This window comes from Pseudomonas viciae, assembly GCF_004786035.1.
GTDB lineage: Bacteria > Pseudomonadota > Gammaproteobacteria > Pseudomonadales > Pseudomonadaceae > Aquipseudomonas > Aquipseudomonas viciae.
In genome coordinates, this window is sequence record NZ_CP035088.1 from 4,384,186 (window position 1) to 4,441,856 (window position 57,671).

At 61.9% G+C, this 57,671-nt stretch carries 46 protein-coding genes (1 of these 46 running past the window's edge); 26 read left to right on the forward strand and 20 right to left on the reverse strand.

Annotated features, from left to right (window positions below; genetic code table 11):
• Window positions 1-131: 131 nt before the first annotated feature.
• From EPZ47_RS19045 to EPZ47_RS19070, 6 genes are all read right to left on the reverse strand, one after another.
• Complete coding sequence (locus tag EPZ47_RS19045) at window positions 132-1,331, reverse strand: HlyD/EmrA/EmrK family protein (RefSeq protein ID WP_135846223.1); 1,200 nt, start codon at window positions 1,329-1,331, stop codon at window positions 132-134.
• A gap of 15 nt (window positions 1,332-1,346) precedes the next feature.
• On the reverse strand, window positions 1,347-2,816 hold the full coding sequence (locus EPZ47_RS19050) for an efflux transporter outer membrane subunit (protein WP_135846224.1): 1,470 nt from the start codon (window positions 2,814-2,816) through the stop codon (window positions 1,347-1,349).
• Entirely contained in the window at window positions 2,813-3,286 is a 474-nt protein-coding gene (locus EPZ47_RS19055; RefSeq protein WP_135846225.1) for a MarR family winged helix-turn-helix transcriptional regulator, read from the reverse strand. The genes EPZ47_RS19050 and EPZ47_RS19055 overlap by 4 nt, the downstream gene beginning before the upstream one ends.
• Before the next feature lie 222 nt (window positions 3,287-3,508).
• A complete protein-coding gene (locus EPZ47_RS19060; RefSeq protein ID WP_135846226.1) occupies window positions 3,509-7,195 on the reverse strand; it encodes a translocation/assembly module TamB domain-containing protein in 3,687 nt (1,228 codons plus the stop codon).
• The gene (locus tag EPZ47_RS19065; protein ID WP_135846227.1) at window positions 7,192-8,919 is read right to left on the reverse strand and encodes an autotransporter assembly complex protein TamA; all 1,728 of its coding nucleotides are present in this window, start codon (window positions 8,917-8,919) and stop codon (window positions 7,192-7,194) included. Before EPZ47_RS19065 ends, EPZ47_RS19060 begins: the two co-directional genes overlap by 4 nt.
• A 65-nt stretch (window positions 8,920-8,984) precedes the next feature.
• Window positions 8,985-9,635, reverse strand: coding sequence for a GNAT family N-acetyltransferase (locus EPZ47_RS19070; protein WP_025212895.1), 651 nt, complete (start codon window positions 9,633-9,635; stop codon window positions 8,985-8,987).
• Between the two features lie 176 nt (window positions 9,636-9,811).
• Here EPZ47_RS19070 and xthA point away from each other — a divergent pair, with 176 nt between their 5' ends.
• From xthA to EPZ47_RS19085, 3 genes are all read left to right on the forward strand, one after another.
• The gene (gene xthA / locus EPZ47_RS19075) at window positions 9,812-10,624 is read left to right on the forward strand and encodes an exodeoxyribonuclease III (RefSeq protein WP_135846228.1); all 813 of its coding nucleotides are present in this window, start codon (window positions 9,812-9,814) and stop codon (window positions 10,622-10,624) included.
• Window positions 10,625-10,776: 152 nt separating this feature from the next.
• On the forward strand, window positions 10,777-12,111 hold the full coding sequence (locus tag EPZ47_RS19080; RefSeq protein WP_135846229.1) for a substrate-binding domain-containing protein: 1,335 nt from the start codon (window positions 10,777-10,779) through the stop codon (window positions 12,109-12,111).
• A gap of 402 nt (window positions 12,112-12,513) precedes the next feature.
• A complete protein-coding gene (locus EPZ47_RS19085; RefSeq protein WP_135846230.1) occupies window positions 12,514-12,867 on the forward strand; it encodes a DUF6124 family protein in 354 nt (117 codons plus the stop codon).
• A gap of 160 nt (window positions 12,868-13,027) precedes the next feature.
• Here EPZ47_RS19085 and EPZ47_RS19090 read toward each other — a convergent pair whose 3' ends face one another.
• Window positions 13,028-14,266, reverse strand: coding sequence for a M20/M25/M40 family metallo-hydrolase (locus EPZ47_RS19090; protein WP_135846231.1), 1,239 nt, complete (start codon window positions 14,264-14,266; stop codon window positions 13,028-13,030).
• A gap of 91 nt (window positions 14,267-14,357) precedes the next feature.
• On the reverse strand, window positions 14,358-15,443 hold the full coding sequence (locus tag EPZ47_RS19095) for a diguanylate cyclase (RefSeq protein WP_135846232.1): 1,086 nt from the start codon (window positions 15,441-15,443) through the stop codon (window positions 14,358-14,360).
• A 182-nt stretch (window positions 15,444-15,625) separates the two neighbouring features.
• Between EPZ47_RS19095 and EPZ47_RS19100 the strand changes: the two genes are divergently transcribed.
• The 4 genes from EPZ47_RS19100 to EPZ47_RS19115 all read left to right on the forward strand — a co-directional run bounded on the left by EPZ47_RS19100 (window position 15,626) and on the right by EPZ47_RS19115 (window position 20,369).
• Window positions 15,626-17,077: a flavin-containing monooxygenase gene (locus EPZ47_RS19100; RefSeq protein WP_135846233.1), complete on the forward strand. Its 1,452-nt coding sequence runs from the start codon at window positions 15,626-15,628 to the stop codon at window positions 17,075-17,077.
• Between the two features lie 17 nt (window positions 17,078-17,094).
• Window positions 17,095-18,024 carry an alpha/beta fold hydrolase gene (locus EPZ47_RS19105; RefSeq protein WP_135846234.1) on the forward strand — a complete coding sequence of 310 codons (930 nt, stop codon included), beginning with the start codon at window positions 17,095-17,097 and terminating at the stop codon, window positions 18,022-18,024.
• Window positions 18,025-18,171: 147 nt separating this feature from the next.
• Window positions 18,172-19,572, forward strand: coding sequence for a 2-oxoadipate dioxygenase/decarboxylase HglS (gene hglS / locus EPZ47_RS19110; protein WP_135846235.1), 1,401 nt, complete (start codon window positions 18,172-18,174; stop codon window positions 19,570-19,572).
• Between the two features lie 278 nt (window positions 19,573-19,850).
• Window positions 19,851-20,369 carry an Hcp family type VI secretion system effector gene (locus EPZ47_RS19115; RefSeq protein WP_135846236.1) on the forward strand — a complete coding sequence of 173 codons (519 nt, stop codon included), beginning with the start codon at window positions 19,851-19,853 and terminating at the stop codon, window positions 20,367-20,369.
• Window positions 20,370-20,901: 532 nt separating this feature from the next.
• On the opposite strand, the gene EPZ47_RS30235 is transcribed toward EPZ47_RS19115, so the two are convergent.
• The 4 genes from EPZ47_RS30235 to EPZ47_RS19135 form a co-directional block, all read right to left on the reverse strand.
• Window positions 20,902-21,075, reverse strand: coding sequence for a hypothetical protein (locus EPZ47_RS30235; protein WP_178084269.1), 174 nt, complete (start codon window positions 21,073-21,075; stop codon window positions 20,902-20,904).
• Between the two features lie 155 nt (window positions 21,076-21,230).
• Complete coding sequence (locus tag EPZ47_RS19125; protein WP_135846237.1) at window positions 21,231-22,298, reverse strand: lipocalin-like domain-containing protein; 1,068 nt, start codon at window positions 22,296-22,298, stop codon at window positions 21,231-21,233.
• Window positions 22,288-24,759: an ABC transporter permease gene (locus EPZ47_RS19130; protein ID WP_135846238.1), complete on the reverse strand. Its 2,472-nt coding sequence runs from the start codon at window positions 24,757-24,759 to the stop codon at window positions 22,288-22,290. The genes EPZ47_RS19125 and EPZ47_RS19130 overlap by 11 nt, the downstream gene beginning before the upstream one ends.
• Complete coding sequence (locus tag EPZ47_RS19135) at window positions 24,756-25,424, reverse strand: ABC transporter ATP-binding protein (RefSeq protein ID WP_135846239.1); 669 nt, start codon at window positions 25,422-25,424, stop codon at window positions 24,756-24,758. The genes EPZ47_RS19130 and EPZ47_RS19135 overlap by 4 nt, the downstream gene beginning before the upstream one ends.
• Window positions 25,425-25,671: 247 nt before the next feature.
• Between EPZ47_RS19135 and EPZ47_RS19140 the strand changes: the two genes are divergently transcribed.
• Window positions 25,672-27,591, forward strand: coding sequence for an acyltransferase family protein (locus tag EPZ47_RS19140; protein ID WP_135846240.1), 1,920 nt, complete (start codon window positions 25,672-25,674; stop codon window positions 27,589-27,591).
• Window positions 27,592-27,708: 117 nt separating this feature from the next.
• Here EPZ47_RS19140 and EPZ47_RS19145 read toward each other — a convergent pair whose 3' ends face one another.
• Window positions 27,709-29,406: a sulfatase-like hydrolase/transferase gene (locus EPZ47_RS19145; protein WP_135846241.1), complete on the reverse strand. Its 1,698-nt coding sequence runs from the start codon at window positions 29,404-29,406 to the stop codon at window positions 27,709-27,711.
• 379 nt (window positions 29,407-29,785) lie between these two features.
• Here EPZ47_RS19145 and EPZ47_RS19150 point away from each other — a divergent pair, with 379 nt between their 5' ends.
• The 17 genes from EPZ47_RS19150 (at window position 29,786) to EPZ47_RS19230 (ending at window position 48,919) form a co-directional block, all read left to right on the forward strand.
• Window positions 29,786-31,141: a UDP-glucose dehydrogenase family protein gene (locus EPZ47_RS19150; protein WP_135846242.1), complete on the forward strand. Its 1,356-nt coding sequence runs from the start codon at window positions 29,786-29,788 to the stop codon at window positions 31,139-31,141.
• Window positions 31,138-32,196 carry an NAD-dependent epimerase gene (locus EPZ47_RS19155; RefSeq protein ID WP_135846243.1) on the forward strand — a complete coding sequence of 353 codons (1,059 nt, stop codon included), beginning with the start codon at window positions 31,138-31,140 and terminating at the stop codon, window positions 32,194-32,196. The genes EPZ47_RS19150 and EPZ47_RS19155 overlap by 4 nt, the downstream gene beginning before the upstream one ends.
• Window positions 32,193-32,939 (forward strand): sugar transferase, encoded by a 747-nt coding sequence (locus EPZ47_RS19160; RefSeq protein WP_135846244.1) that lies wholly within the window; start codon window positions 32,193-32,195, stop codon window positions 32,937-32,939. Before EPZ47_RS19155 ends, EPZ47_RS19160 begins: the two co-directional genes overlap by 4 nt.
• Complete coding sequence (locus tag EPZ47_RS19165; protein WP_135846245.1) at window positions 32,940-33,584, forward strand: CpsD/CapB family tyrosine-protein kinase; 645 nt, start codon at window positions 32,940-32,942, stop codon at window positions 33,582-33,584.
• A 20-nt stretch (window positions 33,585-33,604) separates the two neighbouring features.
• Entirely contained in the window at window positions 33,605-34,627 is a 1,023-nt protein-coding gene (locus EPZ47_RS19170) for a polysaccharide biosynthesis/export family protein (RefSeq protein WP_135846246.1), read from the forward strand.
• Between the two features lie 17 nt (window positions 34,628-34,644).
• Window positions 34,645-36,237: a GumC family protein gene (locus EPZ47_RS19175; RefSeq protein WP_135846247.1), complete on the forward strand. Its 1,593-nt coding sequence runs from the start codon at window positions 34,645-34,647 to the stop codon at window positions 36,235-36,237.
• A complete protein-coding gene (locus tag EPZ47_RS19180; RefSeq protein WP_135846248.1) occupies window positions 36,234-37,337 on the forward strand; it encodes a glycosyltransferase family 4 protein in 1,104 nt (367 codons plus the stop codon). The genes EPZ47_RS19175 and EPZ47_RS19180 overlap by 4 nt, the downstream gene beginning before the upstream one ends.
• Window positions 37,334-38,704 (forward strand): O-antigen ligase family protein, encoded by a 1,371-nt coding sequence (locus EPZ47_RS19185; RefSeq protein WP_135846249.1) that lies wholly within the window; start codon window positions 37,334-37,336, stop codon window positions 38,702-38,704. The genes EPZ47_RS19180 and EPZ47_RS19185 overlap by 4 nt, the downstream gene beginning before the upstream one ends.
• Window positions 38,701-39,657 (forward strand): glycosyltransferase, encoded by a 957-nt coding sequence (locus EPZ47_RS19190; RefSeq protein ID WP_135846250.1) that lies wholly within the window; start codon window positions 38,701-38,703, stop codon window positions 39,655-39,657. Before EPZ47_RS19185 ends, EPZ47_RS19190 begins: the two co-directional genes overlap by 4 nt.
• Window positions 39,650-40,786, forward strand: coding sequence for a glycosyltransferase family 2 protein (locus EPZ47_RS19195; protein ID WP_135846251.1), 1,137 nt, complete (start codon window positions 39,650-39,652; stop codon window positions 40,784-40,786). Before EPZ47_RS19190 ends, EPZ47_RS19195 begins: the two co-directional genes overlap by 8 nt.
• A 12-nt stretch (window positions 40,787-40,798) precedes the next feature.
• The gene (locus EPZ47_RS19200; protein ID WP_135846252.1) at window positions 40,799-41,803 is read left to right on the forward strand and encodes a polysaccharide deacetylase family protein; all 1,005 of its coding nucleotides are present in this window, start codon (window positions 40,799-40,801) and stop codon (window positions 41,801-41,803) included.
• Window positions 41,800-43,104, forward strand: coding sequence for a lipopolysaccharide biosynthesis protein (locus tag EPZ47_RS19205; RefSeq protein WP_135846253.1), 1,305 nt, complete (start codon window positions 41,800-41,802; stop codon window positions 43,102-43,104). The genes EPZ47_RS19200 and EPZ47_RS19205 overlap by 4 nt, the downstream gene beginning before the upstream one ends.
• Before the next feature lie 209 nt (window positions 43,105-43,313).
• Window positions 43,314-45,209 (forward strand): hypothetical protein, encoded by a 1,896-nt coding sequence (locus EPZ47_RS19210; protein WP_135846254.1) that lies wholly within the window; start codon window positions 43,314-43,316, stop codon window positions 45,207-45,209.
• Window positions 45,206-45,895, forward strand: a complete 690-nt coding sequence (locus tag EPZ47_RS19215; RefSeq protein ID WP_135846255.1) for a GNAT family N-acetyltransferase — start codon at window positions 45,206-45,208, stop codon at window positions 45,893-45,895. The genes EPZ47_RS19210 and EPZ47_RS19215 overlap by 4 nt, the downstream gene beginning before the upstream one ends.
• Before the next feature lie 5 nt (window positions 45,896-45,900).
• Window positions 45,901-47,079: a GNAT family N-acetyltransferase gene (locus EPZ47_RS19220; RefSeq protein WP_135846256.1), complete on the forward strand. Its 1,179-nt coding sequence runs from the start codon at window positions 45,901-45,903 to the stop codon at window positions 47,077-47,079.
• Entirely contained in the window at window positions 47,051-47,845 is a 795-nt protein-coding gene (locus EPZ47_RS19225) for a ChbG/HpnK family deacetylase (protein WP_135846257.1), read from the forward strand. Before EPZ47_RS19220 ends, EPZ47_RS19225 begins: the two co-directional genes overlap by 29 nt.
• A 132-nt stretch (window positions 47,846-47,977) precedes the next feature.
• Window positions 47,978-48,919 (forward strand): alpha/beta hydrolase, encoded by a 942-nt coding sequence (locus EPZ47_RS19230; protein ID WP_135846258.1) that lies wholly within the window; start codon window positions 47,978-47,980, stop codon window positions 48,917-48,919.
• A gap of 173 nt (window positions 48,920-49,092) precedes the next feature.
• On the opposite strand, the gene EPZ47_RS19235 is transcribed toward EPZ47_RS19230, so the two are convergent.
• The 6 genes from EPZ47_RS19235 to EPZ47_RS19260 form a co-directional block, all read right to left on the reverse strand.
• Window positions 49,093-50,835: an ABC transporter substrate-binding protein gene (locus EPZ47_RS19235; protein WP_135846259.1), complete on the reverse strand. Its 1,743-nt coding sequence runs from the start codon at window positions 50,833-50,835 to the stop codon at window positions 49,093-49,095.
• 95 nt (window positions 50,836-50,930) lie between these two features.
• Window positions 50,931-51,203, reverse strand: coding sequence for a DUF2160 domain-containing protein (locus EPZ47_RS19240; RefSeq protein ID WP_135846260.1), 273 nt, complete (start codon window positions 51,201-51,203; stop codon window positions 50,931-50,933).
• A 10-nt stretch (window positions 51,204-51,213) separates the two neighbouring features.
• Entirely contained in the window at window positions 51,214-52,014 is an 801-nt protein-coding gene (locus EPZ47_RS19245; protein WP_135846261.1) for a carbohydrate ABC transporter permease, read from the reverse strand.
• Window positions 52,015-52,024: 10 nt separating this feature from the next.
• Window positions 52,025-52,891 carry a carbohydrate ABC transporter permease gene (locus tag EPZ47_RS19250; protein WP_135846262.1) on the reverse strand — a complete coding sequence of 289 codons (867 nt, stop codon included), beginning with the start codon at window positions 52,889-52,891 and terminating at the stop codon, window positions 52,025-52,027.
• Window positions 52,888-53,997: an ABC transporter ATP-binding protein gene (locus EPZ47_RS19255; protein WP_135846263.1), complete on the reverse strand. Its 1,110-nt coding sequence runs from the start codon at window positions 53,995-53,997 to the stop codon at window positions 52,888-52,890. Before EPZ47_RS19255 ends, EPZ47_RS19250 begins: the two co-directional genes overlap by 4 nt.
• Window positions 53,997-55,091, reverse strand: a complete 1,095-nt coding sequence (locus tag EPZ47_RS19260; protein WP_135846264.1) for an ABC transporter ATP-binding protein — start codon at window positions 55,089-55,091, stop codon at window positions 53,997-53,999. The genes EPZ47_RS19255 and EPZ47_RS19260 overlap by 1 nt, the downstream gene beginning before the upstream one ends.
• A 421-nt stretch (window positions 55,092-55,512) precedes the next feature.
• Here EPZ47_RS19260 and EPZ47_RS19265 point away from each other — a divergent pair, with 421 nt between their 5' ends.
• Entirely contained in the window at window positions 55,513-57,357 is a 1,845-nt protein-coding gene (locus EPZ47_RS19265; protein WP_135846265.1) for a sigma-54-dependent Fis family transcriptional regulator, read from the forward strand.
• A 133-nt stretch (window positions 57,358-57,490) separates the two neighbouring features.
• Here EPZ47_RS19265 and EPZ47_RS19270 read toward each other — a convergent pair whose 3' ends face one another.
• Window positions 57,491-57,671, reverse strand: partial view of an anti-virulence regulator CigR family protein gene (locus tag EPZ47_RS19270; protein WP_135846266.1) — the 3' end only. Its footprint extends 329 nt past the window's final position; the window shows 181 of its 510 coding nt (coding positions 330-510); the start codon falls outside the window, past its right edge — the gene reads right to left on this strand; it ends in the stop codon at window positions 57,491-57,493.

The following is a 57,671-nucleotide window of genomic DNA, read 5'->3' on the forward strand; positions in this document are numbered from 1 at the left end:
CAGAGGTAGCAGTGTGGGAGCGAGCTTGCTCGCGATAGCGGTGTATCAATCAACAATGGAGCAAGCTGATCCGACGCCATCGCGAGCAAGCTCGCTCCCACAGGTTCAAGTCGCAGCCATCTGACAATCCATCAGCGCTGGGCAGTCTTGCTCGCCACCGCGCTGTTTTCATGGATCAGCCGCGTGATCATCGCGTCGGCGTCGGCCAGTTGGCGGTCGTAGACCTGAGTGCTGAACGAAGCTTTTTGCGGCGGCTGTTGGGCCAGCACCGGGCCGCTCTGGTCGTGCAGGTTGACGCTGACCAGGGTCGAGAGGCCCACCCGCAGTGGATGTTTGGCCAGTTCTTCGGCGTTGACATGAATGCGCACTGGCACCCGCTGGACGATCTTGATCCAGTTGCCGGTGGCGTTCTGCGCCGGCAGCAAGGCAAACGCGCTGCCGGTCCCGGCGCCGAGGCTGTCGATGGTGCCGCTGTACTTCACATCGCTGCCATAAAGGTCGGTTTCGATGTCCACCGGTTGGCCGATGCGCATGTCACGCAACTGGGTTTCCTTGAAATTGGCATCGATCCACAACTGATCCAACGGGATCACCGCCATCAGCGCCGTGCCCGGCTGCACCCGCTGACCCAGTTGCACGGTGCGCTTGGCGACGTAACCGGTGACTGGCGCAATCAAGGTGCTGCGGGCATTGGCCAGATAGGCCTGGCGCAATTGCGCGGCGGCGGATTGCACGTCGGGATGGGACGACACCACGGTGTCATCCACCAGGGCGCTGGTGGTCTTGAGCTGTTGCCGGGCATTGGCCAGGGCGTTCTGCGCCGAGGTCAGGTCATCCCGGGCGTGGGACAGTTCTTCCTGGGAGATCGCCCCGCCAGCCGCGAGATTTTTGCGCCGGTTGTAGTTCTCCTGGGCTTTCTGCACTTCGGCCTCTTGTGCATTGACCTGCGCGCGCATGCCATCGACGTTGCTGTACAAGCCACGCACCTGGCGCACGGTGCGGGCCAGGTTGGCCTGGGCACTTTGCAACCCGACCTGGGCATCGTTGGGATCGAACTGCACCAGCACCTGGCCTTCACGCACCAGATCACCGTCGTCGGCGCCAATGCTCACCACGGTGCCGGTGACCAGCGGCGTGATCTCCACCACGTTGCCGTTCACATAGGCATCGTCGGTGCTTTCGCTCCAGCGACCGTACAGTTCGTGCCAGGCCCAGACGCCCAGGCACGAGAGAATGACGATCAGTGCCAGTGTCACCAACATGACCTTGCGCTTGCGTGGATTGCCGCTGTCTTGGGCATTTTCGGATTGAGTCGTTTCGGCAGTAGCCATGACAAGTACCTCGAATCAGTTATTCGGCGGGGTGGCGGCCGGCGTGGCCGAAGCCAGGGTCTCGGCCTGGAAGCCACCACCCAGGGCCTGCATCAGCTGGATCGACAAATCGATCTGTTCGGCATTCAGGTTCGCCAGTTGGCGCTGGGACTGCAGCAGTTGCTGCTCGATGCTCAGCACGTCCAGGTAATTACCGATGCCTGAGCCGTAGCGCTGGACCACGGTGTCGTAAGAGTTCTGGGCGATGTCGGTGGCATGTTGCTGGGCGCCAATCTGCCGGGCGATGTCACGCAACTGGTTAATGGTGTCGCTGACATCCCCAAGGGCCTTGACCAGACTCTTGTTGTATTGCGCCACCGCCAGGTCGTAATCAGCGTCCCGGGCATCCAGGTCCGCCCGCAGGCGGCCGCCATCGAAGATCGGCAGCGACACGGTCGGTGCCACGTTGAAGAAGCGGCTGGCGGAACCAAACATCGCGTCCCCCAGCAACGACTGCACCCCCGCCGCCGCGCTCAGGTTGAGGTTGGGGTAGAAGTTGGTCTTGCCGGCCTCGATGTCCTTGCCGGCCGCCTCGACCCGCCAGCGCGCCGCGACCAGGTCCGGACGCCGTCCCAGTAACTCGGCCGGCAGATTCGACGGCAAGGCGACCGCGCTGGCTTGCAGCACGTTGGGCCGGGCGATTTCGTTACCGCGATCCGGGCCCTTGCCCAGCAGCACCGCCAGGGCGATCTTGGCGCTTTGCAGGCGTTTCTCTGCATCAATGCGGCTCGCGTCGGCGCTGGCTTCCAGGCTTTCGGTCTGTTGGAACTGATACTCGCTGTCGATCCCGGCGTTGAGGCGGCGCTTGCCCAGGTCGAGCATTTGCCGGGTGCGCTTGAGGTCTTCGGCGGCCAGGTCATAGATGATGTGGGCCTGGCCGAGGTCGCTGTAGGCCCGGGCCACGTCGGCGGCCAGGGTCAGTTGCGCGGCCTGGCGATCGACTTCGGCGGCGCGGGCCTGGCCCAGGGCAGCTTCCCAGGCGGCGCGCTGGCCACCCCAGAGGTCGAAGTTGTAATTGAAATCCACACTCAGCGAACGCAGGGTGCTGTAGGCCCCGCCCTGCCCTTGCGGGTCCTGGTCGCGGGCCAGGCGCGAACGGCTGACACTGCCGCTGGCATCCAGGGTCGGCATGCGCGCCGCATTGGCGGCGTAGGCTGCGGCACTGGCCTGATGCACTCGGGCGCTGGCGATCTGCATGTCCGGGCTATCACGCAGGGCCTCGCGGATCAGGTCATCGAGTTGTGGGTCGCCGAGGCTTTTCCACCAGTCGCTTTTCGGCCATGAAGCCGGCGACAGCGTGACACCGTTCAGGGATTGTCCGGCCTTGAGGCTCTGGGCCTCCAGACTAACGCCTTCGGTCTTCAGGCCGCTGTAGCTGGCACAGCCGGCCAGGCTCATGGCCAACAACACCAGGCTCAATCGGGTACGCAAGGCTTTACGAATCATTTGTCCCCCAATCGCAGCACCGTGATGGGATCACCGGCGGCGAGCAGAATTTTCTTGAGGATTTGTTCGAGGGTTTGCAGCTCCTCGTGGCTGATGGCGCCGGCCAACTGGTTCATGGCGTCGGCGCCGATATACGGCAAGCGAGCGGCAAGGGCCTGGCCGGCTTCGCTCAGCACCAGTCGTACTTGTCGGCGGTCTTCGGCCGAACGCTGGCGAACCAGGAACCCTTTCTGCTCCAGGCGATCGAGCATCCGCGTCATCGAGCCGCTGTCCAGGGACAGGTACCGGCACAGCTCAGCCGGCGTGTCGATGCCGTGCTGGGCCATGATGATCAACACCTTGAACTGCGCGGCAGTGATGCCGACGGGTTCCATGTGGGTGTCGATGATCCGGTCCTTGAGCAGCGCGGCACGGCCGAGCAGCATGCCGAGATGGCAATTGTGGAAATCGTCTGGGGTGAAATGCTTCATCTGACCACCGTTTGCTGCCTAGGCAGTGAATGTATGTCGAGATATTACTGCTTAGGCAGCAAATGTCAAACAAATAGATAGGTTGCTATACATATCCAGACGAACGCGTAACAAAATGTGGGAGCGGGCTTGCTCGCGAATGCGCTGTGCCAGTCAACAAATCGCTAACTGATACACCGCATTCGCGAGCAAGCCCGCTCCCACAGGGGAATTGGGGAAGGTTTAGAAATCGCGCTTGTAGAAGATGTCCAGGGAGCTGGCCACGCCGCTGGCAGCTTCGAGGTAGACCTTCTTGCTGAGTTTGTAACGCAGGGCGATGGTGTTGGCCGGTTCGAACACGCCGACGCCGTAGCGCAGGCTGAGTTTTTCCGACAGGTTGCCGCTGGCCACCACGCTGGTGGTATCGCCGCTGCCCTGGGTGTCGAGCTGGAAGTCCTCGATCCCCAGGTTATTGGCCAGGCTGGTGGTCACCCCCGAGCTGCCCATCAGCCCCAGGCCCAACGCTGCCTGGGCGAGCATGTTGTTGTCCTCGCCCGTGGAGCTCAACGGCCGGCCCAGCACCAGGTAAGACAATGCCTGCTCCTGGCTCATGGCCGGTTCCGAGAAGATCTGCGTGGTCGGCTGTTCGGCGCTGCCGCTCAAGCGGATGCCGGCGATCACGTCGTCGGTCTGGCGGATCGCTTCGATGTCCAGGTAGGGCTGGTCGATGGGCCCGGCGAACAGCAGCCGCGCCCGACGCACTGTCAGCCGTTGCCCGTAGGCCCGATAACGACCGTCGTTGAGCCAGAGTTCGCCGCGGGTGTCCATGTTGTCACCGATGTGTACCTGCCCCTTTACGTTGGCCGTCAGGCCGAAGCCGGTAAACGCGAGTTTTTCCTGGCCGACGATCACGTCGATGTCCATCGCCATGGCGATCGGCGTGGTGCCCTCTTCGGTCTGGTGGCCGACGATCACCGTGTCATCCGACACCTTGACGGTTGACGGTGGCAGTTCGCGGATGGTGATCTCGCCCTTGGGCACCAGGACCTTGCCGGCAATGGAAAGCCGCTCGCCCTGCATCGTGATGTTGAGGTCCGGCGCTACATCCAGCACCGCATAGGGTTCGACGGTGACCGGCAGTTGCGAGCCCTTGAGGGCCAGGTTCATGGTCAGGGTCTCGCCCCAGCCGATGTTACCGCTCAGGCTGCCCTGCCCGTTCTTGCCACTTCTCCAGTCACCGTTGAGTTGCACCGCTTCGCCGGTAATCATCGCCCGCATCTGCAAGGCTTCAAGACTGATGGGCAGCTCCGGGCCGGACACTTCGCCGTCGCTGAGCACGAGGTTGCCGTTGACCCGGGGCGCGAGCAAACCACCGGATAACGTCCCGCTGCCGTTCAGATGGCCGGTGAGGGTTTCCACCATCGGCACGAACGGCCGGGCCACCGACAGGTCCAGCCCAGTCAGGCGAAACGAGCCGCTCAGCGGTTTGCTGGCCGGAATCGGATTGATCTGTGCCTGAAGCATCAGCTCGCCAAGTTTGGCGCCGACGAAATTCAGGCTGGTGTCGATCCGCTTGGGGGTCAGGCGACTGTCCAGCGTCAGGGTCTGGTACGGGAAGTCCAGCCACTGCGCTTTGTCACTCGCCTTATCCCGAACCTGTAACGTACCGCCGCTGGCGTCCACCAGGATCCGCCCGTTCGGGCCAGTGGCCGGCAGATCCAGCTGCAAGTCGGCGTTGAGCCGCCCCTGCCAGGCAAAATCCTTGGGCATCCACTGGGCCAGGCTTTCGATGGGAAATTGCTTGAGGTGATAACGCAGTTTCGGCTCCGGCATCAACCGCTGGTCTTCGCCACACAGGCTGGCCTGGCCGGAACGCCAACAGTGGGCGCCAAAATTGAGCGTGCCATTGGCCAGGCGCTCCAGCTTCGCCGGGGCTTGCAGGCGCCAGGCTTGACCGCCGGCCTGCACCTCGCCGCTGGCCAGGCGCCCGCGCCAGTTGCCCTGGTCGAGGACGCCATCGAGCGCCAGAGTGGTGTCGAGCTGCGGCCCTTGCAGATCCAGGGTGAGTTTTTGCTGCTTGATGTCGCCCTGCCCGCTAAGCGTCAGCACGCCCAGTGCGGTTTCGCCAGCGCGGATACCGCTGGCCTTGAGGTCGACTTTTCCCCGTTGCGCACTGTCGAGGGTCACGTCCAGGTTCAGGCTTTGCAGGCGGTTATCCTGGAACGCCAGTTGCGTGCCTTGCAGGCCGAGCTTGCCTTGCGGGGCCTTCAGTGTCCCGGCCACCTCGATACGGCCCATGACCTGGCCGCGCAATTGCGGCCAGAGCTGCGCCAGGCGCGAAAGTTTGATGTCGATCTGGCCGCTGAGTTTGTGTTGCAGGCTGCCAGTGCCGTTGATGCGGTTATCCCCCAGGCGGATGTCCAGGGCGCTGAGGTTCCACTGCTCGCCGGCGCCGCTGGCCTTGGCCTGGAACAGCGCCGGCTGACCACGCAATTTGCCCTTGAGGTCCAGGTCCGCATCGAGGTTGAGGCTGTCGTTCTTCAGCGCCCCTTTGCTGCGCAACGGCCCCGCCAGGGTGCCGGGCAGTTCGCCGAGCCAGTACGCCGGGTTGATGGCCGACAACTCCAGCGCCGTGTCCCAGGCGATGCCGTCGGCGAATTGCAGGTTCAGATGCCCTTGGGCCTTGCCCTGCCCGGCCGCGAGCTCAAGCTGCGGCAAATGGATTTGCGTCAGGTCGCCGCTGAACGGGCTACCCAGGGTAAAGGCCCCGGCGGGTCCGTCCAATGCAGCCTGGAAATTGCCCAGGTATTTACCGTCGGTATACGACACCTCACCGTTGAAGCTGCGCAGGGTCACCTGCGGTTCGTCGATCAGCGGATAGAGACGATGCCAGGGGAAATCCAACCAGGCGATTTTCGCTTCGGCGCTCAGGCCTTCGCGCCAATCCAGCTGGCCGGTGAGCTTCAGACTTTGCTGGTCGCCGGCATTCAGGTCGAGGCCGGCGATCTGTGCACCGCTGGCATCCACCTTGCCTTGGAGCAGCAGCGCCACCGGGCCTTTTTCGGCGGGCAGCGTCGCCTTGCCGAGCAGTTGATAGCCGTTTTTCAGATCGCCTTCGCCCGTCAGTTCCAGTTGATTGAGCAACAGGGTATCCGGCAGGTCGGCGCTGGCCTTGAAGCCGTCGGCGCTGATGCGCACCTTGGCCGGTAGATTGTCTGCCAGCGGTTGCAGCTCACCGACCAAGCGGCCTTGCAGGTAGCCGCTGCTGTCGGCGTTGAGGTTGAGGGTCTTGAGCAGATCGCCGTCGACTTTCAGGTCCAGCGCCCACGGCGTGGCACCCGGCGCCGGCAAGGTCAAGCGGCCTTCAGCCTTCAGCGGCCAGTCGCCGCCCGGTTTCAGCAGGCCGGACAGCTTCAGGCTCAGCGCGTCGCGCTGCAATTGCACCGAGTCGATCAGCAAGCCCTCGGCCGTCCAGTGAGCGGCCAGTTGCAGGCCCTCGAGCTGTTCACTGCCGTTGAACAACAGACTGCCGACCTGTACGTCGCCCAGTTCGATGGCCACCGGCAAGTCCAAATCAGGCAGGCTGATCGGACCGCTACTGGGCGCGTCGGCAGAGGGCGGCAATTGCAGACTGACCTTGTCCGCCTTGAGCTGTTCGATGCACAGCGTCATGCGCGTCAGGCACAGCGGCGACCAGGCGAATATCACCTGATCGAGCTCCACTTTGCGGGTGTCCTGCTGCCACAGCACGTGGTCAGCACTCCACTGCCCACCCAACCGTCCCTGGAAATTTTCTACGCTCAGCCCCGGTACCAGGCCAAGGGCCCAGCGGCTGCCCGATTGAGTGCCCAGCATGACGCTCAAGGCCAGCAATACCAACGCCAGCAACCCAGCGAGTGCCAACAGCGTTATCTTCACACCACGATTCACAACTCGGGCCCCATGGAAAAGTGCAAGCGAATACCGCCCTCGTCGTCCAGCGCATGGGCCAGGTCGAGGCGGATCGGGCCGACCGGCGACACCCAGCGCACGCCAACGCCCACGCCGGTCTTGAGGCTCGGCAGCTCAAGGCTGTTAAAGGAATTGCCCTGGTCGACGAAGGTCGCCAGCCGCCATTTCTCAGCGACGGAATATTGATATTCGAGGCTGCCGGCCACCATGTAGCGCCCGCCGATGCGATCGCCCTCGGAGTTTTCCGGCGACAGGCTCTGGTAGTCGTAACCGCGCACGCTCTGGTCGCCACCGGCGAAAAAACGCAAGGACGGCGGGATCGATTTATAGCCATTGGTGGCGCTGCCACCGACCTGGGCCCGAGCCAAAAAACGATGCTTGTCGAACACCGTGGTCAGGCCCTTGACCATGGCCGTGCCGTATAAAAGGTTGTTGTCCGAGCCGAGCCCTTCCTTGGCAACCTTGGTATCGAACTGCAGGCGGTAGCCGTTGTGCGGGTCGATGCGGTTGTCGCTGCGCAGGTAGGAATAGCTGACACCCGGCATCAGCAACGTGCTCAGGCCTGAATCGTCGCCGAGGCGATACTCTTCGTGCTGCCACTTGAGCGACACCACCCGCTGCCAGCCGCTGGGCAACTTGCTGTGCCATTCAGGGCCCACGGTCAGCAGTTTGCTGAGACTGTCGGTGTCGGCCAGTTCTTCATATTGATAGCCGCCGGCATAGCGCAGCTTGTCGGTCAGTGGCGGATCCAACGGCACGTCGTACCACAGGCCGACGTTCTGCCGGGGCGCCGACACTTCCGTCTCCCAGCCATAACTGTGGCCCTGGGCGTTGACCCAGTGGCGCGTCCAATTGGCCTTGGCCCGTGGGCCGACGTCGGTGGAGAACCCCAAGCCCAAACCCATGGTGCGTGGCTTGCGGGTGTCGAGCTTGACCGCCACCGGGATCACGTTACCGGTAGCGGCAGTGGGCGCTGCATCGACCCGCACGCCTTCGAAATAACCGCTCGATTGCAGGGCCTGGTTGAGCTCGGCAATGAGTTCGGAGTCGTACGCAGTCCCGGCCTTGAACGGCACCATGCGCTGCAGCAGCTCTTCGTCGAACGGCGTGTCCCCTTCGAAGCTCACCGGGCCCAAGGCATAGCGCGGGCCGCTGTCATAGATGAGCTCGATATCGGCGACGCCAGCCTGGGGATCCACCAGCAGCTTCTGGCTGACGAAGCGCCCGCTGAAAAAACCGTAACGCGATGCCTGGTTCTGGATCTGCCGCTTGGCGTCTTCGTAACGGCCGTGGTTGAGCACCGCGCCAGGCTTGAGGCCCGCGTTGTCGGGGACGCGAAAGGCTTTGAGCGATGCCGCCGGGCCGTCGATGCGCACGGTGACATTGCGCAAGTGCACAGGCTCGCCGGGGTCGATGGTCAGCACCAGGCGCGGCACCTTGCCGCCCTTGACCTCGCTGTCGATCTGCGGCTGGTAATAACCCAGGGCCTGGGCGGCTTTGCGCGCCTGTTCCTCGGCGCCACGACTGAAGCGCAGCAAGGCTTCTTCGTCACGATCACCCACACCGCCGATGTAACCTTCTACGTTGGCTTTGAGTTCGTCGTTGGACGGCTTGACGCGTACATCCAATTCACTTTGTGCCAGTGCCGCGCAGCTGAGGGACAGCAAGAGCGCGCCACTGGTCATTCGTCCTGGGAAATTCATGGCGCGGATGCTATCACGAGCTTGGAAGCCTGATAGAGCCAGACATTTCCCAAAAGTTCGGCCGATTATGCGGTTGCGCTTTGCAGCACTTGGGGGTTGGCATGAAAGAACACGTGTTCACGGACGGGTCCTACCGCAATCTCACCGATTTCCTCATAACCCTGGCGTTTATAAAACTCCAGGTAACGTGGGTTGCCGGTGTCTAGCACGACGCCTTGGGAGTTTTCGTCCACCGCACACCAGTTATGCACCGCTTCGAGCAACTGCTCGCCAAAGTGCTGGCCTTGAAACTGTGGATGAACCCCCAACAGTGGCAACACATGGACCGCATCCGACGGCAGGCAGGCCGCCACCGCCGCGTGGTAGTCCAAATAGCGCCGGGTGCAGCGAAAACCAGTGCTCAACACCATGCGCAGACGCCAGGCCCAGCTTTCGGTGATGCCCAGGCGCCGCTGCGGTGGGGCGATCAGGGCGATGCCGATCAGACGATCGTTGACCAGCAAGCCGATGGCCGGCAGATCCTGGAGAAAGTGCTGTTTGACCAACTCGCGCACCGTGGCCCGTACCCGATGTTCATAACCGGGACGTTCGGACTCGAACAGGAAGCTGAAGGTCGGCTCATGGCGATAAGCCTGATACAGCAATGAACGGGCTTCGCGGGAGTAACCGCTGTCGAGCATATGGATGTCGGCGATGGCGGTGGCGGTTTCGGGCATGACGGCAGATCTCCTGGGCGAGGCTCGGTAAGGCCCCGCTCTTATTGAGTACGAACCCAATAGGCTCGTGATCGTTCCTACATGCAAAGGACATTAGCAGCGCATTTGTCCTACTGCCACGCTGGCCCCCTTCCGACATGTCAGCTAGCATCGCAGTTTTGCCAGGACAGCCGACCATGAAGATCGTCTCCTTCAACATCAACGGGCTGCGCGCCCGTCCCCATCAGCTGGCGGCGCTGATCGAGAAGCACCAGCCGGACGTGATCGGCCTGCAGGAAACCAAGGTCCACGACGAACAGTTCCCCCTGGCCGAGGTTCAGGCCCTGGGTTACCACGTGCATTACCACGGGCAAAAGGGCCACTACGGTGTCGCCCTGCTCTCCCGTCAGGCACCGTTGAGCCTGTACAAAGGCTTCGAGGGCGACGACGAAGACGCCCAGCGGCGCTTCATCTGGGGCACCTTCGCCGATGCCAACGGCGTGCCGGTGACGATCATGAACGGTTATTTCCCACAAGGTGAAAGCCGCGACCACCCGACCAAATTCCCGGCCAAGGAACGTTTCTACAGCGACTTGCAGCAACTGCTGGAAAGCCGCTTTAGCAACGACCAGCCAGTGGTGGTGATGGGGGATGTGAACATTTCCCCGCAAGACTGCGACATCGGCATCGGCCCGGACAACATGAAGCGCTGGCTGAAAACCGGTAAATGCAGCTTCCTGCCGGAAGAGCGCGAGTGGATGGCCCGCCTGAAAAACTGGGGCCTGGTGGACAGCTTTCGCCACCTGAACCCGGACGTCACCGATCGCTTCAGCTGGTTCGACTACCGCAGTCGCGGTTTCGAGGACGAGCCCAAGCGCGGCCTGCGCATCGACCTGATCCTCACCTCCCATGGCCTGCTGCCACGGGTCAAGGATGCCGGTGTGGACTATGAGCTGCGGGGCATGGAAAAACCTTCGGACCATGCGCCGATCTGGTTGGAATTGAGCTGATTTCAAGGCGCACACCATCCCCTGTGGGAGCGAGCTTGCTCGCTCCCACACATGATCGGCCTGACATTAGTCCTGAGTCGCAACCCTGTCACCTTTCAGTAACCTGATTGACTTAATCTTCCGGCACTTCCCAAGGTTCAGAAGGTGCCGGCATGCGGCTGCGCGTTGTTTTTTTCATCGGCCTCTGGCTGCCGCTCGCAGTCTGGGCCAGCGGCTTGCCGGTTCCCGAACACGGCCCTGCCCTGCGCCTTCAGGGCTCCAATACCATCGGCGCGGCACTGGGACCGGCCTTGGTCAAGGGCTTGATGGTCGAGCAAGGGTTGCTCAAGGTCAGCGCCGAAATCACCGGTCGGGACAACGAACAGCGGATTATCGGCCAGACCGCTGACGGCCGGCGGGTGGAAATCGACATTGCTGCCCACGGTTCCAGCACCGGGTTCGCCGCCCTCAAGCAAGACAGCGCCGACCTGGCCGCCTCTTCCCGGCCGATCAAGGACAGCGAGCTGAAGGAATTATCTTCCCTCGGTGATCTGAAAAGTCCCACCGCCGAGCAGGTCATCGCCATCGATGGCCTGGCGATTATTCTTCATCCACAGAACCCGTTGCGTCAGCTCGATACCGTACAACTGGCGCGAATATTCAGCGGCGAGGCGAAAACCTGGGAAGCGGTCGGCAGCGTCGGCGGCCCCATTCATCTCTACGCCCGGGACGAACAGTCCGGCACCTACGATACCTTCAAGGAACTGGTCCTTAGCCGACAGGGCAAACGGCTGGATCCTTCAGCGCGGCGCTTCGAATCCAGCGAACAGTTGTCCGACGCCGTCAGTCAGGACCCGCAAGGCATTGGCTTCATCGGTTTGCCTTACGTGCGCCAGGCCAAGGCCCTGGCGATTGTCGACGGCGCTTCCCAGCCCATGTTGCCGTTGAACAATCTGATCGCCACCGAGGATTATCCCTTGTCCCGCAGGCTGTTCTTTTACCTGCCCCCTCAACAAACCAACCCGTGGGCCGAGGCGCTGGTTGAATTCACCCAAAGCGACCAGGGACAGGCCATCGTCGCGGCCAATGGGTTCATCGCCCAAACCGTCCAGGCCATGGCCGTCACGCCGAATGCGCTGATGCCGGAGGGGTATCAGGCCCTGAGCCGCCATGCCCAACGCCTGAGCGTGAATTTTCGCTTCGAAGAAGGCAGCGCCAACCTCGACAACAAGGCCCATCAGGACCTGGGCCGGGTACTCGACTATATAAAGCAACATGGCAAGCTCGACCGGCGCGTGACCCTGGTGGGGTTTGGCGACGCCAAGGACGACCCGGCGCGCGCGGATCTGTTGTCCAAATTGCGGGCCATGGCGGTGCGCCGTGAGCTGGTCAAATACGGCGTGGCGCTGCGGGAGGTACGGGGGTTTGGGGCATTGATGCCGGTGGCGGCCAACAGTGAGGATGAAGGCAGGGTCAGGAATCGGCGGGTGGAGGTTTGGGTTTACTAACAGTCGAAAGCCTGCGCGGCCTTTGTGGCGAGGGGATAAATCCCCTCGCCACAAAGGCTTGATGTTTATCCTGTTAATTTCGGTGTAGGACCAAGCTGCCTCGCCTTGCGCCGTTGCCTACAACTACGCCAGAATCCGCCGGCTTGTGCGCCTTGGGGTCGGGCTTTATCGTTTTCCGGTCGCTGACGAATCAGCGATCGGGTTTGGTAGCCCGGGTTGTCGGTGCATAGCGTCACCTCTGCAAGTGCAGTCATGCACTGCGCTTTTTGGTGGCCATGCGCAGGGTCTCTTCGGAGGCGCCGGCTCCGATGCCCGGTCTACCAACCTTCGTATGGCCACCACCCAATTCGTTTGGTAGCGAGCAGGTGATGGCTCCTTTTCAAGTGCATCGGAGCTTCAACTATGTTCAAAGCAACTCCCAACCCGCCGGACACCGATCCGACTTCCTCACGCCAAAAAAGCCATTCCAAAAAACTCGACGAAGCCGCCGACCGCGCCCTCGACTTCTACCTCAAGCCCAAACCCACGCAAGCCGAAGCCGACCCCAGCCAACTGTTCACGGTGGTCAACGGCATCGACACCGAATCCCTGCTCGCCAACCTCAGCGAAACCCTGGCCTCGGCCAATGCCATGGTCAACGACCTGGCCTTCGACCTGGAAGGTTCCAGGCGGCACGTGGCCCTGGGCATCCAGCAGTTGATCGAACTGGGCGGATTATTGGCGAACCGGGCGCTGGATAACGTCGAGCCGCGCTAGCCGACTCACAAAATGAAACTGGCCTCTGGAGAACACCAGAGGCCTGTGGGAGCAAAGCTTGCTCGCGATGCAGACGCCTCGGTTCCTCAAGAGACCGCATCGCCTTCATCGCGGGCAAGCCTTGCTCCCACAACGGGTTTGGTTTGTGCCAGGCTCACTATTACCGCCCCGCCAACTCCATGATCATCCGCGACAACAGATAAATCCTCGGCACCACGCTCTCAACTTCCGCGTATTCCTCAGGCGTATGAATGTTGCCACCGACAATACCAAAGCCATCCAGCGTCGGTGTGCCGACGCCGGCTGAGAGGCTGGCATCCGCCGCGCCGCCGCTGCCCTCTTCAGTGAGTTTGCGCCCCAGTTCGCCATAGATGCCTTGGGCCATGGCCATCAAACGATCCGATTCCGCCGTTTGCGGCATCGGCGGCAGGCCGCGCTTGAGGCTGGTGGTGACTTCGGTGTCGGCGATCAGTTTGTCTTGCGACACGCGGGCCAGGTCTTTTTCGATGCGGTCGAACTCTTCCGGTACCGCCGCCCGCACGTCGGCCTTGGCGCTGGCTTGGTCGGGGATCACGTTGGTCCGGTCACCGGCCTTGAGCACGGTGAAGTTGATGGTGGTTTTCTTTTCCGCATCGCCCAGCTTGCCCAGTTGCAGGATCTGGTGCGCCGCTTCCATCGCCGCATTGCGCCCCAGTTCCGGCGCGACCCCGGCGTGGGACGCCTTGCCCTTGACCTCCACCAGCGCCGTGGCACTGCCCTTGCGCCAGACCACCAGGCCGTCCGCCGGGCGACCCGGTTCAAGGTTGAGGGTCACATCATGGGCCTTGGCGGTTTTCTTGATCAGGTCGGTGGCGACATCCGAGCCGGTTTCTTCGCTGGCGTCGAGCAGGAAAGTAATCTGCGCGTAATTCTTGAAGTCCAGGTTCTTGAGCACCTTCAACGCATAGATCCCAGCGACGATGCCACCCTTATCGTCCATCACTCCCGGGCCATAAGCCCGGCCGTCCTTGATATGGAAGGGGCGCTCGGCGGCCGAGCCTTCCTTGAACACCGTGTCCATGTGTGCCATCAGCAGGATCTTCGCCTTACCGGTGCCTTTGAGGGTCGCCAGGATGTGCTGGGTGCCGTCCGAGTTGGGCACCTTTTCAATGGTGGCGCCCAACTTCTGTAATTCTTCGATGGCAATGTCACCGACCTGGGTCAACCCCGGCACATACCCGGAGCCGGAGTCGATGTTCACCAGCCGTTCCAGCAGTTTCAGGGCCTCGCCTTTGTACTGTTCGGCGTCGCTCAGAACTTGTGGGTGGGGCTGCGCGAAAGCAACCGGGGCGAAGGCGCCGAGGGCCAGGCTCAGGCCGAGACTGACGGCCAGACGGGAGCGAAGAGCAGTAATCGTCATGATTCATCCTTGTTCCGTATCGGGAGAGTGCTCAGGCAACCCTACCCGACTATGGTCCAAGGCTCTAGGCCGCAGACGCCCGCCTAACCTCTCAAAGGGAAATGACCGATTCCTCCAACACCTGCCGATTCCGGTAACAAGTAACCCGATTGCGCCCGCCGGTCTTGGCCTCGTAAAGCGCCTGATCGGCGTCATTGAGCCAATGGGTGGCATCGCCATAGTCCGGGTTGAAGGCCGCCAAGCCAATGCTCAGGCTCACCTTCAGCGCCGGGTTCTGTTCGTAGCTGAGCGTCGCAAAGCGCTCGCGCAAACCGTCCATGGCCTGTACGGCGTTGTAAAGCGTCAGGTCCGGCAGAATCACACAGAACTCATCACCGCCATAACGCCCGGCCACATCGGCGGTGCGCAGGTTCTGCTTGAGCATCTTGCCGAGCTGGCGCAGCACGATGTCGCCAGCCACGTGGCCATAGGTGTCATTGATGGCTTTGAAATGATCGATGTCGATCAGCGCAATTGCGCCACGCGCTGCCCCGTCTTTTGGGTAGCGCAGGCAGCGCTGGAACTCCTCGTTGAGGCGGTCTTTCCAGGCACCGTGGTTGAGCAACCCGGTCAGGCTGTCGGTGCGACTCAGGGCCAGCAACTCGCGCTTTTGCCGGCCCAGGGCGTAGGCCTGGCGATAGCAGAACCAACCCAGCGCCATCGGGTACAGGCACAGCAGCGGCAAACAGGCGTAGAGCTGCGCCGGGCTGGTCATGGGCACGCGGGTCAGCGGGAAGATCATTTCGCCGACGACAATGCCCACCGCTTGAGCCATCGCCCCAATGAGCAGGAAACGCAGGCCGCCAATGGAGACGTTGTTCATCGCCATCATCGCCAACGTGACTGCCGCAGGCAGCGGATTGAACTGCATCGCCGCGACCCAGAAGCCGCCGAGCAACGCATCGATCAGTAAATTGAGGTGTTCTGCGTGGTACGGCGCCCTGCAATGCCGGGCCCACCAATAGGACAAGTGTGGCCAGAGCAACCCGTTGAACAACATGAATCCCCAGACCCACGGCGCCGGCTCGAGGGGATGGAGGGCAGCACTCACCAACACCAACCCCAGCGTCAGGCCCAGGATGCGAGATATATAAAGCCTCCTGGCGAGCGTGCGTCCCTTTCGTCCCGTTTTTTGCATAGAGACCTCTGCATCGCGGGTTTCCCAAGTCTTTCTGGGAGGGGATGCCTGGAGTCTATCAGGGCAGCATCAAATAGCCACTACTGATGAAGGGGTATTTATTCTCTGCCAAATGCAGGGCTCGGCGCTGATTTTGGCTATACATGACTAGGGCGATCCGCAAACGATCAGAAAGGAGGTCCATGGGCAGTTATCAGGTATTGATCATCGGCAGCGGGTTCGGGGGCCAGTGCGCAGCGGTCAATCTGCTCAAGGAAGGCATCGAGGATTTCCTGCTGCTTGAGCGCCGGGATTTTTTCGGCGGCACCTGGTGCCAGAACACCTACCCCGGCGCAGCGGTGGACGTGCCGTCACCCTTGTATTCGCTGTCCTTTGCCAGCTACGACTGGAGCCGGATGTTTGCCGAACAAGAGGAACTGCATCGCTACACCCAACACGTGATCGAGCGCTTCAAGCTGCGGGACAAGGTGCAACTGGGGTCGAATGTCGAGCGAGTGGAATGGGATGACCAGACCAGGCAATGGCTTGTCCATACCGCCAAGGGCCTCTACCGGGCGCAGTTCCTGATCAATGCCACGGGGCCCCTCAGTCAGCCGGTGATCCCACCGTTCGAAGGTCGGGAACGCTTCAAGGGCAAGACGTTTCACACCAATCATTGGGACCACGCCTACGACTACCGTCATAAACGTGTCGCTATTGTCGGCAGTGGGGCCAGTGCCGCCCAGGTGATCCCGGCCATTGCCGCGGAAGTCGAGCACCTGCATGTGTTCCAGCGCACGCCTCACTGGGTGCTGCGCCGCCGCGACCACACCTTCAATCGCTTCGAGCGCTGGTTGCTGCGCCAGGCACCACTGCACACCCTGTTGCGCTGGTCGATCTACTGGCAATTCGAAGCCCGGGTGATTGCCTTCAAGTACTCACGGTCGGCGGTTCGCATGGTCCAGCGCCAAGCCTTGAGGCTGCTGGAGTGCCAAGTACCGGACCCAACCCTGCGGCGCCGCTTGACCCCGGATTACCTGATCGGCTGCAAGCGCGTCATCCTGTCCAATACGCTGTACCCGTCCCTGTGCCGGGCCAATGTCAGCGTGCATGGCCAGGAGCAAGGCATCGCCGCCCTCGATGAAACCGGCATCATCACCCGGGACGGCCAGCACATCGAGCTGGACCTGATCGTCTGGTCCACAGGCTTTGATGCCACCGATGGGGTGATTTCCTATCCCGTGACCGGCAAGAATGGTACCCGGCTTCGTGACGCCTGGGCCCAGTACCCCCGCGCCTACCTGGGCACCAGCCTGCCGGACTTCCCCAACCTGTTTATCGTGACCGGGCCCAACACCGGCATCGGCCACACCTCGGCACTGTTCATCATAGAGTCGCAGATGAATTACATCCTGGACTGTATCCGCACCCTGAACCGGCGAAACCTGCGTAGCATTGAAGTACAGTCGGCGGCCGAACAACGCTACACCGAGATGATCCATCGGGAAATGCAGCGCACCGTATGGAAATCCGGCGGATGCCATAGCTGGTATCAGAGTAAAAGCGGCCATGTCATCGCGATGTTCCCCGGCTTCAGCTTCACTTATCACCGCCTGACCCGTCGGTTCAGGCTGGACGATCACATTCTGTCGTGACCCATGGAGGGCAAAATATGCTGGTGTTGTGGATAATTCTTGCCGTGTTTATCGCCTGGAGCTGGTTGACGTATCCAGCCATTGGCCAGGTGTTGTACGACATGAGCATGGCCCTGGAAGCACGCCTCTATCGGTTGCGCAAAATCAACGTACCGATCAGCGAAATGACCGTATCGACCTGGCAAGGCGGGCCTTATGAAGCTGCCGGCAGCATCCTGATGCTCCATGGCTACAGCGGCGACAAAGACCTCTGGCTGCGCGTAGCCCGGCATTTTGTCGGTGCCTATCGGGTGGTGATTCCCGACCTGGCCGGTCATGGCGAAACCGGCTTCAAGGCCGGCGGCGGCTATGACATCCCGACCCAGGCCCGGCGGGTGATCGAGTTGCTCGACGCCTGCGGCCTGGACAAAGTCCATGTGATCGGCAACTCCATGGGCGGGCATCTCGCGGCATGGCTGGCGGCCACTTCGCCTGAACGGGTGCTGACCCTGGCGCTGCTCGATCCGGCTGGCGTCACTTCGCCCCAACCCAGCGACATGGATCGCCAACTGGCCGCCGGCCGCAACCCATCCCTGGTGCACTCGCGGGAGGAGTTCGCGCCGTTCTACGCAATGACCATGGCCTCGCCGCCCTGGGTTCCGGGCATGGTGATGGCGGCGGTGGCCGAGCGCTACGTGCAACATCGCGAAGAACTGGCGGAGATCTACGCCGACTTTCGCGCCAGCCCCTCGATGGAGCCACGCCTGGCCGACATCCGCGCGCCCTCGCTGTTGCTCTGGGGTCGCCAGGACCGGGTGATCGACGTCAGCAGCGTGCCCGTGTGGAGCAAGGGCCTCGCGGATTTGCGGGTGGAAATCTGGGACGGGGTCGGTCATCTGCCCATGATTGAAAAACCCGGGAAAACGGCAGCGCTGTATCAGGAGTTTCTCAAGGGACTGGGGCAGTGAGCGGATGCCTCGCCACATGGCATTGGATCAGGTGGGAGGGTCAGTCCCTGACAGAATGAAGTCCTGAAGATTCTTCGTTTGTCGACGCTGGCGAAGGCTGCGATCTTTCGTTCAACTTTCCCACAGCCCAAACCAGGAACTCTCACCATGAGCTTCGTCAGTCCCGACCTGATCCGCCAACGCTTTTCCAAAGCGATGTCCGACATGTACCGCGACGAGGTGCCGCTCTACGGCGCGTTGATGAATCTGGTGGAGCAAACCAATGCCCAGGTGCTGGGCAAAGACCCGCAACTGGCCGAACACCTGCGCAGCACTGGTGAGCTCCAGCGCCTGGACCTGGAACGCCACGGCGCGATCCGCGTCGGCACTGCCGCGGAACTGGCCACCCTCGGACGATTGTTCGCGGTCATGGGCATGCAGCCGGTGGGTTACTACGACCTCACGCCGGCCGGGGTGCCGGTGCATTCCACGGCATTTCGCGCCGTGCATGAAAGTGCCTTGCAGGTCAGCCCGTTCCGAGTGTTCACCTCGCTGCTGCGCCTGGAACTGATCGAAAACACCGAACTTCGGGCCTTTGCCGAATCGGTGCTGGATAAGCGCCAGATCTTCACCCCCACCGCCCTTCAGCTCATCGATCTCGCCGAACGCCAGGGCGGCTTGACGGAGCCCCAGTCCGAGGATTTCGTCCTACAGGCCCTGGAGACGTTTCGCTGGCACCACAGCGCCACTGTCACGGCCGAGCAGTACCGGCAGTTGAGCGCCCAACATCGTCTGATCGCCGACGTGGTGGCCTTCAAGGGCCCGCACATCAATCACCTGACGCCACGCACTCTGGACATCGACATCGTCCAGGCGCAGATGCCCGTGCACGGCATCACGCCCAAAGCAGTGATCGAAGGCCCACCCCGCCGTCATTGCCCGATCCTGCTGCGCCAGACCAGTTTCAAGGCGCTCGACGAGCCCGTCAGCTTCACCGACCAGGCGCAATCCCAAGGCAGCCACAGCGCCCGCTTTGGCGAAATCGAGCAACGGGGCGCAGCGCTCACGCCCAAGGGTCGTGCGCTCTATGACCAATTGCTGAACGCGGCGCGGGATGCACTGGGGGCATTCCCCAATGAAGCCAACGCCGAGCGCTACAACGCGCTGATGAGCGAACACTTTGCCCAATTCCCTGACACCCACGATGAACTGCGTCGACAGGCACTGGCGTACTTCCGTTATTTCGTGACGCAAAAAGGCCTTGCCGCCAAGGGTACCCTTGAGCAAACGGCCTCGTTGGAACGCTTGCTGGAGCAGCAATACCTGCGTGCCGAACCGTTGGTGTACGAAGACTTCCTGCCGGTCAGCGCCGCCGGCATCTTCCAGTCGAACCTCGGCGATGCCGCCCAGAGTCACTACGCCGGGCAGTCCAATCGCCAGGCGTTTGAAGAGGCGCTGGGGCGAACGACCATCGATGAGTTGGGGCTGTATGCGCAGACCCAACAGCGCTCCATTGAGGAATGCAGGGCTGCCTTGGGCGTGCAGGAACAAGCCGAAGGGCGACTGTGAAAGAGATTGCACTACGAACCTGCTCGTGAAGCTCGATAATCAACTCGTTTTACCTGAGGGGCTGCAGCGTCAGCCCCAAAGCGCAGGAAGGTGCGCGGCACTGGACGGCGCCTTACGCGCATTTCCCTCGGTTCGAGGCAATGGCTCATGAAGACAAAACATAACTCATTGATCTAATTTACTTTTCCTAAAATGGCATGGCTCTTGATAACCGTCAGGGCACCTCGGGACAACAACCGTCCCAGGCCCCTAAGTTATCCAGGAAGGAGAGCGTCCCATTGGCTACCCCCGCGTATATGATCATCAAAGGCATCAAACAAGGTCTGATCACTGCTGGCGCGTTTACGGCCGACTCGGTTGGCAATATTTATCAGGAAGGTCGTGAAGACAAAATCATGGTGCAAGGTTTCCAGCATCAGGTGACCGTCCCGCGCGATCCTCAATCCGGCCAGCCAACCGGCCAACGCGTGCATCACCCCCTCATCATCACCAAAGTGTTCGACAAGGCCACGCCTCTGCTGCAGGGCGCCCTCACCAGCGGTGAACGCCTGGAGGAAATTGTGATTCATTGGCTCCGGACTTCGGCGGCTGGCACTCAGGAACACTACTTCACCACCACGCTGTTCGACGCGATCATTGTTGAAATCAAGGACTACATGTTCAACTGCCAGGACCCGGTAAACGCACATTTCACCCATCTGGAAGACGTGCACTTCTCATATCGCAAGATCACCTGGAATCACGAAGTCTGCGGCACGATGGGCTCCGATGACTGGCGTGTACCGGTCGCCGGTTAAGTCCGCGCAGCCGTCAATGCACCGGCCAGGTCTGCTGGCCGATGTGCATTGAAGTGAACGGTAACGATTGACTCCGAGAGGGTGTTCGCCCAGTGCGACGGCCTCGGCATTCCATGCACTGGTAAAGAGCCTGACACTGGGCGAACGGGCACAATAATAGTGGAACTTTCAAAATATTTCCGCGTCGCGCTTTAAATAATTTTTCATCTTCAATTGTAACTATCGACGACTGATCAACACTCACTCGTTCGTGCAGTTACATTTGATGGGGTGTGAAGGGTATCCCGTGGCGAGGGAGCTTGCTCCCGCTGGGGTGCGAAGCAGCCCAAAAACAGAGCGGCCGCTACGCGACCAAGCGGGAGCAGGCTCCCTCGCCACGGTTTTGGGCACATTCCGATGTATATAAAACTGTACAAACAGCTATACAACATTAATAGACAAGTACAAAAGTTATCAGCCGAGGCATGCAACATGCCTCACAGCAAGTTAACAGCCATTTAAAATTTTTTAATGCCGGACGGTGCATCTGGCCTCAACCACGCCGCCCGGTTTTTTGCGCGTCGGTGTCTCCCGCTTCAGGGTCCCCTTGCTGCTGTTTGCGCTTGGCCGGATCGTTTGGGCGCAGGGCGTCGTTGTCCCGCTCCACTTCACCGGGCATCCCTGGCTCGTCCGGGTTCTGCGGCGTTTGATCAGGGCTGTGCTTCATGGCGAACTCCTTGGAATTCCAAGCCTGGAATCAGGCATCGGGCGGCTGCAGCCGGTAAGTCAGCGACGAAAGTTTGAGGTCATCGCTCATGACGGACTCCAGCGAGGCATTCATAAAGTATGAGGGTCGAGGTTCGCGGGGAGTTCCGGCGATTATCAGTAGCCGGTCATTTCCAGGTAGCCATTACCGCCGTGGCTGCCACTCAGTTGCACCGGCCCCTCCCAATAGGGAATGCGCAGGTTCATCCAGGCGTTGGGGTTCAAGGCCTGGGTGGTGACGTCGAGCTGCTTGCCGGGAATCTTCAGCGACCAGCGCACCGGCATCGAATGCCCGGCGACCTTGGCGGTGTCCAGCGGCACGAGGCTGATTTCCCCGGCGTGCAGGGTCTGCGCCCGGCCCTGGGGATCGATCCAGGTGCCCGTCAGGTACGGCGCTCCGTTCTTGTGGCGCATACGATAGAGCATCACGTGTTCACCGCTGTTCAGGTGCAGAGAAAACCAGTCCCATCCAGTCTGGTTGGCCGTCAGGGGCTGGCTGCTCCACTCGCGGTCAAGCCAGGCCGGACCGTTGACCTGATAGCGCTGGCCGTCAATTTCCAATTCGCCACTGGCCTGGAAAAACGGCTGGCTGTAGTAGTACGACGCCTGACCCTGTTCGGATTTCTGGCTGAAACCCTGATCCCCCTGCAACACCAGCGGGCGGGCCGAAGTGAGCCGCAACGCATAACTGAAGCGCGGGTCTCGGGCCGTCAGTTGCATATCCGCCAGAGGGTCGGCGCCTGACGCTTGAGTGCCAAAGCGCCAGTCGTCGATCCAGGCCTCGAAGGGTGTCGTCTGCACCCCGGCCTGCCCCACACCACCCCGAGCGTAGCGCTCGGCGGCATGATGGACGGCGGCAGAAGTGACCGCCGCGTGACCGAGCCAGATCGTCTGGTTGCGCCAGCCGTTGGCCTGGGGCGCGGCGTTCAAGGCGCTGCGAAACAGCGTCCATTGCACACCGAAATCGCGGCCCTGGGCATCCTTGAGATTGGCGGTGACGTACCACCACTCGATGCGAAAACCCTCATGAATGCCGTGGTCAGCCGGGAAACTGAACACCCGCCCCGGCGCCACTGGCGTGAACGCGGCAGCCTGATCGCCCAGGCCGGCAAAGCCCTTCTCCGGTAACGGTTCACCGCAGCCGCTGAGCAACACCAGCAACATCAGGCCGACTTTAATCTTCATGGGCAAAGGTTCTCAGCAAATCCGCCGGCTGCGTGCGGTACAACGCATACAGCGGCCAGGCCGATGCCAGTAGCGTGGCGAGCATCGCCAAGGCCAGCAACTGCGCCAGTTGCAACGGGAATACCTGCAACGGCAGGCGCCAGCCGAAGGCCTGCACATTGATCACCGCATCCAGGCACCAGGCCAGGGCGATGCCCAGGGGCAAGGCCAGCATCAGGGTCAATAGCGCCAGCAGCCAGGTCTGGCCGAGGTTGAGCAACATCAACTGCCGTCGCGTCACCCCCAGCGCCCACAGTGGCGCCAACTGGCCGAGGCGACTCTGGCTCTGGGTCAAGAGACTGATGAACAACGCCACTCCGGCCACCGCCAGGGTCAGACTGTTGAGGGCAGCGGTGGCGGCAAAGGTGCGCTCGAACACTTGGGTCGACCAGCCCTTGAGCCGGGCCTGATCGACGATACGGCTGTCATCCAGGCTGAACCGACCTTGCAACGCCGTCAGCAGCGCCGGGATCGCGGACGGTTCGATGCGCAGGTTGAAACGGTTTGGCGTCAGTTGCGGCCAGTGCGCCAATAAGTGATCAACGTTGACCAGCACATGGCCCTTGGGATTGCCGTAGTCGGCATAAACCCCAACGACGCGTAGCGCCCACGGCCCCTGCGGCGTCGGGAGGGTCAACTGATCGCCAATGCTCACCTTGAGGCGTCGGGCCAGTTGTTCACTGAGCATCAGCGTGTCGGCAGCGGCGAGTTGCTCCCAAGGCTTGTCGCTGGCCGACTCCAGCAGCGGCCAATGCTGGCGATAGTGGGGATGATCGATGATGCCGTGGATATCCGTCGGCCAGCCCTGCAACGGGACCGATACCTGCCAGATGGGAACGACCGCCGTAACCGCCGGTTGCTGCTTGAGCCAGGCGTGCAGCTCGCCCGCCTGGGCGGGGGTTTGCGGATTGATGTACAGCTCGGCGCTCAGTCGTTGTTCGAGCCAGTTGCTGAAGGTCTGGCGAAAGCCTGCGGTCATGCTGCCGGCACCGATGTTCGCCGCCAGCGCCAGCAGCAACGCCATCAGCGCCAGGCTCAGCGTCGGCAGTTGCTGGCGGCAATCGGCGAGAAACCACTGCCCAAGTACCGAACGGCTGCGGCGCAACAGCAGGTTCAGCGCGCGATTGAGCAACACCGGCAAGGCCAGCGCCGCGCCCAGCAACAAGGTGGTCATCAGGACAAAACCGCTGGCCAGGCTGTCACCCCAGATCAATGCCGACACGGCGATCAACGCCGCGAATGTCGCCACCCAACCCTGACGCCGCAGCCATCGCGCATGGGCCTGATGCCAGGCCTGGGGATTGGCCAGCGCCAGCAACGGCAGGCGCGCGGCGCGCAGCAAACTGTCGGCGCCGGCCAGCAGCGCACCAAGCAGGCTCAGGCCGACGCCGCTGAGCCACCACCACGGGCTGAGGTTCAGATGCCCGGCCACTTCAGCGCCGTACAAACCCCGCAGACTCGCCGCGACATCGGGCAACAACAGGCTCGCCAGCCAATAGCCGCTGAGCACCCCGGCGATCCCTCCGAGCAAGGCCAGCGCGCCCAGCTCAAGGGCCAGGCTGGTGATCAGCACCCGCGCACTGACGCCACAGGCCCGCAGGGTTCGCAGCAGGCTGCGGCGTTGTTCCAGGGCCAGGCCGATGGCGGCGTGGACAATGAACAGTCCCACCACGAAGGATAAAAACCCCAGGGCGTCGAGGTTCAGGTGAAAGCTTTCGGTCAGGCGCGACAGGTTGTTTTCTTCATCGGCGTGCTTGAGTTGCAGCCGACCGTTGAACGCCTCCGGTAACGCCGCACTGAACGTGGTGGGCAGCAACAGCCGTGACAGCTGCTCCGGCAACCCGAGTACCTGCTGGGCAAAACCGATGTCCATCAACAGCATGCCCGGCGCCATGTCCACCTGGACATGCAGTGGCGGCAGCAATTGCCCATCCACCGTCTGAGGCCGGTCGCCCTCCCGCAGCCCCAAGGCTTGCAAGGTCTGCGCAGCGACCCAGGTGTGGCCAGGGTCCGTGAAAAACGCCACCAGTTCGGTTATCTCCCGCGCCTGCCCCGCCAGCGCCGCCCCGGGAGGCAGCGATACCGGGTCAATGCCCATCAGTTGCAGGCGCTGGTCTTCGTGGCCCTTGAGCATGACTCGCGCCTGCAACACCGGTGACACCGGCCAACCCTGGCGCCGCAGATCGACAAACCATTGCTGAGGGAAGGTGCCGCCGCCGGGCGCACTGAGGCTGGCCTGGGGTTCGCCGCCGATGAGCTGACTGGCCCGGGCATAGCTGTCCCGGGCCTGACTGTTCAGCGCCTGCACACCGGTGAGCAAACTGGTGGCGAGCCAGAGCCCGGTCAACACGCTGAAAAACTGCACCGGATGCTGGCGCCAATGGCTGAGCAGCGCCTTGAGGGTCTGGCGAAAGATCATCACCCCTGGGCCACCTGGGCCAGACGGCCGCGCTGCAAGACCACGCGCCGGGACAGACGGGCCGCCACCCGGGGGCTGTGAGTGACCATCAGCAAGCTGGTGGGGCTGCCATCCAACAGTTCCAGCAACAGTTGCAACACCTCGTCGCTGGTGGCTTCGTCGAGGCTGCCGGTGGGTTCGTCGGCGAGCAACAGGGGCGGTCGCGAGGCCAGCGCCCGGCCCAGCGCCACCCGTTGCTGCTGCCCACCGGAAAGCTGTTCCGGGTAACGCCGCAGCAAGTCCTTGAGCCCGAGCCGCTGCACCAGATGAGCCTGCCAGACAGGGTCATGGCGGCCACACAGGCGCGCCTGGAACGCCAGATTATCCTCCACCGGCAAGCTGCTGATGAGGTTGAACTGCTGGAACACCAGACCGATTTCGCTGCGTCGCCAGTTCGCCAGCTGGCTTTCGCTCATTGCGTCGAGCCGATACTCGCCACTGCGAATGCTGCCGCGATCGACCTTGTCCAGCCCGGCGACCAAGTGCAGCAAAGTGCTCTTGCCGCTGCCGGACTCCCCCATCAGCGCCAGGCTACTGCCGGGGGCCAGCGTCAGATCGATGCCTTGCAACACCGGCAACGGGCCCTGGGGGGTGACGTAGCTTTTAAACACTTCGCGCACTTCAAGCATGAAAAGGCTCGATGGATAAACGTGAGGCTCAGGATAGCGGAGTTAAGTGCCGGCCCACCAAGGGATGAACCTGGGCAACCGCCCCCTACCGTTTGTCACTTGCCCAACCTTATTGGATCCACTTACTTGTGTCGGGTAAATTTTCGGCTATCAATCAATAACTAATACCCGCCGTTTAATGCTGTCGGCGTAATCGTCACAAATATGACGACCCTGGATTGCCTCCTTCTCAAGGACGATCGCCGACATGCCTCACACCCAGTATCGCCTCGATATCGACGGGCTTCGCGCTGTTGCGGTAATCGCCGTGCTCATCCATCACCTCAACCCCGGCCTGCTCCCAGGCGGGTTCGTCGGGGTCGATATTTTCTTCGTCATCTCGGGCTTTCTCATCACCTCCCAGGTGTTTTCCGAGATCAGGCAGAACACCTTTTCACTGAAGCGTTTTTATCAACGGCGAATCAACCGCATCGTGCCCGCATTGGCGACGGTATCGCTGGCGAGCGTGATCGCTGGGGCCTTCATTCTTTCCCCGGCCGACCTGACCCGACTCAACGTCAGCGCGCTGCTCTCCCTGCTGGGCGTCTCGAACATCTACATTTGGGTGAAGTACGGAAACTATTTCGCGGCGGACGCCAGCGAAGCCCCGTTGCTGCATACCTGGTCATTGGGTATCGAAGAACAGTTCTATGTGATCTGGCCGCTGCTCATTCTGGCGCTGTATCGGCTGGCGCCACGTTATGTATTGGCCGTGCTGGGGGTTGGCATTGTTGCGGCGATAGGGCTTTCCGAGTACGCCACGAACGTCTTTGCCACCGCCTCCTACTATCTGCTGCCCACGCGCTTTTTCGAATTGATGCTGGGCGGCGCGCTGGGTATTTATCTCTATCGACCATGTTCGCTTGGTCAGCGAGCGGCCCAGGGGTCTGCTCTGGTCGGGGCCGGGCTGATCGGTTTTTCGTTGTTCGCCCTGAGCCCGGACGCGCCTTTCCCAGGCCTCAATGCGCTGATGCCTTGCCTGGGCGCGGCACTGCTGATTCTGGCCGGCAGCGGTAGCGTTCGTTCCCGCCTGCTGACCAACCGGCCCATGGTGTTCATCGGCCTGATTTCCTATTCGCTTTATCTCTGGCATTGGCCGTTGATTGCCTACCTGAATTACCTGGGCATCGCCATGACGTTTACCGTAGGGACAGCGCTGTTGGTGGTGTCGATTTCGCTGTCCTGGTGGTCCTGGCGTTATGTCGAGATCCCCTTCCGACGCTCCGGCGTGCAGTTGCCGTTTTCCCGCGTGCTCACTCAGCGATTCATGACTCCCACCCTGGGGCTCGCCGTGTTGGCGGCGTTGAGCCTGCAATTGAATGGCTTCCCGCAGCGCTTTGCGCCTGAAGTGTCGACGCTGGAAGCCATGACCCTGGTGGAACCGAACAAGCTTCGCAGCGACTGCCACATGCCCAATGCGCGCTACGGCAGCGACCCCAATCCCAAGTGCCGGCTCGGGGCGCGCAAGGAGCAACTTGACGGGATCATGGTCGGCGACTCGTTCGCCAATCACTTCACCGGCATGGTCGACATCCTGGCCGCCCCCGACGGCATCAGGCTGATGGACTACACCCTGGATGCCTGCCCACCGATCTTCGGCTACACCGCCGAGGTATCGACGGCGTATGGTGCCCGTTGCGCGGGACGCAACAAACGGGTGTTCGAGCTGATCAATCAACACCACTACCCTTACGTCGTATTGGCCGGGGCTTGGCCCAAGGACACGGCGGCCGGGGCGATTGTCGAAGCAAGTATCAAGGCCGTGGCGGACAACACTGGCCAGGTCATTGTGATTCTCAGCAACCAGAACATCGATAAGGCCGCGACCTGCCCGGTACGTCGCCTGATGTTCGGTAGCGATCGCCCATGCTCGGCACCGCTGGATATCACGGCGCCTTACTGGGAAGGCATACGCGCCCGGCTGACCCAGGTGCGCTTTATCGACCCCAATCAAGTGATCTGCCCGGCGGGGCTGTGCAGCCCGATCATTGACGGGCAGTTGCTGTACCGCGATGACGCACACTTGAATGATGTGGGCTCACGCTTCATTGGCCGCACGCTACGCGACCGAGGCTTTTCACTGCTGCACGACCCCGCCCACCCCGGGCCAATCGCCACGACGAGATAGCAGCCACGGGGAGTTGTGGCGCATGCATTATCTGTGTACGACCCGGAAAAAACTGAGGGAGGAGATTTGTGAAAGCCCGAGAATCCGTGTGGGAGGCCGAGTCCGGTCCCACAGGGATCACTGCCCCGCCGCCATCTGTGCCTGTGTCGGCCCCGGTGTGACGATGTGGTTCAGGTCGATGTATTTCCATTCAGGCATCGCCCCCAGCCGTGCATTGAAGCGGTAGTTGAAGGTGAAGGCGTCTTCGGTCGGCTGGCTCAGGGACTTGCCATAATTGGCTTCAATCCCGGTCGGTTCGTAGCCCATCAACTGCAACAGTGTCGGGAAGATGTTGTAGTGGCTGGAGCGGTCCTTGTTCTGCGCCCAGGCACGCCGCCAATCCAGCGTGTGCGACTGCGCGCCCTCTATCACCACCAACGGCACGAGCCCTTCCTCCGCCACCGGATCGCCGCCGCAATGGGTGTTGAGCCCCGGATTGCCGCGCTCATGCAGGTCCTGGCCGTGATCGGAGGTGTAGATCAACACCGCACGACTCAAATCGGCCTGTTGGAAGACTCGCTTGAAAAACTCGCCGACGTTCCACAGCAACGTGTTCTGGTAGGCGTTGCGGTACAACATCCAGTCATCCTTCTGGCCATTGAAGCCGTCGCGCTCGCCGGTGTCGGCCACTTCCTGGAACTGCCCTCGCGGCAAGGCCGGGCGGTAGCTCATGAAGTCGTCGGGGTATTTGTCATGTACGGGAAAATGCGCGCCCACCTTATTCATCACCACCAGTTCGGCACGGTCGTCGCCCAGCAGCTCGATCAACTTCGCCGCCGCCGCCATGTCACGGTCGCGCACGCTGACCTGGTCGAATTGGACGAATTCGTCGATGTCCTGTTTCTCAAGATCAGTCATCAGGTTCTGCAGGTTGCCACCGGTGCGTTGAGCGTCGATGTAGACGGTACGCAACCCGGCCTTTTTGGCGTACTGCCAGATCGACGGCAGGGTACTGTTGATGCGGATGTAATCGTCGCGAGTACCGCCGTAACGCAGGGTGACATTCGTGTCGGCGCTGCAATTGGCGATGGAGGCCGCGTAACCGAAATTGAAAATTTCCACGCCCATGGGTGGCGTCTTCAGGCCGGTGTACACGCCGAACGGGGTGTTGATGTCGAGGTAGTTGCCGGAAATGCTTTCATCGATGATCAGTACAATGTCGTGCTCGATGGCAGCAGTTAGCCGCGCGATGCGCACCGGTTCACGAGGGCCAACCGTGTTGTGCAGAGCCTCGTAGGTGAACAGGTTCAGATAGGCCAGCGGCGTGTACATCACCGGCAACCCGCGTGCGCCCTCACCCGCCCGCACGAACAACACGCCGCTGAGCAACAGCACGCCCACCAACGGCGCGGCGATGGGCAAATAAACCGGCACTGGCAGCCGACGGCGAGGCTTGAGACCGATGCCCAACAGTAACAACAGGCCACCGAGCCCGGCACTGATGATCACCTCGCGGTACTGATAGACCGCCTCCTGGATAAAGCCGCCGGAGTACACCAGCGACACAAACTGACTGTAGGTCAGGTAGCTGTCGGTGACCCGGGCGTACACCTCGAAAAACACCGCCGAAGCAAACATCACCAGCGCGAACAGGTGCCGCACCAGGGTTTGGCGGATGTACGCGCTCATCCACAAAGCCACCACCAATACCACGAACATCGCGCCGTACAACAGCGTGGCGAAACCCAAACCCAGCGCCCCTACACGGTCAAGGTAGTCGGCGTACCCCCGCACCAGGTACAGCACCAGCAACAGTTCCTTGAGGTATCGGGCCATGTCGATCTCGACGCTATCGCGACGTTAGGGAGGGGTTCGCTTTCTGCACACTAGCAGCAGGTTTTCAAAGCGCAAGAAAGGCGACACCCGAAGAACGCGTCAAAAAAAAGTTACCCCAAAAATGACACCTTTACCTAACAAAAAACTGAAAAAACTATGGATTACGACCGTTCATCGCATTCTAAAACGTCCATATAGCCCTTTAAAACCGGCACTTTTCTAAGTCAGTCAAGGACTTGATATCAAAAGGCCCGGTTCTTTCTAGTTTTGCCAACACTGACAACTGTCATTTTGCTGACACGATTTTATGAAGCTGCGCTATACCCCTCTAAACAGTTTCATCCGAGTTACATCATTCGGTTTGCGAGGCACGCCAAAAATGGACGTGAGCGTATTTGGTACAGGGTATGTGGGGCTGATCCAGGCCGCTGCGTTAGCCGACGTCGGACACCGGGTCTTGTGCATCGACATCGACCCAAACAAGATCCGGCAGCTACAACAAGCGGTACCGACCATTAGCGAGCCGGGGCTGTCCGGGTTGCTCGAAGACACCATCAAGGCCGGACGTTTGTCGTTCAGTTCCCAAGCCAGCGATGCGGTCAACCATGGCGAACTGATTTTCATCGCCGTCGGCACGCCCGCCGATGAAGACGGCTCCGCCGACCTCAGCCATGTACTGGGCGTCACCCGGCAAATCGCCGATTTCATGGACAGCGATCGCACCCTGATCATCAAGTCCACGGTACCGGTAGGCACGGCCGACAAAGTGGCCGAGTGCGCGCGCCAGGTCCTGGATCGTCGGGGCCTGAAAAAGCTTGCCGTGCGCGTGGTCTCCAACCCCGAATTTCTCAAGGAAGGCAGCGCCCTGGCCGACTGCATGCGCCCGGACCGGATCATCGTCGGCACCGCCGACCCGCTGGCCCGCGACCAGATGACAGAGCTCTACGCGCCCTTTTGCCGCAACCACGAAAAACTGATGTTCATGGACAACCGCAGCGCCGAACTGACCAAGTACGCCGCCAATGCCATGCTCGCCACCCGCATCAGTTTCATGAACGAACTGGCCAACCTCACCGAACGCTTGGGCGCCGACATCGAAGCGGTGCGCAAAGGCATCGGCTCGGACCCGCGCATCGGTTATCACTTCATCTACCCTGGCTGCGGCTTCGGTGGCTCGTGCTTTCCCAAGGACCTGCGCGCCCTGCTGCACACCGCCGAACAGAGCGGCATGCCGCTGCGCCTGCTGCGCAGTGTCACCGACGTCAATGACAGCCAGCGCCACATCCTTTTCGAGAAACTGGCCAAGCAATTCCCCGACGGCCTGGCCGGCAAGTCGATTGCCATCTGGGGCTTGGCGTTCAAACCCAATACCGATGACATGCGCGAAGCGCCCAGCCGCTACCTGATGGAAGCGCTGTGGCGCGAAGGCGCCCGGGTCCAGGCCTACGACCCGGAAGCCATGTCCGAATGCCGCCGTCTCTACGGCTATCGCAAAGACCTGAACCTGTGCGCGACCCGCGATGACACCCTGGAAGATGCCGACGCATTGGTGATCTGCACCGAGTGGAAAAATTTCCGCGTGGTGGACTTCGACCTGCTGGCCAGCAAGCTGCGCGCCCGGATCATCATCGATGGACGCAACCTGTACAACCCCGAACACCTGGCCGCCGCCGGGCTGCTGTATCGCGGCATCGGGCTGCGGCACACCCTGCCAGCGCAAGGGCCGCAAGCGTGAATATCCTGGTGACCGGCGCGGCCGGCTTCATCGGCGCCCATTGCGTGCTGCGCCTGCTGCGCGACGGCCATAGCGTGTGCGGCCTGGACAATTTCAACGGCTACTACGACCCGCAGCTCAAGCACGACCGTGTGGCCTGGGTGAAGGACCAGGTGGGTGAATTCCCCCTCGCGCGGGTGGACCTGACCGACGCGCCGGCGATCGATGCCCTGTTCCAGTTGCACCGCCCCGACGTGGTGATTCACCTCGCCGCCCAGGCCGGTGTTCGCTACTCCCTGGAAAATCCGCGGGCCTATGTCGACAGCAACCTCACAGGGTTCCTGAACATCCTGGAAAGCTGCCGCCGGCATCCGGTCAAGCACCTGATCTATGCCTCCTCAAGCTCCGTGTACGGCGCCAACCAGCGCACGCCTTATTCGGTCCAGGACAACGTGGATCATCCGCTGTCGCTGTACGCGGCAAGCAAAAAAGCCAACGAATTGATGGCCCACAGTTACAGCCATCTGTTCGGCATCCCGTGCACCGGCCTGCGTTTTTTTACCGTGTATGGCCCTTGGGGCCGGCCGGACATGTCGCCGATCCAGTTCGCCCGCGCCATCGCCGAGGGTCGTGTGTTGCAGCTGTTCAACCACGGCGAGCACCAGCGCGACTTCACCTACATCGACGACATCATCGAGAGCATCGCCCGCCTGATCGAACGCCCGCCCCAGGCAACGCCGCACTGGGACCGCGAACAACCGGACCCGGCCACCAGCCCGGCACCTTGGCGGATCTACAACATCGGCGGGCAGCACCCGGTGGCACTGCGCACCTATGTGGCGCTGTTGGAAAAGCACCTGGGCCAAACCGCCCGCATCGAACTGCTGCCCCTGCAACCGGGGGATGTGCTCAACACCTGCGCCGATGCCAGCGACCTGGCCCGGGCCACCGGTTTCCAGCCGCGCGTTGAACTGGACGATGGCCTGGGACGCTTCATCGACTGGTTTCTCGATTACTACGCACTGCCTATCGCCCACACGCCGCTTGCGGCTGAACTTAAGCGGAGGAGCTTATGACCCGACATGAACAAGGCATCCCTGTCAGCACTCGTGGGGGCGACAAGCGCGTCGACCCCGAGCACCGCAGGCGCCTGGACGCCGCCATCCACCGCCAAGGCCGTGGCTGGTTGACCGGTCGCGACGGCGGTCGACCCTGGACAGTCTCGCGCACCAATCGAGTAGTGGCCTGCCTCGGCGCACTGGCGATTCTGCTGCTGCTCTGCCCGCTGCTGCTGGGCCTGGCACTGCTGATCAAGTTCTCCAGCCCGGGGCCCGTGCTGTTCGTGCAGAAACGCACCGGCTATCGCGGCCGCGTCTTCGGCATGTACAAGTTCCGCACCATGGTCGCCGATGCCGAAGCCCTCAAGGAGTCGCTGCGCCACCTCAACAAACACGGCGTCGACGCGATCGACTTCAAGATCGACAACGATCCACGCATCACCCCCATCGGCCGGTTCCTGCGACGAAGCAGCCTCGACGAACTGCCGAACCTGATCAATGTGGTGACCGGCGACATGCGCCTGGTGGGCCCGCGGCCGACCTCGTTCAACGCCTATCGCTACAAGGACAACCATCTTGTGCGCCTGAGCATTTACCCCGGCCTGACCGGCCTGTGGCAGATCTCCGGGCGCAGCAATATCGACTTCGACCAGCGCGTGGAATTGGACCTCAGCTACATCGCTGAACAAAGCCTGTTGTTGGATTTGAAGATCCTGATGATTACCCCCTTCAAAGTTTTCAGCGGCCACGGAGCGAGTTAAATGGACGGTTCGACGAATATCCTGACCATAGCAAGCCCGAGCGAGACCAACCTGACCTCGACCGTGCTCGACCCTTCCCTGCGGATCCTGCTTCTGACGGCCGCCAACACCGGTACCGGAACCAGCACCAGCGCCATGGCACTGGCCGCTCAACTGGCGCAGATGAGCAGTGGCCGCGTGTTGCTGGTGGACGCCAGCCAGTCGCCGCACAACCTCAGCCAGCAACTGTCGTTGCACAAAGAGCGCGGCTTCAGCGACCTGCTGTTCAACAGCCTCACCCCCCCCTTGTTGCAGGACTGCGTGGTGCAGACGTCCAGCCTGCCCTTCGACGTGCTGCCCCACGGCCGCCTGGGCCGCAATGCCGAACGCCTGAACCCCGAGCAACTGCGCCCGTTGTTCAAGCAACTGGCGGCGCAGTACCGCTTTGTGGTGATCGACGCCGACGCGGTGTATTCGGCCAGCGACACCCTGGTCATGAGTACCCAGGTGGACGGCGTAGTGCTGGTGGTTCGCAGTGAGGACACCCGTTGGGAAGTGGCCCAGGCCGCCCGCCAACGCTTGTCCCAGGCCGGTGCGAAAGTGGTGGGCAGCGTGTTCAACCGCCGCAAGTACTACATGCCCAAGTGGCTCTACAACAACCTGTAAGCCTGCAAAAGGATGACGAGATGAACGCCAGAATGCTTGTCCTGCTGTTGCTGCCGCTTGCCGGTTGCTCCAGCACCTCCGATACCCGCTCGATGCCGGTGCAGATCCTCACGGCCGCGCCGGCCAACGCCCAGGCCACCGACATGCCCAAGGTCGAACAGACCCTGCGGCCCCAGGACGTGCTGGATGTGATTTTTCACATCAGTACCACCGGCTCCCAGGCCTATCGGGTGCAGCCAGGAGACCAGGTGGCCCTGAACTTCACCGCCGCCAGCCAGCTCAACGGCACGCAACAGGTGATGCCCGACGGCAGTATCGAACTGCCGGGGGCCAACACCTCGGTGAAAGTCGCCGGCCTGACCACCGACGAAGCCCGCCTGGCGGTACAGCGTGCCTATGACCAGAAAATGCTGTTCCAGCCCAATCGCAACCAGTTGACCGTGCTGGTAACCAGCCCCCTGGCCGGCGAGACGAACCTGAGGAACACCTTGACCCACCCGGGCACCGGCATGAGCCGGGAAATCACCGTGGGCAGGGATGGTTACGCGAGCTTCCCGGAAATCGGTTCCGTGCCGCTGCAAGGCATGACCGTCAATCAGCTGGAAACCTTCCTCAACGAACGCTACGCCAAGCTGCCGGGGCGCATGACCGTCGATGTGCTGCTCAAGTCCACCGCTGGCAACGAGATCTACGTCCTCGGTGAAGTGGCCCAGCCAGGATCGTACCCAATCCGCCGGCCGATCTCGGTGCTCGAGGCCCTGACATTGGCCCGGGGCACGAACGTCAAGGCACGGCTCGACTCGGTGGTGATCATGCGCCGCACCGGCAACCAGGTCGAAGCCCGCCACTACGACGTGGAAAAGGCCCTGAGCGGTGACGCGTCGCAAATTGCCTACCTGCAACCCGAAGACATGCTCTTCGTGCCCAAGACCAAACTCGCCAGCGCCGGCGAACTGGCCAGGCAACTGGCCGACGTGGTGCTGTTCCAGGGCGTGGGGTTCAGCTTCGGCTACCGCGTCGACAACAAAGGCAGCGACAACTGAAATTCAGGTGATCGATCATGAACCCCAAGGAAAACTATTTGCATGAGTTCTTCAGGATCTTCTTCGCCAACAAGCAGTGGGTGAAGCGTGTATTCCTGATCTTCGCCGTGATCGCCCTGGTGCTGCCGTTGATGCTCAAGCAGAGCTTCGATATCACCGCCCAGGTCATCGTACAGTCGAAAAAACTCTCCCAGGGCGACGCCACCACGTCGCTGAACCAGGAAAACGCCACCTTCATTCCACCGTCGCTGGCGGACATGGAAACCGAGAGCAATATCCTGCGCTCGCCCGCGCTGATCCGGCAGACCATCGCCACCCTGCGCGACCAGGGCGAGTACACGCCCAGTCCGGGCATCTTCAACAAGTGGGTAAGCGAACCGCTCAAGCGTTACCTCACAACGCCGCTGCGCGAATACGTCATCAACCCGCTGCGCGATGGCCTGGGGCTGGAGGTCGATCCGGTGCGCGACACGATGCTCGATACGCTGACCGACGAAGCCATCGAGAACCTGAAGATCGAGACCCTGCCCGGCTCCAACGTCATCTCCATCGTCTACAGCTTTGGCGACCCGGCCCAGGGCACCCGGTTCGTGGCGCAACTGCTGCAGAACTACCTCTCCAGCCGCCAGGACCTGCAATCGATCGAGCTGCCGCAAGCCTTCTATGAACAGAAAAAGAGCCAGTACCAGACTCGCCTCGACGGTCTGGAAGGTAACCGGCTGACGCTGCTTGAAGGCGTCGGCTCATCCGACCCCAAGGAAGAAATCACCTTCCGCCTGAACGCAATCAATACCGAAGAGCAGGCCCTGAACCTGTACCAGGATCGCCTGCTGCAAAGCCGGCGCTGGCTCGACTACCTCAAGACCAGCCTGGCGGCGGCGAACAGCTCGCGGTTCAACGACTACACCTTCCCGTTCACCTTCACCACCACCGTGGACAACATTGCCTTCGAAGACCGGGAAATCAGACAACTGGGCGAGCAACTGACCAGCCAGGTCAGCCGCTACATGAATGACCTGGCGATCTTCCAGGCCGGCAGCGAGCCGATGCTGCTGGCTAGGGAGCAGATCGTGCGGACCCGCCAGCAGTTCCTGAAAGTGGTGAACAACCGGATCCAGGAACGCACCACCGACCTGGCGGTTGTCAGCTCGGTGATCAACCAGAAGGTCGAGCGCATCGCGGCGTTCAAGGAACGCATCCATCAGTTGCAGGAAACCCAGAGCAAGCTGCGGCAGATGGACACCGAGATCAATGCCCTGCACGCGGCGTTCTCCACCTATGCCCAACGGTTCGCCGAAAGCAGCACCGCCCGCTCGCTGGACAACGACCTGTCCAACGCCCGGATCCTGAGCCCACCGTTCGAACCGACCGCAGCGGCATTTCCCAAGCCGATGCTGATTATCGCGTTCGGCCTGTTCAGCGGCATGCTGCTGGCGATTGCCCTGGTCTACGTGCGTGAATTCTTCGACCATCGCTTCAAGCATCCGGCACAAATCACCCAACAACTGGATGTGCCCGTGCTGTTGGTGATCAACGAGCAGTCCCCCGACCAGGTCAACCCGCATCGCAACTGGAGCCTGCCCAGCCTTGTCCATTGGGTGCGAAATTGAACGCGCCGTTCGGCCCGACCCACCACAGCAGCCCCCTGTCGATCATTCACTTGCTCGACAGCGGCGGCTTCTACGGGGCCGAGCGGATGTTGCTCGATCATTGCCTGGCCACGCCCGGGCAGCACCAGGTGCTGTTCCTGGCGGCGCCGCCGACCTTGATCACGCGCTTTCGCCAGGCCGGGGTCGATTGCCACCATTGCGCCAGTTGGCCCGAGCTGCTGCAGCACTTGCGCCAACGCCGGGATGAGCGTCCGCTGCTCAACACCCACAACTTCAAGGGGCTGCTGTTCGGCTGGGCGGCGGCGACGCTGCTGCGCCTGCCGCTGGTGATTACCCAGCATGGCTTCACGCCCCGCAGCCCCAAGCAGCGCTTCTACACGTGGTTGAGTTTGCAACTGTGCCGCACCGCCTCGGTCAAGCGGGTGGTCTGCGTGGCCGAAAGCATCGCCGCACTACACCGCCAGGCCAGCGTGCGGGCGGAAAAGCTCGACGTGATCCCCAACGGCCTGCCTGCGGTCAACGCGCCGCTGGCCCATCGCGACGACGGGCAGCGCTGGCGGGTCGGCTACGTCGGCCGTTTGAGCAGCGAGAAGGGTCCGGACCTGTTCCTCGACGCCATGATCCCGCTGTGCCAACGGCACGCATCGCTGCATGCGGTGATGCTCGGCGACGGTCCGGAACGCCAGGCCCTACTCAAGCGCATCACCGAAGCCGGGTTGCCGACGCGCATCGAGCTGCCGGGGTACCAGACCGACATGAACGCCTGGTGGAGTCGTCTCGACGCCCTGGTGATCAGCTCGCGCACCGAAGGCACGCCGATGATTCTGCTCGAAGCCATGCAGGCCGGCGTGCCGGTAGTGGCGTTCGGCGTCGGCGGCATTCCCGACGTGCTGCAGGACCGCCATAACGGCCTGCTCGCCACCCCGACTGACAGCGCCGAACTGGCCCAGCAGATCGAAACACTGTTCAGCGAACCGCCTCTGGCGCGGATCCTGGCCGACAACGCGCGTCGCACCCAACGGGACCGCTACGACCTGCGCACGCTGGCCGAACGCTGGTCGCAGCTTTACATCCGCACGGCTCGGGAGGCTCGTCCATGATTGTCCCGCTTTCGATCGTCAGCCTGCTGGGCCTGGTGTGCCTGGCATTACTGGCCAGCCCTTATCCGTTCCTGGCGCCGGGGGCGGTGCTGGGCCTGGTGGGCGTCGCCGCGCTGTACCGCAAGCCCAGCTGGGGCTTGCTGGGCATTGCCGCGCTGGTGCCGTTCGAAGGCCTGTTCAAGGAGAACGCATTTTCCGGAAGCAAATTCTTCGGCGTGGCGCTGATTCTGATTCTGATGCTGCAGTTGGCCTTGCACCAGATCCCTGGTGCACGCTTGCGCAGCAACATCTGGCGTCCGCTGATCGGCTTCATGCTGCTCTACGGCCTGAGCCTGATGCTGTCGGAAAACTTCGGCCTGTCCACCACGCACTTTCGCGAACTGGCGGTGGGCCTGATTCTGTTCGTGATCACCCTGCTGATCGGTCGCGAATTGAATCTGGACCTGTTCTGCCGCCTGGTGACATTGAGCGTCACCACCACCTGCGTACTGGCGATGTTCTCGGCCAAATACCAGGACCAGGGCCGTGCGTCCGGCCTGCTGGAAGACCCGAACTCCTTTGCCCTGCTGATTGCCTTTACCGTGCCGCTGGCGTTGCTGCTGGTGATACGAGGCCAGACCCTGCTGCACCGGTTGTTCTGGGGCGGCTGTTTCATCCTGCTGCTGGGCGGCATGACCAAGACCGAATCGCGCTCGGGCCTGGTGGTGTTGATGCTCAGCCTGATGATCGGCTTGTATCACTACCGCGCGCAGCTGCCGCGTATCCGGCCGCGGCACCTGGGCTTTGCCATGCTCGGGCTGGCGATTGTGATCCCCCTGGCGATCGCGGTGATGCCGGCCGGCTACGTCGCCCGCATCCAGTCATTGAGCATCCTCAGCGCCGGCGCCAGCGCCCACCAGGATGAATCCCTGGGCCGCCGCGCCTCGTACATCCTGGTCGGCAGCCAGATGATCCGCGAGCATCCGGTGCTGGGCACAGGCCCCGGGACTTTCCCGCTGCACTACGCGCCCACCGGCTACGCCAAGGCGTTCTCGGCCAATCGCAAGTTGGGGGATCTGTATCGCCGGGCCCACAACACCTATTTGGAAATTTTCAGCGAAATTGGCGTCCCGGGCGGGCTGATGTTCGTCGGCATGCTGGGCCTGGGCCTGTACAACCTGCTACGCGCCCGCCAGCTCTGGTTGCAACGCCGGGACTGGGTACAGGCGGACCTGCTGACGCACTTGGGCATGAGCTTCCTGTCGCTGACGCTGTTTTTGATGTTCCTCAGTGCGCCGAACCATAAGTTGCTCTGGATCATGCTCGCCCTCACCAGCGTGTTGCGCTACGACGCCGAACAGGCCGCGCCACAGGAGGCCCGTCCATGAGCCGTGTGAGCATTGTGATCCCGATGTACAACGAGGCTCGACACATCGGCCGCACGTTGCTGGCGGCCCGGGAAGCCGCTCGCCAGGCGCAGCTGGAATGCGAGTTGATCGTGGTGGACAACGGTTCCGACGACCATGGCCCGCGCATCGCCAACGAACTGGGCGCGCGGGTGCTGATCGTGCCAGGCGTGCACATTGGTGCCCTGCGCAACCGTGGCGCCGCCATCGCCCATGGCGAGTGGCTGGCGTTCATCGATGCCGACATCGAAATGCCGGCCGATTGGCTCAAGCTGTTGCTGGAGTTGCAAAGCCAGGGCGATGTACTGGCCCTGGACCTGGACACCCCCAAGCAGGCGCCATGGTTCGCCGAAGCCTGGCAGCGCCGTAGCCAACGTCCGGGCTCACGCCCGCTGCACCGGGTGCAATGGCTGCCCAGCGCCAACCTGTTGCTGCGCCGCTCCTGGTTCGAACAGGTCGGTGGTTTCGACGAAACCCTGCGCACCGGCGAAGACAAGGATTTCTCTCTGCGCCTGCGCCAGGCTGGTGCGCAATTGTTGTTGGTCACCGAAAGCATCGCCCTGCACTGGGGCTTCGAAGGCAGCTGGCGCGAGTGGATGAGCAAGGAACTGTGGCGCCAGGGCAGTCATGTGCAATTGCTGCGCAGCCACGGCCCGAGCCTGCGTCTGCTGCGCTTCCCGGCGTTGTCCGTCGGTATCTGGGGGCTGGATTTATTGGCGCTGCTCGCCCTGCTCCAAGGCCAACCACACCTTGCACTGATGCTGTTGCTGGTTAGCTCGTTGCCGGCCTTGTTTCTCAGCGTGCGCCAGAGCCGGCGCGACCCGCGTTTGACCCTGCAATTGTGGGCCTTGCATGGGGTGCGCCTGCACCTGACCGGCGCGGCGTTGCTGCTCAACCTTTGTCATTGGAACGTCGGGAGGCCTGCCCGTGGCTGAATTCATTTACTGGTCGTGCCTGTTGCTGCCGGTGTACGCCTACCTCGGTTACCCCTTGATGTTGAGCCTGCTGGCGCCACTGTTTCCGATCCGGCGCTACGGCAGTGCATTACCGATGGACGTCAGCATTGTCATTGCCGCCCACAACGAGGCGCGGCACATCGAAGAAAAGCTGCGGACCTTGCTCGCCCAGGACTATCGGGCACAGTCGCTGCAAATCATCCTCGCCAGCGACGGCTCCACCGACGACACGGTGGCCTGCGCGCGCAAGGTGATCGACCCGCGCATCACCGTGCTCGACCTGCCACGCCAGGGCAAGGCGGCCGCCCTCAATGCCGGCGTGGCCCATAGCTGTGGCGAGATCCTGGTGTTCACCGATGCCGACAACCAATGGGCCGTCGATACCCTCGGACACCTGCTGGCGCCACTGGGTGATCCGGAAGTCGGCGCCTGCGCCGGGCACATGGAAATCCCCGTGCCGGGCAAGGGCCTGAGCCTGGGCGACAGCTTGTATCGGCATTACGAAGGCTGGCTGCGTCAAATGGAGAGCCGCACCGACTGCATGGTCTCGGCGGACGGCGCCCTGCTGGCCCTGCGGCGGGAACTGTTCCAGCCGATCCCGGCGCAGGTCAACGATGACTTCTTTCTCAGCACCTGCGCGCCGGCGGCCGGCAAAACCATCGTCTACGCGCCACTGGCCCGGGTCATCGACCAGGGCGTGGACGAGGCCGACAAGCAATTTCGCCGGCGCCAACGGGTCACGGTCGGCGGCCTGCAGAGCCTGGCCCAACGCCGGGAGCTGCTCAATCCCCTGCGTCACGGGCTCTATGCCATCGGGCTGATCAGCCACAAATTGATCCGCCGCCTGGCGCCGGTGCTGCTGCTACCGCTGTTGCTCAGCAATGTGTGGCTGTGGAACGACCATGGGTTCTATCGCCTCAGCCTGGCCGGGCAACTGCTCGGCTACACCATGGCGCTGGCCGGATTGCTGGACGCCGGTCATCGCCTGCCCCGGCCCTTTCGCCTGGCCGCATTCGTACTGGTAACACTGGTGGGCATGAGCATCGGTCTGTGGCAGTTCCTGCGCGGCCAACGCTACAGCCAATGGAATCCGGAACAGAACCGCTAAGGAGAATGGCCGATGTCAATCAAACAGGTCTTCAAGCGCACCGGCGGCTGGCTCTACCTGAACACCTCACTGGGTCGCGGCCCGCTGCGTGGCGCCGGCGTGATCCTGATGCTGCACCGTGTATTGACCAACGACCGGGCAGCCGAACTGCCCCATCGCAACGAGCTGTGCGTGGGACCTGAAGCCTTCGAGCACCTGCTGATCTGGTTGCAACGGTACTTCGAATGCGTGCCGCTGATGAGCCTGTTGCTGGCCGACCCGGAAAGCGTTCCAAACCGTCCGCGGGTGGCCCTGACCTTCGATGACGGCTGGCGCGACAACGCGGTGAATGCGTTTCCCCTGCTGCGCCAATATCAGGTGCCGGCGAGTATTTTCCTGTCCACCGATTTCATCGGCAGCCGCCAGCACTTCTGGTGGGAGAGCATCGGCGAAACCCTGTGGGGCAGCCACGGCCAAGTGGCGCGGCATTCGCTGATCGAGCACTTGCAACACGTCGGCAAGCCCTTGCCGGTGATGCTCGATGACTTGGACGTCGAGCGCCGCAGCCTGTCGCTGCTGCACTACCTGCAAAGCCTCAAGACCCTCGAACCCCAGGTGTTGAGCGACCTCACCCAAGCCTGCCCGCCCGGTTCCCAGCCCCAGGCCCTGAACTGGTCCCAGGTGCGCATGCTGGAAGACTCCGGGCTGATCCGCTTCGGTCCCCATGGCGCCAGCCACGCGATTCTCACCGGGCTGGATGACCAGCGCCTGCACGAAGAACTGACCCGCAGCCGGACCGCCCTGGAAAACGGCTGCGCCCAACCACTGCCGGTGTATTGCTACCCCAACGGCGATAACGACGAGCGGGTGCGCCAGTTCGTCGCGGCCCACGGTTATGCGTTCGGCCTGGGCACCGAGACCGGGCTGTATCGCCACGACGGCGATCCATTGAACCTGCCGCGCTTCGGCGTCAGCCAGCGCAATGCCCAACATCCTGAATTGCTGGCCTGGCGCATTCGCCGAGGGACACACCCATGAGCCGCGCTCATTACCTCAAACACCTGCTGCTGAGCATGGGCACGCGCCTGGCGATGATCGGCCTGCGCCTGCTTCGCAACGTATTGCTGGCACGGATTCTGGGGCCCAGTGAGCGCGGGTTGTTTGCACTGCTCAGCACCCTGCCGGACCTGATCAGCGCCGCCACCAGCGGTGGCCTGAATTCCGCCGTGGGTTATCAGGCGGCGCAGCAGCGTTCGATGGGTTTATTGCTCAGCCAGGTACTGGTCTTTGGCTGCCTGTTGGCCGGGTTGCTGACAATCGTGGTGGTGGCACTGGCGCGCGAGTTCGGCGCGCAACTGGACATCACCACGCAATTGGGATTGCTGGCCTGGTTGCTGTTGCTGGCCGTGCCGTTGACCGTGCTCAAGAGCGGCCTGTTGACGCTGCACAACGCTTCCGGCGGCGTGGGTGCCTTCAATGCCTTGCGCCTGATGGAGTCCCTGGCCCCCCTGGTGCTGTTCCTGGCGTTGTTCTGGTTGTGGAAAGACGCGGCCCTGGAAGCGGCGCTGATCAGTTGGCTGGCGGGCCTGAGCCTGGTGGTGCTGGCCGGTTGGGTCTGGCTGCGGCGGGGCCAGGACGTCACCTTGCAATGGGATCGCGCCGGTCAGAACGAGCTGCTGCGCTACGGCGCCCGCAGTCATCCGGACCTGCTGTTCCAGCAGGTGATGCTGCGCTCGGATTACTTGTTCATCGGAGCCCTGTTGGGCAGCACGGCACTGGGTCACTACGCCATGGCCAGCGCCGCCGCCGAGCTGCTGTTGATCGTGCCGGAAGCCGTGACCACGCCGCTGATGAAACGCCTGCTGCAGCAGGACCGCGACATGCAGCGCCTGACGCCCCTGGCCCTGCGCCTGACCGCCACGGTGATGCTCGGCGCCTGCCTGGGCATGGCGCTGATCGGTGAATGGCTGATCGTCACCTTGTTCGGCGTTGCCTACCAGCCGGCTTACCCGGCCTTGCTCGCCTTGCTGCCGGGGCTGTTCGGGCTGTGCTATGCGAGCATCCTGCGCCTGGACCTGCTGGGAAAAGATCGGCCCGGCACGGTGTCGCTGCTGATGGGGGTGGGCGCATTGTTGAACCTGGCGCTGAACCTGATCCTGATTCCACGCTATGGCATCGTCGGGGCCGCCGCGGCGTCTTCGATTGCCTACCTGGGCGTGACCCTGGCGCTGCTGACGATATATTGCCGTCTGAGCGGCGTGGCGCTGTGGCAGACGCTGATCATCCTGCCCAGTGATTTGCTGCCGATGCGCCAGATGCTGATGGGAAAATCGGCATGAGTTTTTTCGTCCCTCCATCTGCCATCGCGAGCAGGCTCGCTCCCACAGGGTTTAGCGATGTCCCTGTGGGAGCGGGCTTGCTCGCGAAAGCGCTGGGTCAGCTTGCAGTGATGTTGGATCTGACACCCTCTTCGCGAGCACGCCCGCTCCCACATATTGCCTCGTGCCTGTGTCTTTGGTTTTTGGCATCTTCAGCCCAGGGCGCGTCCATGGCCTGGACCGGTATCCGCGACGGCAGCCTGTACCTGCAGACCGACCGGCCGGACAGCCTGACCGTGCGCTGGGTGCCGGCCTGGCAGGCCGACGCCAATACAGAACACCTGTACCTGCTCAACGGTCAGGGCCACCTGGTGGGTGAGCGTTTGATCAAGGCAGACCAGGAACGTGGCGAGCAGCAATGGCCGTTGCTACCTGGGGCCGCCAGTTATCGACTGGAGATTCCCGGCTACAGCTTCCGCCGCTACGCCATCGAGCACGATGCCCGCACCCGGGCCCTGTTCTCCCCGGCCAAGGTGCACTTCAGTGCCGAAGCCCACGACGGTGATGAGTTGTATTTCAAAGTGCAGCCCGGTGAACAGGCGGTGTTGGCGGGCAAGTTCCACGGCGGCGTGCGCGGCCTGCAAGCCCGACGCGTGGGCGACAACAAAGAGCTAACGCTGGCCCTCAAACCGTACCGTGCCTATTGGCAATTCGATCAAGTGGCCCTGCCCGTCGCCAACGTCGAGCAAATCTGGCGCCTGCACTTGCAGGGCAATGGCAAGGTCGCGTTCTGGCTGGACGGCACCGCGAACCTGTTCGCCCAGACCCCGGCGCAACTGCAACCGCTGCGCCAGGACCCAGGGCAGGTCCGCCTGACCCTTGTCAACAATGTCCTCGGACCGACACCCAAACTGGGGATTTCCCTGCCCTACGTCATGCCGCCGCCGTCCAGTTACGCCGTCATCGAGGCGCTCAAACCCCAGTCGGCGACTTACTACAGCCTGGTGGATATCACCGCCGGCAAACCGGACTACGAAGATCGTTTCCGGCGCCTGTACCAGGACCGCTTCGGCATCACCCGGGACATCACCCTGCTGGCCGGCAGCCAACGCCAGGCCGACCTGCGAGCCGACCGGATCAGCATGAGTGGCTTGCAGGCCTGGCTCCAATCGACCCGCGCCATGGGCGGCAAAGGCCTGCACTACCTCAGCTTCGCCGATGAGCCGAACCTCAACTACGCCGACTTCGCCAGCTACCAGCAACTGTTCGAGAGCATGGCCGACCAGGTCCGCGCCAATCCCGCCAACGCCCGCGCCGGGGTGCGCATCGCCATCCCGGCCAGCTCGCGGTTCACCAATGGCCCCTTGGCCGAAAACGCTGCTGACAAGCGCGGCATCGACTGGGCGCAGCGCTTGCTGGCCAAATTCGGCGACCAGGTCGACGCCCTGGCCTGGCATGAATGGATGATCCGCGATCTGCTGGCTACCCGGGTCTACCGCAACAGCGTGCGCCGGGCCGCCGACCTGGTGGGCCTGGATAACAACGGGCGACCGCGCAAGGCTTTGCTACTGGACCAGACCAATATATCCAGCGGCTCGAGCCTGAGCCCCTACGATCAAGAAACCCACTACGCCGCCCTGTGGTGGACCTCCGTGGTGATCAACGCCTCTGCGGATGGCCTGTTGGACATGCTCAACTGGTTCCAGTCCGCCGACGAGCCGGAGTACCCGAAAGGCATGGTCCGCGTGCTGGAAAACCAGCGCTTCGAACTCAAGCCGGTGGGCCTGGCCCAGCAGTTCATCCAGCAGCATTGGCTCGACCAGGTACTGCGCCTGGATAACGACGCCTTTGAAGTCGACGTGCTGGCCATGGCCAGCGATGCCAGGCGCACCCTGTTGGGCGTGAACAAAAGCACGCGCCCACAACAGGTCAGCCTGGATGGCGCGTTCTGTCCCCAGGTGAACGCCGAGCTGGTGTATTTCGGCCCCGACAACCGCAGCCAAAGCGCCGCCTTCAATTGCGAGGCCGGACAGATCCGTTTTCTCTTGCCCGGGGAAACCCTGTTTGCCCTGAGTTGGACCGCATCCTCTTCTCCCCAACCTGCCACCCATCAGGAGGCACCATGAACGTTCTGCAAAAACTGCGTGATCGCATCCAGAAGAAAGGCCTGCGCGCCGTGCTCAAACAACTGCTGCGCCGCTACCTGTTTTCCCATTCTGAACTGGTGTGGCTGGAGCACGATGTGCGGACCCCGCTACCGCCGCATAACCTCAAGCCCTACCCACCGATGCGCCTGGAGTTCATCACGACCAGCAATGCCGACGCTTTTGCCCGGCATTTCGGCGACCGCGTCGAAACCATGCGCGAGCTGGCAGCCGAAGGCTACACAGGTTTGATGTACCTGGATGACCAGGGCGACACAGTCGGTTTCGCCTGGGGCAGTATGCGAGACTATTTCGACCGCCATTTCTATGGCTGCACGTTCCCGATCAGCCCCGGCGAGTACTTTCAGTTCGGCGGCGAGATGATCCGTGCCTACTGGGGCTCCGCGATGTCGGCGGACATGCAGCTGGAGGTGTGGAAAGTCATGGCGGGCAAAGGTTGCAACATGATGGTCGATGTCTGCGACTTGCAAAACATCCCGGCGATCAAAATGCACCTGCGCATGGGCTTCCAGGAACGCGGCAAGATCACCCACGTCTATCGTTTGTTCGGTCGCTGGCGGTTTTTCCGCGACACGTTCTACCGCGACTCAGTACTGGACGGCTTTCGTAAACCGGCTCAGCCGGTTACATCGACTGCGGCTGCCTGACGTCCATGGCGGTCCGATTCCAATGGTGTCGCTCCCTGGGCGCCGCGGACTTTCCGATAACGGCTTATGAACAGCTGCGAACCCAGGTGCCCGACACGACCCCCTTCAACACCCTGGCCTGGCTGCAGGCGGCGGAGTTTGCCCTGCTGCCGGACCAGCAAGTGCATGTGTTGCTGGGCTGGCAAGACCAGACGCTGTGCCTGTGCCTGCCTTTGGTATCGGCACGTGAACGCATCGGTGGCCTGCGGTTCCGGGTGTTGCGTCACCTGGGCTACCCATTGGCCGATCGTATCGCCCTGTTGGTGCGCCTGGACGCCGAGGGCATGAGCCAGGCGCTGATGCAGATCCGTCAGCACCTGCCCCATGCGCTGCTGCAATTGAACGAAGTCACCGAACCGGTGGGTGAAGGAAGCGTCCTCAGCGCCTGGATGGCACTCAGTTCCACCGGAGAGCGACGCCTGAGTTGCCGGGTGCCGGTGCATTTGATCAGCGACAGCGACCACCAGGAAATTTCCGGAGACCCGCGCTACAAGTTGCGCCGGGCGCGCAAGCGCATCGCCGCCTGTGGTGCCCAGATGCGCCGGGTGACGCCCGATGCCATCAGCATGGGCCTGCTGTTGCACGACCTTGCCGAAGTCGAGGCGGTGAGTTGGAAAGGCGAAGAAGGTGTCGGCATCTTCGCCGATCCCAGGCGTCGACAATGGATGAACCACGCCTTCACCGCCCTTGCCGCCGAGGGCCTGGTGCGGGTGGTGATGCTGGAGCTGGACGGTCGCTGCATCAGTTACCGCCTGGGGCTGCTGGACCAGGGGCGACTGTACGACTACAACCTGGCATTTGTGCCGCAGCATGCCGACCTGGGCAGTGGCCGGGTGCTGCTCGAAGAGTGGATTCGCTGGGGGTTGGACGACAACTGGCGGTGGATCGACGCATCGCGGGTCAGCCTGGAGAATTCCAGTCATCAACTGCATGAACGCATGACCGGACAACTGGAGCACTGGCGCTGGAGTTTCTATTCGTGGCAGCCCGCAGGCTTGCTCCTGGGATTCGGCTTGCGCCTGTGGAAAAGCCTCAAGCCATTACTGCGCAAACGCCCTGCCGGACAAACCACGACAACGACAGCATCATCTACCCCCAAGCACCAGGAGAATGAGGATGCCCCGCCAAGTGATCGTCAACGCTGACGACTTCGGGCTCAGCTTCAGCGAAAATGCGCTGATCCTGCAGGCTTTCGAGGCGGGTGTGATCAGTTCCGCCACAGCCATGGCCAACATGCCGGGGTTCGAGCAAGCCTGTGAAATGGCCCGACATCCGTTGCTCAACGGGCGCATCGGCCTGCACTTCAATCTCAGTTACGGCTCGCCGCAGGGCAAGGCGATCGCATCACGAGCGGCGTTTTGCGACACCCATGGCGAGTTCGACCTGAACCTGTCGCGCTATCGCCTGCGCCTGGGCGCAAAGGACTTGGCGGCCGTGGAAGACGAACTGCAGGCACAATGGCAGTGCTGCCTCGACCATGGCTTGCGCCCAAGCCACCTCGACTCCCATCAACACGTGCACAACATCTGGCCCATCGGCGAACTGGTGGCCCGCTTCGCGGCCCGACAGGGCGTGCCCATTCGACTGGCGCGCAACCTGGGAGCGAACCTGAACCTGCCCAAGCGCATCTTCAAGACTCTGCTCAACCGTCGCCTGCGCAACCTGTGCGGAGCCACGGCCGACTACGTCTGCACACCGGCCGACCTGCATCACGCCGCGCCACCGGAGTACGGTTCGCTGGAAGTCATCGTTCATCCGCTGCACCTGGATGGGGATTTTGGTGATGCCAGCCTGGTGCCGGGAAACTCACTGACCCACGTGCTGCACAGCCGTCTGGCCGGAGTACCGAAGGTGGCGTATGGCGGGATGGCACCGGTGTTGCTGCTGGCCGAGTATGGGGATGTGCAGTGATTTATCGTGTGGCGAGACGGCTCGCTCCCTCGCCACACGTCCAGGCAGCCGCCAACGGCTATCCAAAATCCCTCCACCCGTCGAGCGAATCTGATAAAAAGCAGCTTCAGTCTCGAGTAGCGAATCGCGTCGATGCCTTCACTTTTACTCTCCCGCCTTCGGCAGCGCTGGTTGGCTTTCCTGATCATGACCATGATGGTGGTCGGGCTGCCGGTGGGCTGCAGCGTGTTGCAGCACAAGGAGCGGGAGCTGGTATTTCGGATCGAGCCGGGAACCGCGCGCTGGTTCAGTGGCTTGCCGAGCAGTGTGCAGGAGTTCGATCTCAAGCCCAAAAGCTTCAAGGCCGGGGACAATATCCACGGCTGGTGGTGGCCGGCCGAACGCAAGAACGCGCCGGCGATCTTGTATCTGCATGGGGTGCGCTGGAACCTGACCGGGCAGTTGTTTCGTATCCAGCAGTTGCGGGCCCTGGGTTTTTCGGTACTGGCTATCGACTACCGTGGCTTCGGTAAAAGTCATGGGGATCTGCCGTCGGAAGCCAGCGTCTATGAAGACGCGCGCATCGCCTGGAAGCGTCTTGAAGTGCTGCAACCGGACCCGGCCCGGCGGCTGATCTATGGTCATTCCCTGGGGGGTGCCGTCGCGGTGGATCTCGCGGCGGAACTCGGCCAGAAGGCGGCGAAGAACGGCAGTGTCGTGCCGGCCCGAGGCCTGATCATCGAATCCACGTTCACGTCCCTGGGCGATGTCGCCACCGCCATGGCGGACACGTCCTTGCCGGTACGCTGGCTGCTGTCGCAGAAGTTCGACTCCATCGACAAAATCGGCGAGATCAACATGCCACTGCTGGTGGTGCACGGCTCCGCCGATCGCTACGTACCGCCGCGTTTCAGCGAACAACTGTACAACGCCGCCCAGGAGCCCAAGCGTCTGTTACTGGTCCCTGGCGCCACTCACAACAACAGCATGAGCCTGGCGGGCAGAACCTACCGGCAGGCGCTGGATGCTTTGATGACCGCCAAGCCATCGCCCGTGGCCGGACAACCCCTGGGCGGGGCGGCCAAGGCGGGTTAATGCACACAAAACCGGTGGGGGCTTGCTCGCGATAGCGGTGGGTCAGTTTGCATCGATGTGGGATGTGCCGACGTCTTCGCGAGCAAGCTCGCTCCCACAAGGATTGCGTTTACCTGCAACGCAGGAACAAAAACGGCACCTTTCGGTGCCGTTCATTCATTGCAGATGCCGTTTTACTTACGCGCCGCCTCCCACGATTTCAGCAGCTCGTTGTAGTTCACCGTTTCGCCTTTAGGCTTCTCGTTCGCCAGTTTCGGCTTTGGAGCGCCCGGTTGGTCGAACCAGTATTGCGCGTCGCGCTCGGGGTTCATTTTCGGTGCGCAGGTGGCCTGGGCCTTGGAGCGTTCCAGACGGGTCATGATCGCGTCCTGATCCTTGGCCAACCCATCGAGCGCCTGTTGCGGGGTCTTCTCGCCGCTGGCAGCTTCGGCGATGTGGCTCCACCACAGTTGTGCAAGCCGTGGATAGTCCGGCACGTTGGTCCCGGTCGGGGTCCATTGCACGCGGGCCGGGCTGCGGTAGAACTCCACCAGGCCACCGAGTTTCGGCGCCAGGTCGGTCAAGGCCTGGGAGTTGATGTCCGACTCACGAATCGGCGTCAGGCCAACGATGGTTTTCTTCAGCGACACGGTTTTCGACGTCACGAACTGCGCGTAGAGCCAGGCCGCCAATCGCTGCTTCTCAGGCGTGGACTTGAGGAAGGTCCAGGAACCCACGTCCTGATAGCCCAGCTTCATGCCCTCTTCCCAGTATGGACCGCGCGGCGATGGCGCCATGCGCCATTTCGGCGTGCCATCGGCGTTCATGACAGGCAAGCCCGGCTTGGTCATGTCAGCCGTGAAAGCGGTGTACCAGAAGATTTGCTGGGCGATGTTGCCCTGGGACGGTACCGGCCCGGATTCGGAGAAGGTCATGCCCGCCGCTTCCGGTGGCGCGTATTTCTTCATCCACTCCACGTATTTGGTGGTGGCGAATACGGCTGCGGGGCCGTTGGTATCGCCGCCGCGGGTCACGCTGGAACCAACCGGATGGCAGTCTTCGACACGAATGCCCCACTCATCCACCGGCAAGCCGTTGGGCAATCCTTTGTCGCCGCCACCGGCCATGGAGAACCAGGCATCGGTGAAGCGCCAGCCCAGGGATGGGTCTTTCTTGCCGTAGTCCATGTGCCCGTAGACGCGCTTGCCGTCAATCTCCTTGACGTCTTCGGAGAAGAATTTGGCGATGTCTTCATAGGCTGACCAGTTCACCGGGACACCCAGCTCGTAGCCGTATTTTTCCTTGAACTTGGCCTTCAGCTCGGGGCGCTCGAACCAGTCGGCGCGGAACCAGTACAGGTTGGCAAACTGCTGGTCAGGCAGTTGATAGAGCTTGCCATCCGGCGCAGTGGTGAACGATGTACCGATAAAATCCTTGAGGTCCAGTGTCGGCGAAGTGAAGTCCTTGCCTTCGTTGGCCATCAGGTCGGTGATCGATTCAGTCTTGCCGTAGCGAAAGTGCGTGCCAATCAGGTCCGAGTCGTTGACCCAGCCGTCATAGATATTTTTATCCGACTGCATCTGGGTCTGCAGCTTCTCCACCACGTCGCCTTCCTGCAGCAGGTCGTGGGTCAGCTGGATCCCGGTGATTTCGCTGAAAGCCTTGGCCAGCACCTTGGATTCATATTCGTGGGTGGCGATGGTTTCCGACACCACGTTGATTTTCATGCCGCGAAACGGCTGGGACGCCTTGATGAACCACTTGAGTTCTTCGAGCTGCTGATCGGCTGTCAGGGTTGACGGCTTGAATTCACTGCCGATCCATTTTTTAGCGGCGTCTTCATAGGCGTCGGCCCAGGCCGAAGCACTCAACCCGCTGAGTGCCAGCACGGCTGCCAATGAAACGCTATGTCGCAGCTTATTGTTTTTATCGAACATAGAGACCTCCTGTTTGGGTTTAAGAGCCTGGTCGTCGAACCTTCGACGTGGCCTGTACGGTTAATTTGAGTACTCGAATTAGCCACACAGACCACTTAGCCCCACCGCATCACTGCCAACAGCCACACCAAGGACAACGCGAACGCTATCCAGATGCTCCAGTCGGTAACGCCAACTACCAGCAGATGCAGATAGGCGCTACCGAGAAGACCGATAAACAACCGATCGCCACGGGTGGTGGCAATCGGCAGGAAACCCCGCCGAGGGATACTCGGCGAACGCAGTTCCCACGTGGTCATGCCTGCCAGCAGCAAGGCAATGACCCCAAAGAACACCGCCGTGGGGGCGGTCCAATTCATCCATTCCATCATCGACTCCTCAGACCCGGCCCAGGGCAAAGCCCTTGGCCACGTGGTTGCGAACGAACCAGATCACCAGCATGCCCGGCAGGATGGTCAACACCCCCGCCGCCGCCAGCACGCCCCAATCGATACCGGAGGCCGACACGGTACGGGTCATGACCGCCGCGATCGGCTTGGCATTGACCGACGTCAACGTGCGCGCCAGCAGCAATTCGACCCAGGAAAACATGAAGCAGAAGAACGCCGTGACACCGATGCCCGAGCCAATCAACGGAATGAAGATCTTGGCGAAGAACTTGGGGAAACTGTAGCCGTCAATGTAGGCGGTCTCGTCAATTTCTTTCGGCACCCCCGACATGAAGCCTTCGAGGATCCACACCGCCAGCGGTACGTTGAACAGGCAATGGGCCAAGGCCACGGCAATATGGGTGTCGAACAGCCCGATGGACGAATACAGCTGGAAGAACGGCAGCAGGAACACCGCCGGAGGCGCCATGCGGTTGGTGAGCAACCAGAAGAACAGGTGCTTGTCCCCCAAAAACCGGTAGCGGGAAAACGCATAGGCCGCCGGCAGCGCCACGCCCAGGGAAATCACCGTGTTCAGGCTCACGTAGTACAGCGAGTTCAGGTAACCGGTGTACCAGCTTGGGTCGGTGAAGATCACCTTATAGTTCTGGAAAGTGAAATCGTGGGGCCACAGGGTCAGGCTGCCGAGGATCTCGGTGTTGCTCTTGAACGACATGTTCAGCAGCCAGTAGATGGGCACCAGCAGGAACAGGATGTAGATCAGCAGTGGTATCAGCTTTCTCTTGCTCATGGCGCGGGCCTCAACGGTTGGCGTCGGAGTGAGTCATGGCGGTGTAGAACAGCCACGACACCAACAGAATGATCAGGAAGTACACCAGGGAAAACGCCGCCGCCGGGCCCAGGTCGAATTGACCGATGGCCATCTGCGTCAGGGTCTGGCTGAGGAACGTGGTGGCGTTACCCGGCCCGCCGCCCGTCAGCACGAACGGCTCGGTGTAGATCATGAAGCTGTCCATGAAGCGCAGCATCACTGCGATCAGCAGCACGCTCTTCATCTTCGGCAACTGGATGTGCCGGAACACTGCCCAGTTGGACGCCCGGTCGATCCGCGCAGCCTGGTAGTACACATCCGGAATCGCCCGCAGCCCCGAATAGCACAGCAGCGCGACCAGCGAAGTCCAGTGCCAGACGTCCATCACCAGCACCGTGACCCAAGCGTCCATGGTGTTGGCCGCATAGTTGTAGCTGATGCCCATGGCGTTGAGCGTCGAGCCCATCAACCCGATGTCGGCGCGACCGAAAATCTGCCAGATGGTACCCACCACGTTCCACGGAATCAGCAACGGAATCGCCAGGATGATCAACACCAGGGACGACCATTTACCCTTGGTCGGCATGGTCAGGGCGATGGCGATGCCCAGGGGAATTTCAATCAGCAGCACACACGCCGAGTAGATGAACTGGCGCAACAGCGAGTCGTGCAGCCGTGGGTCCAGCAGCACTTGCCGGTACCAGTCGGCGCCGACGAAGTACCGGCTGGACTGGTCGAAGATGTCCTGCACCGAATAGTTGACCACGGTCATCATCGGGATCACGGCGCTGAACGCCACCAGCAGGAACACCGGCAACACCAGCCACCAGGCCTTGTTGTTCTGCACCTTGTTCATGGCTGCACCTCGCTCAATGGTTCCAGCAAGTATTCATCGGCATAAACCATCAGCCATTGGGCCGGGAAACTGATGTACGCCGTGCCTTCGGGCACCGGCTTGTCTTCGGCCAGGCGCACTTTCAGCGGCGCGCCATCGAGGTTGAGGGTCAGGATCTTGTAGGTGCCCAAGTCCTCGACGTGGACCACATCGGCGCGCATCGCATCGTCGTAAGGCCCGTCCCAGACGTGGACGAATTCCGGACGAATCCCGACCTTCAGGCTCTTGCCTTGAGCCTCGACAATGCGCTGTTGCAAGGTCGAGGACAGGGGCAAATGAGTCGAGCCGAAGCCAACGCCTCCGGGCTGCGCCGTGACCTCGATCAGGTTCATTCCCGGGCTGCCGATGAAGTAACCGACGAAGGTGTGGCTCGGGCGCTCGAACAGATCCCGAGGCGTGCCGAACTGCACGATCTGGCCGCCATACATCACCGCGATCTTGTCGGCGAAGGTGGACGCCTCCAACTGGTCGTGGGTGACGTAGACCATGGTGATGTTGAACTGCTCGTGGATCTGCTTGAGCTTGCGCCGCAGTTTCCATTTCAAGTGCGGGTCGATCACCGTCAGCGGTTCGTCGAACAGGATCGCCGACACGTCGTCGCGCACCAGCCCACGGCCCATGGAGACTTTCTGCTTTTCATCGGCGGTAAGGTTGCGGGCCTTTTTGTCCAGCAGGCTCTGCAGGTCCAGGACCTCGGCAATTTCCTGCACCTTGGTGTGAATCTTCGCCTCGGCCATGCCCTGGTTGCGCAGCGGGAACGCCAGGTTGTCGAACACCGTCATGGTGTCGTACACCACCGGGAACTGGAACACCTGGGCAATGTTGCGCCGCTCCGGAGTCAGGTCGTTGACGACAGTGCTGTCGAACATCACCTGGCCTTCGGAGGGGCTGAGCAATCCGGAAATGATGTTGAGCAAAGTGGATTTTCCGCAGCCCGAGGGCCCGAGCAGTGCATAGGCACCGCCCTGCTCCCAGATGTGGTTCATCTCACGGATCGCGTAGTCCTCTGGGCCCGCCGGGGTGCTGGTGTAGCTGTGGGCGAGGTTCTGCAAACGAATTTCGGCCATCAGGCAACCCTCGCGATACGCTGGCCAGGGGCTTGGACCAGCTTGCCCTGGGCATCGAAAACAAACAGTTTGTGGGTCGGAATGTAGATGCGGATCGGCGCGTCCACGTCGTACTCATGCACCCCAGGCAAGTGCAGCACCAGCAGGAAATGCTCGTTGCGCACGTGCAGGAACGTCTCCGAACCACTGATCTCGGCCACCTCGACGGTCACCGCCAGTTCGAGGTCGTCATCGTTGCTGGGCACCAGGGAGATATGACTGGGGCGCACACCGAAGCGGAACTCGCCCTCGCCCACCGGGCGCAGGTCGACATTCAACGGGAAGTGCACGAAATTGGCGAAGCTCACTTCATTGCCGGCAATGCGTCCGGGCATGAGATTGATCGGCGGTTCGGAAAACAGTTCGGCGGCCAGCACGGTTTGCGGCTGGTGATACACCGAGGACGATTTGCCGCTCTGGATGATCCGCCCTTCATGCAGGATCGTGGTGGTGCCGCCCAACGCCAACGCTTCGTTGGGCTCGGTGGTGGCGTAGACGGCGATGGTGTGGCGGGCCTGGAACAGTTCGCGCATTTCCTGGCGAAGTTCCTCGCGCAGCTTATAGTCCAGGTTCACCAGCGGCTCGTCGAACAGGATCAGTTCGGCGTCCTTGACCAGCGCCCGGGCCATGGCTGTGCGCTGTTGCTGGCCACCGGACAATTCCAGCGGATGGCGCTGCAGGAATTTCTCGATCCGTAGCATCCTCGCGGTTTCCAGCACCTTGCTCTGGATCACCTCATCGGACACACCGGCCTGGCGCAGGGGCGAGGCGATGTTTTCGAAAACGGTCATGGTCGGGTAGTTGATGAACTGCTGATAGACCATCGACACGTTGCGCAGCCGCACCGGGCGCTTGGTGACGTCGACGCCGTTCATCAGGATGCGACCGCTGTCGGGCTTGTCGAGTCCGGCCATCAGCCGCATCAGGCTGGTCTTGCCGGACAGCGTGCGGCCCAGCAGGACATTGAAGGATCCGGGTTCGAAACTCAGATTGGCATCGTCGATCCAGGTCTGGCCTTCGACGGTGCGACAGATGTGCTCAAGCGTTAATGACATGGCTCGGCCTTTTTATTATTTGGAGTCAAGCGACCCGAGTCTAAAAGCGAAAGCCGTGCCATAAATCACAAGCCTTTGATTTTATTAATTTTTTCTCTATTTATTCAAAAAAGTGCATTCGTTGATGAACACAAATGAACAGGCAGGAATGAACAACTGAACAATTCCTCGGTTGACAATGAACAAATTTGAACAACACTGAATGAACGTTTCCGGTTAGCCTGGCAGCGATCCTGTGGGAGCGGGCTTGCTCGCGAAGGCGGTGTGTCAGTCAACATAAATGCTGCTGATCCAACGCTTTCGCGAGCAAGCCCGCTCCCACAAGGGTCTGTGTATGAAGTGGTATTCAGGCTTGCCCCAGCACAAGGAGGATGTGCGAGACTGATCACAACAATAAAAACAGCTCCTGCGAGAGTGCCCCATGGCCGCACCTGCTCCTGCCTTGTCCCACGAGGCCATCATCCAGGCCTCCTGGTCCCGTTGCCGCGCCTTTGGCCTGAACCATCAGAGCGTGCCGGCCTTCGATCAGTTGCCCGCCGAAGGCATCGCCCAGTTGCTGGAGAGCCAGCATTCGTTGGTGCAGACCACCCACCAGGAAGTCCTGCCGTATTACGAGAACATCCTGAGCAACTCCAATTGCCTGATCATGCTGGCCGACAACCTGGGCCAGGTGCTGACCTCCTGGGGCACCCAGCGCTTCATCGAGCCGAAACTGGCCCATGGCTTCAGCGCCGGAGCGAGCTGGAGGGAGCGCTGCACCGGCACCAACGCCATCGGCACCGCGCTGGCCTGTGAACAGGCGGTGCACATCGAACACGATGAACACTTCCTCAAGGCCAACCGTTTCATGACTGGCTCCGCCGCGCCGATCTTCGACGCCGAGCGCAAGGTCATCGCGGTGCTGGACGTCTCCAGCGACAGCTACCTGCCGCCGTCCCACACCCTGGGCATGGTCAAGATGATGAGCCAGACCGTGGAAAACCGGCTGATCCTCAACCTGTTTCGCGGTGAACACTTCCAACTGACCTTCAACACCGGCTTGAACAACCTCGACAGCCAATGGGCCGGGCTGCTGATCTTCGATGAGAGCGGCCAGGTCCTGTCCGCCAACCGCCGCGCCGACAACCTGCTGGGCCTGAGCCTGTCGCGGGTCAGCATCGAAAGCCTGTTCAAGGTCTCGTTGCTGGAGCTGCTGAACCAACCCGACGGCCTGCCGTTCGCCCTGCAAGCGTCCGGAAGCAATCGTTTCCAGTGCGTGCTCAGGCGCCCGAGCCAGGTGTCGATCAAGGCGCGGGTCTTCGCCGAACCATCACCCGCGCCTGCCCCCGCCAGCCACGTCATCAGCCTCAACACCCTGCACTTCGGTGACAGCCGCGTGGAAAAAGCCGTGCGCCAGGCCGAGCGCTTGCTGGAAAAGGACATTCCGCTGCTGATCCACGGCGAGACCGGGGTGGGCAAGGAAGTGTTCGTCAAAGCCCTGCACCAGGCGAGCTCGCGCTGCAAGCAGCCGTTCATTGCCGTCAACTGCGCGGCGATTCCCGCCGAGTTGGTGGAATCGGAATTGTTCGGCTACGAAAAAGGCGCCTTCACCGGCGCCAACCAAAAGGGCAGCATCGGCCTGATCCGCAAGGCCGACCGTGGCACGCTGTTTCTCGACGAGATCGGCGACATGCCCCTGCCGACCCAGGCTCGATTGTTGCGGGTCTTGCAGGAGCGTTGCGTGCAACCGGTGGGCAGCGCCGAGCTGTTCCCGGTGGACATCCGCATCATCTCCGCCACCAACCGCTCGCTGCGTGAACAGGTGCAGCTGGGTCGGTTCCGCGAAGACTTGTATTACCGCATCGGCGGCTTGACCCTGGAACTGCCACCGCTGCGCGAACGCAGCGACAAGCAGGCCCTGTTCAAACGCCTCTGGGAACACCATCGCGAACCGACCCAGTGGGCCGGTTTGAGCCGCGAGGTCGTGGATCTGTTCGAACGCCATCCGTGGCCGGGCAACCTGCGCCAGGTCAGCAGCGTGTTGCAAGTGGCCCTGGCGATGGCCGAGGAACAACCGATCCGCCCGGAACACCTACCCGACGATTTCTTCGTCGACCTTGAAATGGAGCCGGTGGAAACACCCGAACCACTGACCGTGGACCTGAACGATGTCGAAGATCTGAACCGCCAGTTGCAGGCGGTGGGCGGGAATATTTCGCACCTGGCGCGACGACTGGGGGTCAGCCGCAATACCTTGTACAAACGCCTGCGCCAACTGGAAAACTGATACGAAACCTGTGGTGAATGCGATACCTGAGACAACTCGGAAAAACTGTGGGAGCAAGCCCGCTCCCACAAGTTCCGTTTCTCAACTGAGAGGCACTACTCCGAAGAGGCTGCCATTTCGTTGAAACACCGGGTCAATCGAACGCACCGTTGAGCACTTCATAGATGATGCCGCTGGCGATCGCCACCAGGATCAGGTCGGTGCCCGCCTGCCGCCACTCATAACCATCGTAGTGCGGCAACCGCCCCAACAGGCGCCCGTCGAGCTTCTTGGCAATGCCTGGGGGCAGCGGCTTGCCCCGGGCGAGGTTCTTC

Coding starts and splice junctions, on each gene's coding strand:
- EPZ47_RS19045 (WP_135846223.1), bottom strand. CDS start 1,331: ATGGCTACTGCCGAAACGACTCAATCCGAAAATGCCCAAGACAGCGGC.
- EPZ47_RS19050 (WP_135846224.1), bottom strand. CDS start 2,816: ATGATTCGTAAAGCCTTGCGTACCCGATTGAGCCTGGTGTTGTTGGCC.
- EPZ47_RS19055 (WP_135846225.1), bottom strand. CDS start 3,286: ATGAAGCATTTCACCCCAGACGATTTCCACAATTGCCATCTCGGCATG.
- EPZ47_RS19065 (WP_135846227.1), bottom strand. CDS start 8,919: ATGAATTTCCCAGGACGAATGACCAGTGGCGCGCTCTTGCTGTCCCTC.
- EPZ47_RS19070 (WP_025212895.1), bottom strand. CDS start 9,635: ATGCCCGAAACCGCCACCGCCATCGCCGACATCCATATGCTCGACAGC.
- xthA (WP_135846228.1), top strand. CDS start 9,812: ATGAAGATCGTCTCCTTCAACATCAACGGGCTGCGCGCCCGTCCCCAT.
- EPZ47_RS19080 (WP_135846229.1), top strand. CDS start 10,777: ATGCGGCTGCGCGTTGTTTTTTTCATCGGCCTCTGGCTGCCGCTCGCA.
- EPZ47_RS19085 (WP_135846230.1), top strand. CDS start 12,514: ATGTTCAAAGCAACTCCCAACCCGCCGGACACCGATCCGACTTCCTCA.
- EPZ47_RS19090 (WP_135846231.1), bottom strand. CDS start 14,266: ATGACGATTACTGCTCTTCGCTCCCGTCTGGCCGTCAGTCTCGGCCTG.
- EPZ47_RS19095 (WP_135846232.1), bottom strand. CDS start 15,443: ATGCAAAAAACGGGACGAAAGGGACGCACGCTCGCCAGGAGGCTTTAT.
- EPZ47_RS19100 (WP_135846233.1), top strand. CDS start 15,626: ATGGGCAGTTATCAGGTATTGATCATCGGCAGCGGGTTCGGGGGCCAG.
- EPZ47_RS19105 (WP_135846234.1), top strand. CDS start 17,095: ATGCTGGTGTTGTGGATAATTCTTGCCGTGTTTATCGCCTGGAGCTGG.
- hglS (WP_135846235.1), top strand. CDS start 18,172: ATGAGCTTCGTCAGTCCCGACCTGATCCGCCAACGCTTTTCCAAAGCG.
- EPZ47_RS30235 (WP_178084269.1), bottom strand. CDS start 21,075: ATGAAGCACAGCCCTGATCAAACGCCGCAGAACCCGGACGAGCCAGGG.
- EPZ47_RS19125 (WP_135846237.1), bottom strand. CDS start 22,298: ATGAAGATTAAAGTCGGCCTGATGTTGCTGGTGTTGCTCAGCGGCTGC.
- EPZ47_RS19135 (WP_135846239.1), bottom strand. CDS start 25,424: ATGCTTGAAGTGCGCGAAGTGTTTAAAAGCTACGTCACCCCCCAGGGC.
- EPZ47_RS19140 (WP_135846240.1), top strand. CDS start 25,672: ATGCCTCACACCCAGTATCGCCTCGATATCGACGGGCTTCGCGCTGTT.
- EPZ47_RS19145 (WP_135846241.1), bottom strand. CDS start 29,406: ATGGCCCGATACCTCAAGGAACTGTTGCTGGTGCTGTACCTGGTGCGG.
- EPZ47_RS19150 (WP_135846242.1), top strand. CDS start 29,786: ATGGACGTGAGCGTATTTGGTACAGGGTATGTGGGGCTGATCCAGGCC.
- EPZ47_RS19160 (WP_135846244.1), top strand. CDS start 32,193: ATGACCCGACATGAACAAGGCATCCCTGTCAGCACTCGTGGGGGCGAC.
- EPZ47_RS19165 (WP_135846245.1), top strand. CDS start 32,940: ATGGACGGTTCGACGAATATCCTGACCATAGCAAGCCCGAGCGAGACC.
- EPZ47_RS19170 (WP_135846246.1), top strand. CDS start 33,605: ATGAACGCCAGAATGCTTGTCCTGCTGTTGCTGCCGCTTGCCGGTTGC.
- EPZ47_RS19175 (WP_135846247.1), top strand. CDS start 34,645: ATGAACCCCAAGGAAAACTATTTGCATGAGTTCTTCAGGATCTTCTTC.
- EPZ47_RS19185 (WP_135846249.1), top strand. CDS start 37,334: ATGATTGTCCCGCTTTCGATCGTCAGCCTGCTGGGCCTGGTGTGCCTG.
- EPZ47_RS19190 (WP_135846250.1), top strand. CDS start 38,701: ATGAGCCGTGTGAGCATTGTGATCCCGATGTACAACGAGGCTCGACAC.
- EPZ47_RS19200 (WP_135846252.1), top strand. CDS start 40,799: ATGTCAATCAAACAGGTCTTCAAGCGCACCGGCGGCTGGCTCTACCTG.
- EPZ47_RS19205 (WP_135846253.1), top strand. CDS start 41,800: ATGAGCCGCGCTCATTACCTCAAACACCTGCTGCTGAGCATGGGCACG.
- EPZ47_RS19210 (WP_135846254.1), top strand. CDS start 43,314: ATGGCCTGGACCGGTATCCGCGACGGCAGCCTGTACCTGCAGACCGAC.
- EPZ47_RS19215 (WP_135846255.1), top strand. CDS start 45,206: ATGAACGTTCTGCAAAAACTGCGTGATCGCATCCAGAAGAAAGGCCTG.
- EPZ47_RS19220 (WP_135846256.1), top strand. CDS start 45,901: ATGGCGGTCCGATTCCAATGGTGTCGCTCCCTGGGCGCCGCGGACTTT.
- EPZ47_RS19225 (WP_135846257.1), top strand. CDS start 47,051: ATGCCCCGCCAAGTGATCGTCAACGCTGACGACTTCGGGCTCAGCTTC.
- EPZ47_RS19230 (WP_135846258.1), top strand. CDS start 47,978: ATGCCTTCACTTTTACTCTCCCGCCTTCGGCAGCGCTGGTTGGCTTTC.
- EPZ47_RS19235 (WP_135846259.1), bottom strand. CDS start 50,835: ATGTTCGATAAAAACAATAAGCTGCGACATAGCGTTTCATTGGCAGCC.
- EPZ47_RS19240 (WP_135846260.1), bottom strand. CDS start 51,203: ATGGAATGGATGAATTGGACCGCCCCCACGGCGGTGTTCTTTGGGGTC.
- EPZ47_RS19245 (WP_135846261.1), bottom strand. CDS start 52,014: ATGAGCAAGAGAAAGCTGATACCACTGCTGATCTACATCCTGTTCCTG.
- EPZ47_RS19250 (WP_135846262.1), bottom strand. CDS start 52,891: ATGAACAAGGTGCAGAACAACAAGGCCTGGTGGCTGGTGTTGCCGGTG.
- EPZ47_RS19255 (WP_135846263.1), bottom strand. CDS start 53,997: ATGGCCGAAATTCGTTTGCAGAACCTCGCCCACAGCTACACCAGCACC.
- EPZ47_RS19260 (WP_135846264.1), bottom strand. CDS start 55,091: ATGTCATTAACGCTTGAGCACATCTGTCGCACCGTCGAAGGCCAGACC.
- EPZ47_RS19265 (WP_135846265.1), top strand. CDS start 55,513: ATGGCCGCACCTGCTCCTGCCTTGTCCCACGAGGCCATCATCCAGGCC.